This is a genomic window from Intrasporangium sp. DVR, from assembly GCF_040365325.1.
Lineage (GTDB): Bacteria > Actinomycetota > Actinomycetes > Actinomycetales > Dermatophilaceae > Intrasporangium.
Genome location: NZ_BAABZW010000007.1, coordinates 1 through 56235, shown reverse-complemented (window position 1 = coordinate 56235; position 56235 = coordinate 1). Strand labels below are relative to the sequence as shown.

The following is a 56235-nucleotide window of genomic DNA, read 5'->3' as shown; positions in this document are numbered from 1 at the left end:
CAGGAAGTCGGCGACCATTCGCTGTCGCTCGGCACGGACCGCGAGGGTCTCCTCGTAGGCCGGCGGGTCCACGCGGAAGATGGACATGTCGAAGCCCATCTCCTCGGCACCGGTGAAGATCTGGCCGATCTCGTGGAGCGGCTGCTGGAGCCCCAGGATCGCGCCCCGGAGCCATGCGTCGGTCGCCAGGATGAGGTGCCGCAGGGTCTGCGCCATGGACCACTCGTCCTCGACGTGGGCGTCCACCAGGTCCGGCGGCGTTTCCGCCACAGTGGTCTGCCACGCGGACTGCACGGCGGCCCAGCCCTCGCGCAAGCCCTCGGGTGTCTGCGCCTTCTGCAGCTCGCGGCCCGGGAACTGCCGGTTGAGCTCGGCGTCCACGAGCGGCACCACGTCGACCCCATTGACGAAGAGGCGGCCGAAGAACAGGTCGTGGCTGTCGATGTCGAGTCCGTTCACATCGACGCTGCGCATCGTCACAGCGCTGACATTGGAGAAGCGCAGGGTCGCGCCCTTGAAGCTCGCCTTGACGAAGGTCGCGCCTTCAAACTCCTTGGTGTCGCGATAGGTCCTCATCGCTCCATACTGCCGCCCCACATCCAAGCTGTGCGCCATACCGCCGCCTGTCGACCACGCCGCGCTTCACGCGTCTGGACGCCATCTTCGTGAGGGTGAGCCATGGGCTTCCGTGTCGACGACGGGTGATCGTGTCTTGCAGACCGGGCCGTCATCTCATACCCCTGCCGCGCTTTTGAGGTGGCGGTCGACGCGGAGGTTCGGATTGAATGCGGCGGTGGTCCTGCATACCGACGAGCTCAGGGTCGACGAGGCGCTCGTCGCGCGGATGATCGCCGAGCAAGTGCCTGAATACGCAACTGCTCCGGTGCGTCGCCTCACCGCCTCCGGATCGAGCAACTCGCTGTTCCGGCTGGGGGACGAGCTGCTGGTACGGGTGCCGCGACAGCCCGGAGGATCAGCAACCATCCTCAAGGAAGCACGATGGCTTCCCTACCTAGAGGACGCGCTCTCAGCAGGCGTGCCGGAAGTCGTGGCGGTAGGCGAGCCGGCGCACGGCTACCCGGAGCACTGGTCGGTGGTTCGGTGGCTCGACGGGGAGCACCCCACGGCGGCCACACCCGATACCAGTTCACGGGACCTGCTCGCCCGTGACCTGGCCGCCTTGGTGCGCGGGCTGCGTGAGCTCGAGGTGCCAGCCCAGGCGCGGGAAGACGCCGCACTGCGCTGGTATCGCGCCGAGCCGTTGAGCGCGATCGATTCGGAGATCCGCGCCTACGCCGAGCAGTGCCGCTCCGTACCGAACCTCGACCTGGACATCGATGCCGTGACGAGGGTGTGGGACGCGGCGATGGCTGCCGCGGCCGATGGTCCTCCTCCCGCCGCGCACTGGTTGCACGCCGACCTGTTCGCGGAGAACCTGCTCGTACGGCGTGGTCGCCTTTCGGCGGTGCTGGACTTCGGTGGCCTTGCCGTCGGCGATCCCACCGTGGACCTGGTAGTCGCGTGGGAGGTGCTCGACGCTCAGGCGCGGTCCCTCTTCCGCACCGAGGCGGGTATCGACGACCGCACGTGGATGCTGGGGCGGGCGTGGGCCTTGGCCATCGCCGTGATGACTTTCCCCTACTACTGGGACACGATGCCCGAGCGCTGCGCTGACCGGCTCGTGATCGCCCGGCAGGTCCTGACGGACGCCGGCCTCGGTTGAGCACACCCCGGCTAGCGAGAGCGCGAATGCCCTCCGGCGGAGACCGAACACCCGGGGCCGACTCCACGTCGACGCCGTGGCACAGATTGGCGAGTCACAGCGCCGCCTGTCGACCGGTCCGGCCTGCAGGGCCGGACCCGGCCACGATCGCGATGCCAAGAGCCAGGACGAGGTAGCCCGGTCCTGGTGACGCGATCATGAGGACGCCAGCGACACTGACTGCCAGGCCGACGATGAGTACCGCCTTCAGCATGCCGGCCACCCTTTCACAGAACGTCCGTTACGTCCGGAGCTACGACGACCCGCTCCATCAAAGTTGCTTGGCGAGGCGCGTCTATCGGCCGCGAGCCGGGCTAGCGGGATGGGCTCGGCGGTCCTGTGCTGTCTTGGGCTCCCGCTCGCTCGTCGAAGCGGCATGTAGATGGATCTGTCTACACGAGTATCGTTCTGTTGTGGCCGAGACAACGACGATCCGCATCAGCAGGGACACTCATGCGCGCGTAACGCGCCTGGCGGCCGAACGCCACGAAACGATCGATGAGACGGTGAGCAAGGCTATCCGCGCGCTGCGCCAGGACGCCATGGCGCGGGACCTCGCGGCGAAGCTCACCGAGGATGAGACGGCGTGGCTCGATGCTGACGCCGGGTGACGTCGTCGAACTCGACCTCGGCATGCCCGCCGGTAGCGAGGCAGGACTCCGTCGCCCCGCCGTCGTCGTGACAGCTGCCCGGATTCTGAGGGGCGGACCCAACCTCGTCCAGGTCGTTCCGTTGACCAGGACCATCCGCACGAGCAGCACCGAGGTCCTGATCGACCCCGATGAGGACAACCACCTTGCCGCGCGTTCCTCGGCGCAGTGCCAGCACGTGCGCGCCGTGGCCACGACACGGATTCAGGAGCGCACCGGCAATATCGGCCCGGTGGTCCTCAACGAAGTCCGCGAGACACTGGCGCTACTGCTAGACCTCTAGCGTGGTCCGGTGCCGGCGACGAGCCAGGGCCAGTTGAGCAGAGCGGGAACCAGCCCGACGTGATCGACTTCCTCGTCGAGGAGTTCGAGGCCTCACTGAAGCGGCCGCCGGTCACCGATCCCGATCCGCACCGTATCGACGCCGCTGGTCCGGTGCCTACGTCACCGCGTACACCGATGGTGAGCCGTCGCACCTCTGTTTCACTGGAATCTCCGACGATTGACACGAACCCTGCTTCGCTGACCTCGTGGGCGTCGTGCCCCCGACGATCCTTCCAGTCCCCACGGATCCTCGTCGTGAGTCATACCTCTCGCCAACCGTGCGTCACTCCGGCCCCCCTCGGCCGACCCTCCTTGTCCAGGTTGCCCAACGACATCAACCGTCGCGATCCGCGCTAGCCCCTGCGACCGGAGGTAAACCAAGTGCTGTTCCGTGAACATGCTCCACCCTGACAGGAGGCTCACACAGTCGTCGAGCTTGTGCGAGCGCTCCGGTGGAGGCTGTGGCCGGCAGCGCTCCGTGCGTCTTTCGCCGCCAAACGCGCTGGTCAACTGACGCAAGGACTCAGAGCTGGAGGTGCAGGCGTAGTGCGTCGTCCAGTTGCTCCATCAGCTGCGCTGGAACCAGCCCAAGGGCCGGGCCGACCCTTTCGATCAAAACGGACCGAATCTGCTCCGCTTGGGCCTTGGAGTCCAGGCGCAGCCCCGTCTCCTCGGCCGGCAGTGCAACCTGGAAGGGGTAGACGTGGGCCACGTTGCTGGTGACCGGGACGATGGTCACCACTCCGCGGCCGAGCCGGGCTGCGGTCGCGTTGGCGCGGTCGTTGCTGACGATCACAGCGGGCCGGCGCTTGTTCGCCCCAGCGTGACGTGCAGGGTCGAGGTCGACCAGTCGGATCTCACCGCGCAGCATCCGCGAGCCCGTCAGCCGTGGTCTCCTCCCATGCGGCGGCGTCACCGGAGGCCTCCCATTCGTCCCAAGCGGCCGCGTAGGCGTCGTCGAGGTCGGGCTGGCCCAGCAGCCGGATGGCGCGCTGAATGGCCGCGGAACGGCTTGGGATCCCAGCGGCTCGGGCGTAGCGGTCGAGGACCGCGACGTCTTCCTCGGGAAGGCTGATACTGAGCTTCATCCACTGATGCTACCACGGTAGGACCACAGTACTACTAGCGGCGCCGCGCGTTGAGAATGCGCGTCACGGCGCCGCCTGTCGACCAGTAGCTGTCTGAGGGCATATCGATGAGCGGACACACGCACAGCGGCGCGGACCGCACGCCCAGCCTCACCCCGAGGGGACGCGACGAGCGTCGGGGGCATGCCCAACCACTCACAGGCTCCAGGAGCGTCACGGACGGCAGCGAACGATCTCGAACGGTTCCAAGCACGCTTCAGGAGCGTGATCCTCCGAATCTGCGTACGAAACGGAGGCAGGCGAACGGGCGTGAACCCGCGTGAACACCCGGGCAGCCACCTGTAGCAGCCCGATGAGACCGCGAATCAGACTAGGCCTGGGAAGCGCCGGTCAGCTCCCTCAGGGGCTGACCGGCGTTTCCGCAGGTGAATGGCGGTGGCGGTGGGATTTGAACCCACGGTGGAGTTACCCCCACACACGCTTTCGAGGCGTGCTCCTTAGGCCGCTCGGACACGCCACCAAGGCGGAACATTACCGGAGGGCGTCGCCCCCAAGAAATCGGGCCCGGTGAGGCAGACCGACCCGGCGACCGACCCAGCGACCGACCCGGCGGACCCATCCGGCAGACCGGGCCGGAGCAGGGGCGGACGTCAGCGAGCGGAACCGAGAATGCGGAGCGCCGCGGTCACGGTCGCATGCGCGCCGTCGCGTCCGAGTGCCCGGATGATCGGCCCGGCGATGGCGTCCAGCTCCACCGAGCGCCCGCCCAGGTGGTCCTTCAGCATCGACGACTGCATCCCTTCCGGCAACGAGCGCAGCCGCCCCTCAATGCCGTCCGCGTCGATCGGCACACCGGCGGCTGCGGCCGCAGCGACCGCCTCCGCCACGATCGGCCGCACCAGGTCGGGCTGGCGCTGGATCGCCGTGCCGATCGGCGCCTCCGCGGAGGTGGTGAGCAGGGCGAGCGGGGCGAGGAAGGACAGCTTGCGCCAGAGGACGCTCGCGTCGTCCGGCGCCGTGCTCACGGAGCAGCCGGCCTGCTCAGCGAGCTCGGCCCAGCGGCGGCCGCCCTCGCTGGCGAGCGACACCCCGACGTCGCAGAAGCCACTCACCTGCTCGACGACACCGGGACGATGGCGGGTCGCCTCGACCGAGATGCTCGACGCGATGACCTCGACGCCGGGAAGCTCGGCCCGGAGGTAGGCCACATGATCGATGCCGTTGAGCAGGGGCGCCACGACCGTGTCCCGGACCAGGGCCCCGGGCACCCGCTGCAGGGCGCCGGGCAGGTCCATGGCCTTGGTGGCGATGACGAGGACGTCCACCGGTTCGACGAGGAGGCTTCGCGCCTCGACAGATCCCTCCCACGTGCCGTCCGGGCCCGTGTAGTGCAGTCCACCGGCGGCGATCGCCGCAGCCGTCCGCTCCCCCGCGACGACCGAGACGTCGTGTCCAGCCCGCGCCAGCCGAGCGGCCACGACACCTCCGACGCCTCCGGGCCCCAGCACGCCGACCGTCGTCATCGTCCCTCTCCTTGGTTCAGGGCCCGGCTCTCCGCCCGGGCCGCAGCATCGTCGTCGGAGCCGAGCACGCGCTTGCGCTCGAAGAACTCGACGAGGAGGGCGGCAGCCTCCTCGGCCCGAACGCCACCCATGATGTCGACACGGTGCGTGGCGAGCGGGTCGCGGGTCAGGTCCCAGACCGATCCGCAGGCGCCGGCCTTCGGGTCCCAGGCCCCGAAGACGATCCGTTCGACTCGAGCCGCCATGGCCGCACCAGCACACATGACGCAGGGCTCGAGGGTGACGACCAGCGTCGCCCCGTCGAGTCGCCAGGAGCCGACGGCGGCGGCCGCATCACGCAGGGCGATGATCTCGGCATGGCCGGTCGGGTCACCGACTTCTTCCCGCACATTGCGACCGCGACCGATGACGACGCCGTCCGCGCCGATGACGACCGCACCCACGGGCACGTCGTCCGAGCCCGCGGCAGCGGCAGCGAGCGCGAGCGCGTCACCGAGCCAAGCGGCATACGTCTCCCCGGCTGCCGCGGCGTCGGTCACAGCGGTCTCCGAATTCTTGGGCACGCGCTAAGTTTCCACCCATGGACGTCCACGTCGCTGACCACCCCCTGATCGCCCACAAGCTCACCTACCTGCGCGACAGGCGGACGGACAGCCCGACCTTCCGGCGTCTGGCCGAGGAGCTGATGACGCTGCTCGCCTACGAGGCCACCCGCGACGTGCGGGTCGAGCCGTTCCGGATCGAGACGCCGGTCGCGCCGACGACGGGGATCAAGCTGTCCAACCCCAAGCCGCTTGTCGTGCCGATTCTCCGCGCCGGTCTGGGCATGCTCGAGGGCATGGTGCGCCTCCTGCCGAGCGCCGAGGTGGGCTTCCTCGGGATGCAGCGCAACGAGGAGACGCTCGAGGCGGTCACCTACGCGAACCGGCTTCCCGACGACCTCACCGGACGTCAGGTCTTCGTGCTCGACCCGATGCTGGCCACCGGCGGCTCGATGTCCGATGCGATCCACTTCCTCATCGAGCGAGGAGCCGACGACATAACTGCGGTATGCCTCCTGGCTGCCCCCGAGGGCATCCAACACCTCGCGGACTCCCTGAGCTCGACGAAGATCCCGATCCGGGTCGTCACGGGTGCCGTGGACGAGCGTCTCAACGAGAAGGGCTACATCGTGCCCGGTCTCGGGGACGCGGGAGACCGGCTCTACGGGGTCGTCGACTGAGGCTGTGGATGGCCCGCGTCTCGGGCTGCGCACTCGGGCAGACTGTGTGACGATTCGGGACAAATCGACCGCCACGCTGCCAGGGGGACCGTGCCGTGCGCACCAAGACATCCATGCCGTATGCCGCTGGGCTAGCTGCCGCTCTCGCGCTCAGCGGGTGCGGAGCTGGGGTTCCGGCTCCTGCAGTCAGGATGCCGACGCCGACGCAAACGGTCAGCCCGTCGCCGGGAGCCGCCGCCACCTCGTCGACCGCGACGGCTGACGTCGATCCCGTCCTCGCGCGAATTCCCAAGGCCGCGAGGGAGAACACCCAAGAAGGCGCCGAAGCCTTCGGGAAGTTCTTCATGGAGCAGGTGGCCCAGTCTCTTGTCGCAGCGGACCCAGACTTGCTGAGGGGTCTGCATTCGGCGGAGTGCAAGACATGCGCCAACTTCCGAAGAACAGCCGCCAATCTCGAGGCAGCCGGCGAACATCACTCCAAGCCGTCATTCATCGTTCAGGACACCGCGATTCGGCGCTTCCTGGAGAACGAGCCGTCGAAGTTCATCGAGGTCACGGGACAAGAGGTACCCGTCGGCATCGTCAACCGTTCCAACGCAACCGTCGATAGGACCCGCCAACAGGACGGCATTCGCTTCGTCCTCGTCCTGGAGTTCGACACGCATTGGTCGGTGTCGGCTGTTCACGTGGAGGAGGAGTGATCAAGACCTCCATGTTTGCGGCCGCGCTCCTCCTCTCAGCAGGCATTGCCACACCCGCCCAGGGAGCCAGCGCCGATCAACGGGATTGTCCGAGAAGCCTGAGCGGTTGCGGCGCAGACGAAAAGGCTGCATACGTCGAATTGCTAGACCGGCCAGCGGTGTTGGGGTTGCCGGATGCTCCGGACGGTGCGAAGTCGTCGACGAAGGACGCAGACCCTCCTCGATACGAGTACCTCTCTCTCCCGGACTGTCCCGAGAACGACCCGAACGGCGGTCGGACCGACATCATGTGCAGCCGCGCCTTGACGGCCTGCCCACCCGAGCTGACGGGCAACCTGCGGCTCAACATCTGGCAGCGGCTCGTCGCCCCACCTGCGGAGCCGATCCGCTGGACGTCAGTGGGAGTGACGTGCCACAGCGACATCGCCCCCGGGGCCCGACCCAGGTTGTCCATGGCTGACCTCAAGGCTGAGTTCCTCCGGACTCCCTGGGCGCAGCCGACCATCAAGATCGAGCCGAGGGGTGAGGTCACCCTCGTCAACCTCACGACGTTCTACTCGGTGGCGTGGTCGAAGGACGGCTACCAGCCTGGCGAGGCCCGCTCCCGCACACTCCTCGGCATCCCGGTCCAGCTTCGCCCGCGACTGATCGGCTTCCGGTACGACTTCGGCGACGGCGCCCGGTTCGGCCCGACGACCTCAGCTGGCGGCGGCTACCCGGACGGCGAGGTCGTCCACACCTACCGCGAGCCCGGCATCTACTCAGCCAGGGTCGTCACCACGTTGGGGGCCGAGTTCAGCGTGGACGGCGGCGCCAGCTGGGACCGGATCCCCGCGACCGTCGACGTTCCCGGGCCGCCGACGGACATCACCGTCAAGGAGGCCAAGGCGGTGCTGGTGCGCTGACGTCACCCCGGCAGGGTGTCCCCCCACGCTGAATCCCTTGCGGCCCGGTACCGCCCACCTTCTCGCCGGCTCACCACTGCTCGGCCCGCGGACCCGTCGGGCTGGCAGACGCGGAACTCGACGAGGCCCTTGCGTTTCACCGGGTGCCGAAGGATCCTGCCGCTGCGCGCAGGTGGCTCGAAGGCACCGGGAGCAGCTGCTGCGACCCAGGAGAACTTCTCGTCCTCGTAGGGGAGGTCGGCACCCTTGATGCGGCGATGCTCCGCCGAACGACTGACACGGGCCGCGAAGTGACACCAGTCCGGTCCGACGAGCGGGCAGGAGAGCTCATGGGGGCAGGGGCCGAGGAGGTGCCAGCCCTCGGTGAGGAAGCGGTTCCGCACGCCGAGGACCCGCTCGTACCCGTCCGGTGTCCCCGGCTCGACGACGACAGCGACCTGGCCACGCGCCATCATCTCGTCGATCAGATCGGTGATCTGGCGGGCCGAGAGCTCGCTCAGGACATAGGAGGCGGTGATCAGATCTGCCGCGACGTCCGGAAGCGCGCCGACCAGGGCGCGGTCGAAGCGCGTCGACCGCAACACCGGCGCAGAGGCCTCGGCGACGAGGCGTCGTCCCAGGTCCAGCGCCTCGACCACCTGGTCGAGGACGACGATCGACTCCAAGGAGTCGAAGACAGCAGCTGCCGCCCAGGCTGCGGCACCCGTGCCACCGCCGACATCGACAATGGTTCTCGGCCGGACGCCGGTTCGAGCGACGTCCTCGAGCACGCGCTGCATCGCCGCATGCGTGGCGGGCATTCGGTACGTGGCATACGCACCGACCCGCACCGGGCTCGACAGGATCGCTCCGCGGGCAGCGCGCGGCTGCCGGTAGCGCTCGACGAGGTCCGCGGTCGCCCTTGCGAGGTCACGCTCTGAGAACCCGCTCAGCGCCGCGCTCAGAGCGGACCGCAGCTCCGCCGCATAGGAGGTCACCTTCACCCGACCAGAGTCCGCCGAGAACGATCCACGCGAGGAGACTACTGTGGGGCCGACACACCCCCACCTCCACGTCCCCAAGCGTCACTTCGGGCACACTGGTCCCACACCTGTGCCGTGCGACGCACGGCCGTCCGTCACGCTGAGGAGCGAACGCCATGGGCCCGAAGGCCAAGAAGATCATCCTGATCCTTGTTGGCGCGTTCTTCATCTATGCGATCTTCACGTCCCCCGACAAGGCCGCGGGGATCGTCAGCAACGCCTGGGGCGTAATGGTGGACGGCTTCAACGCGATCCTTCGCTTCTTCGACACCCTGCTGAACAGCAACTAGGGGCCGACGGCGGCCCGATGGCGATCCTCCGGCGCACCGACGAGATCCCCGCGGGTCTCTCTCCGATCCTGCTGCCCGGGGAGCAGCTCGTCACCGCCGTCCACTCGCACTGGGCCAGACTGGTCAAGCCGGTCTCGATCAGCCTCGTCGCGCTGGCTCTCGCGATTGTCGTCGACGCCAACCTGACTCCCGCCACCCAACCGGTCGGCAACGCGCTGTGGTTCCTCTTCTTCGTCACCCTCGTCGCACTCTCGTGGAGGATCCTCGAGTGGCGCAACGACTGGTTCGTGGCGACGGACAAGCGGCTCCTGCTGCGCTACGGCATCATCACGCACAAGGTCGCCATGATGCCGCTCATCAAGGTCACCGACATGAGCTACGTCAGGTCCATCCCCGGGATGCTGCTCGGTTACGGCCGATTCATCATGGAGAGCGCCGGCCAGGACCAGGCGCTGCGGACCGTCGAGTGGGTGCCCCGACCCGACGAGACCTATCGAGCCATCTGCGCGGTCATCTTCAACATCGGACCACCGCCGGGAACGGCCACGGTCGTCGAGATCCCTGACGGTGGAACGGATCCGACCCCGCCGGGCGGCGACGGCCCCGGCGGAGGCCCCGGGGGCACCGGCGGTCCCGTCGGGCCTGGTGGGTCCGGCGCGCCGCGGGACGCCGAGCCCGGAGGGTCACCGAGGCACGGCACACCCATCTACCCGGACGTGCCCCCCATCCACAACCCGATCCAGGATCGCCTTGACCGCTACTCGCGGGCGATACCGATCCGTCGCATCCGCGGGGGCGAGTCCCTCTACGAGAGCGATGACATCCGTCGCCGCCGCCGGTCCGCTGACACCGGACCGGTCCCCATCAGGCCGCAGGACAGCCGACCGCGGCACGAGCCGAGCTCGGACTGAGTCAGACTGCATGGTCGCGCGACCATCGAGCCGATCGACCTGGCTCGCACTGGCAGGGGAGTCCTCGAGGCACGCAAGCTCAAAGCACTCATCCAGGCAGGGACTGGCAGTCCGCCGCTCAGGCCCCTACGTCACCGACCCGCCCGCCGCATCACTGGGGATCACTGATGCGCTGAGCGGGTCCGTTTCCTAGTGTCAGGTCGACGGGTGCCCTGAGGCCGCCCGGCCGTAGGCGGAACGATGAGGCCTGGCTCCGGGGACGGAGCCAGGCCTCAGGTGCAGCGACAGGTCAGAGGGCCTTGATGATGTCCTCGACCCGCTCCTTGGCGTCACCGAAGAGCATGGCGCTGTTCTCTCGGAAGAAGAGCGGGTTCTGCACGCCGGCATAGCCCGCCGCCATGGAGCGCTTGAACACCACGACCTCCCTGGCCTTCCACACCTCGAGGACCGGCATTCCCGCGATGGGGCTGTTCGGGTCCTCCTCCGCGGACGGGTTGACGGTGTCGTTGGCCCCGATGACGAGCACGACGTCGGTCTCCGGCAGGTCGCCGTTGATCTCGTCCATCTCGAGGACGATGTCGTAGGGCACCTTCGCCTCGGCGAGCAGCACGTTCATGTGACCCGGCAGGCGCCCGGCCACCGGGTGGATTCCGAAGCGGACGTTGACGCCCTTCTGCCGCAGGTGCGAGGTCAGCTCCGCGACGGGGTACTGCGCCTGGGCGACGGCCATGCCGTAGCCGGGCGTGATGACGACCGACTTGGCGTGCATCAGCAGGTCGGCGACCTCGGCCGCATTCGTCTCGCGGTGCTCGCCGTAGTCGACGTCGCCGGTCGGCACGCCCCCGTCGGAGCCGAACCCGCCGGCGATGACGCTGAGGAACTTGCGGTTCATCGCCTTGCTCATGATGTACGACAGGTAGGCACCGGAGGAGCCGACGAGCGCACCGGTGACGATGAGCAGGTCGTTGCCGAGCATGAAGCCCGCTGCGGCCGCGGCCCACCCGGAGTACGAGTTGAGCATCGACACGACGACCGGCATGTCGCCGCCGCCGATCGAGGCGACGAGGTGCCAGCCGAAGGCCAGGGCGATCGCCGTCATGATGACGAGCGGCAGGATCGAGTGCGCCGCGACGAACCACACCAGGAGGACGACCGAGACGATCCCGGCGGCGAGGTTCAGCCAGTGCCGGGCCGGCAGCATCAGCGGGGCGCCCGAGATCTTCGCCGACAGCTTGAGGTAGGCGACGATCGAGCCGGTGAACGTGACGGCTCCGATGAAGACGCCGAGGAAGACCTCGACGCTGTGCACGGCGTCGGTCGAACCGGTGAGGAAGGAGTTGTAGCCGACGAGCACCGCAGCCAGACCGACGAAGCTGTGGAGCATCGCGATCAGCTCCGGCATCCCCGTCATCTCGACCTTGCGCGCCTTGGTGACCCCGATGGCCGCGCCGATGGCGACGGCAACCGCGATCAGACCCCAGTTGAGCCACTCAGCCGAGCGGCCCGCCAACCACAGCGTGGCCAGCAGGGCGATACCCATGCCCACGATGCCCAGGCCGTTGCCGTCCTTGGCCGTCTCGTGTTTGGACAGGCCGGCGAGGCTGAGGATGAAGAGGATCGCCGCGATGATGTAGGCGGCGGTGATGAGGGACAGTTCCACGGGTCAGCCCTTCCGGAACATGGTGAGCATGCGGCGGGTCACGAGGAAGCCACCGAAGATGTTGATGCTGGCGACGAGCGTCGCGACGAACGCCAGGGCGAGGATGGCGACCTCGGTCGACTCGGACACCCCCAGCTGGATCAGCGCACCGACGACGATGATCCCGCTGATCGCGTTGGTCACCGACATCAGCGGGGTGTGCAGCGCGTGGTGCACGTTGCCGATGACGTAGAAACCGACGACGACGGCCAGCGCGAAGACGGTGAAGTGCGCCAGGAAGCTCGCCGGGGAGAACGCCGCGATGAGGGCGAACACCGCCGCCCCGATCCCCATCATCACGAACTTGCGGTTCGGGTTCGGTGGCGGTGGCGGTTCCTTGGGAACTGGAGGTGCAGCAGCCACCGGGGCCGGGGCGGCAGAGACCTGGATCGGTGGTGGCGGCCACAGCAGCTCGCCCTCTCGGGCGACCGTCATGCCACGCACCACGACATCCTCGAGGTCGGCCACGAGCTGGCCGTCCTTGCCCGGCGTCAACAGCTTCATCAGGTTGACGAGGTTCGTGCCGTAGAGCTGGCTCGCCTGCGTGGGCAGTCGGCCCGCGAGGTCGGTGTAGCCGATGATCTTGACGCCGTTGTCGGTGACGACGAGCTCGTCCGCGACGGACCCCTCGACGTTGCCGCCGTTGGCCGCAGCCATGTCGACGATGACGGAGCCGGCCCGCATCGTCGCGACCATCTCCCCCGTGATCAGACGAGGCGCCGGCTTGCCGGGGATGAGGGCCGTCGTGATGATGATGTCGACGTCCTTGCACTGCTCCGCGTAGAGCTCAGCGGCCTTGCGGTTGTAGTCCTCTCCCATCTCGCGGGCGTAGCCGTCACTGCTCGCCTGCAGCTCACCCACCTGGACCTGGAGGAACTCGCCCCCCATCGACTCGACCTGCTCGGCCACCTCGGGCCGCGCATCGGTGGCACGAACAATGGCGCCGAGGCTGCCGGCTGTGCCGATTGCGGCAAGTCCAGCGACCCCGGCGCCAACGACGAGCACCTTCGCGGGGGGGACCTTGCCTGCGGCAGTCACCTGCCCGGTGAAGAACGAGCCGAACTCGTGAGCCGCCTCGACGACAGCGCGGTAGCCGGCGATGTTGGCCATCGAGGAGAGCACGTCGAGTGACTGTGCCCGACTGATGCGCGGCACGGCGTCCATCGCCATCGCGGTGACACCAGCCGCGCGCAGCTGCTCGACCAGCTCAGGGTTGAGCGCCGGCGCCATCACGCTGACCAGGACCGCGCCCGGGCGCAGCGTCGCGATCTCCGCGTCGGAGGGCGCATTGACCTTGTGGACGATGTCGGAGCCCCACGCCTCCGCCGCGTCGACGACGCGCGCGCCGGCCGCGGCGTACGAGGCATCGTCGAAGCTCGCGCCGACACCGGCTCCGCGCTCGACGACGACTTCGTACCCGAGCCCGATCAGCTGGGCGACCGTCTTTGGGGTGGCGGCGACGCGGGTCTCGCGCGGCCGCGTCTCACGGGGAACGCCGATTTGCACAACTGCTCCTTCTATCCAAGAGCGATACTGCCTCAAGCAACCTATGGCACAGGGTCAACGGCCCCGCAGGCAGTGCCACTCAAATCACAACCCCGGGACACCGTGCCCGGATGGGCACGACGCAGGGTTGCCTTACGCTGCGTAACATGTCGAGCGACTCGTCCGCCGCCCATCTTTCCTGCACCGTCGAGGCCGGCATCGCGCGGGTCACCCTGAACCGTCCCGAGAAGCTCAACGGTCTCACGCTCGAGATGCTCGGAGCCCTGGCCGGGACCGCCCGTCGGCTCCGCAACGACCGCTCGCTCCGGGCTGTGATCCTGTCGGGAACGGGTGAGTCCTTCTGCGCCGGACTGGACTTCGCCACCGTGCTGAAGAGTCCTCGGGCCATCGCAACCGCGTTCGTCCCCCGTCCGTGGCTCGGCACGAACACGTTCCAGGAGGCGTGCTGGGCCTGGCGGAGACTGCCGTTGCCGGTGGTGGCCGCCGTCCACGGCCACTGCTTCGGCGGTGGACTGCAGATCGCCCTCGGCGCTGACTTCCGGTTCACCACGCCTGATGCACAGTGGTCGGTCCTCGAGGCCAAGTGGGGTCTCATCCCCGACATGTCCGGGATCCAGAGCCTGACCGAGGTGGTGGGCCTCGACGTGGCGAAGCGCCTCACCATGACGGGAGCGGTGGTCTCCGGCGAGGAGGCCGCGTCCATCGGGCTCGCCACCGGCCTCGCCGACGACCCAGTGAGCGCCGCAGAGGACCTCATCGCCGAGATCGTGACCCGTTCGCCCGACGCCGTCGCCGCTGCAAAGCGGCTCTTCGACGGGACCTGGTCGACCGGGCCGCGGCGGACGTTCGCCAGGGAGCGCGCCGAGCAGCTCCGGCTCCTGATGCGGACACCGAACACGCGACGGGCACAGCGGGCTGCGTTCGCGAAGGAAACCGCCGACTTCGGTCCGCGGCGCAAGCGCTGACGCCCGGACCGACAGAGCGCCCCACGACCCGTCGAGCGGGTGGGGCATCGCGGGGGACGACACATGTCGCGAACTGCTCTCTCGATGGGCGCGGAAGGATCGGGACCGCTGGGCTCGTGCGGGACGAGCCCAGCGGCATACGGCGTGATGGGTGGAGCTCAGCCGGGCTTGGGAGCACCCGGACGGGCGTAGCGCCACCAGATGATGGCCGTGCACATGACCGCCCAGGCGATGCCGAGGAGGTAGAACATCGTGGGCGACATGATCGTCAGGCCGACGCCGAAGAGGAACGGGCCGAACGCGGCGATGGCAGCCGTCCACCCGATCACCCCGCCCGCCTGCCGGCGCTCGAAGATCATCGGCATCTGCTTGAACGTCGACGCGTTGCCGATCCCGCTGAACAGGAAGATCGCCAGCATGCCCCCGAGGAACCGGTTGAAGCCGGCATCGAGCGCGGCGGCCGACGAGGTGTCGGGCGAGAGCGCCGGGATGGTGTAGGCGATCGACGCGATGAGTCCGAGCGCGGAGACGAGCGACCACTTCGCGCCGCCCATCCGGTCGGTGAGCGGGGAGAAGAGCACGCGGGCACCGGCGCCGACGAGCGGGCCGAGGAAGACGAACTTGACGACGTCTGGCACCGAGTAGCCGTCGATGAGCAGCGTGGCCGAGGCCCCGGCCCCCTGGACGATCTCGTCGTTGCCGATGCCGTAGAGGTTGGCCATGAGCAGGCCGAACTGCGCCGACAGACCGGAGAACGTGCCGAAGGTCATGATGTAGAGCAGCGTCATCCACCAGGTGTCCTGGTTGCTGAAGATGTCGAACTGCTGGCGGATGTTCGCCTTGATCGGGACCGACTTGAGCATCGTCCAGGCGAGGATCGCGCCGACGATCATCAGGGGGATCCACACGAAGGCGGCGTTCTGGTACCAGACCTCCTGCGTCGGCTGCCCCGGCATCTCGAGCATCTGGCTGCCGCCGAAGATGCCGAGCGCGCCGATGGCGATGAGGTACGGCGTGAGGAGCTGGACGATCGACACACCGAAGTTGCCGATGCCCGCCTGCAGGCCGAGGGCGGTGCCCTGCATCCGCCGGGGGAAGAAGTACGAGGTGCTCGGCATGAAGCCCGAGAACGCCCCGCCGCCGATGCCGGCGAGGAACGCAAGAACCATCAGCTCCCAGTACGGAGCCGTCGGGCTCTGCACGCGGACACCCCAGCCGAGCGTCGAGGCGATGAGCAGCAGCGAGGTCAGGGACACCATCTTGCGGGTCCCCATGATGGGCGGCAGCACCATCCAGACCAGGCGCAGCAGACCGGCGGCCAGACCCGGCATGGCCGCCATCCAGTAGAGCTGGCTCTTGGTGAACTCATAGCCGAGCAGGTTGAGCTTGGGGATGATCGCGCTCGGCAGGAACCACGCGATGAACGCGAGGGTGAGGCAGAACGTGGTGACCCACAGCGTCTTCCACGCGAGGCGCTTGTCCCAGGTCGCCTCGTTCTCGGGATCCCAGGACTGGAGCCACTCCCCCTTGGCGGGTGCGGTCTTGGTGGTCATGCGCGAGCCTCCGTCGCTTGCTTGTCGGCGTCCGTGCGGGACGTGTTGGTGGACTCAGGGGTGGACTCAGGGCTGGACTCGGGGGTGCTGGCTGGGGTGTGCGCCGCCTCGACCAGCGGGTTGTGCGGCGGTGGCGGCTCGAAGTAGGCGGACAGGTGTGGCGCGCCGTGGTGGAGCATGTGCACGACGGTCCAGTGCATCCAGAAGGCGCACGCGAGCGTCAGCAGGAAGATGACGAGGAACGTGCTCGACGCGAATCCGAGCCACTCCTTCGTGTAGGCGAACAGCGGCGGCAGGAAGAAGCCGCCGAGGCCGCCGAGCATCCCGACGAGACCACCCACGGCGCCGACGCTCCTCGGGAAGTACTCCGGGATGTGCTTGTAGACGGCGGCCTTGCCGATGCCCATCGCGCAGCCGAGGAGGAAGACGAGGACCACGAAGGGCACGAGCCCCATGGTGTAGTTCCAGTGCTCGGTCTGGGTCCCGTCCGCCTGCTGAACGACGAGGTGACCGTTGGGCATCATCAGCAGACCACTCGTCACGAGCATGACGGTGAAGGTGAAGTACATGCCGCGCCGAGCGCCGAACTTGTCGCTGAACCAGCCGCCGAGGGGGCGGAGCAACGAGGCGGGGAAGATGAACGTCGCCGTGAGCAGGGCCGCGGTCCACAGGTCCACGCCGAAGTTGTCGACGTAGTACTTGGGCAACCAGACCGAGAGGGCGACGTAGGCGCCGAAGACGGCGACGTAGTAGAAGCCGAACCGCCACACCCTAATGTCCTTGAGGGGCGTCAGCATCGCGGCGACCGGCTGGCTCCGGCCCGGCATCCTGTCGTGGTGGGGCGTGACCACCCAGGTCAGCACGGCGATCGCGACGAGGAGGACGGCGTAGATGGCCGGCACGAGCCGCCAGCCCCCGTCGACCCCGAAGATGTAGGTGGCGCCCGCCGTGCCCGTGATGATGGCCGGTCCGATGAACTTGGTCACGGAGGCACCGACGTTGCCGGCGCCGAATACACCGAGGGCAAAGCCCTGGCGATCGCGGGGATACCAGGCGGCATTCCACGCGATGCCCACGGAGAACAGGTTGCCCGCAAAGCCCACGAGGAAGGCCAGCACGAGCAGCATGAGGTAGCTCGTCGCCTGGGACACGAAGTAGGCCGGGACGGCCGTCGCGAAGAGCATCGCGATGGTGACCTTGCGGCCACCGATCCGGTCGGTGAGCATCCCGGCGGGGAGGCGCCACATCGACCCGTTGAGAATGGCCACCGCCGAGATCCAGGCCAGCTCGACGTCAGTGAGGCCGAGCTCCTTCCGGATGGGGATGCCAAGGATGCCGAACATCATCCACACCGCGAACATCACGGTGAAGGCCGTCGTCGACATGACCAGGACCCGGGTTGCTCCCGAGGGCCCTGCAGATGAGCCGCTCATCTCGTCTCCGTCTATTTGGCGGAATGAATCCGTTTTAACTGGGCAGCATTTGAGGGATGGTCGACCCCTTCAATCCGTCGGCCCATCATTCTCCACCCCTGGGTCGACGGTCAACTACCGTACGTAGTAGATTGCCTCGCATGCAAGTTGCCGGGACGCGACTCCCCTCACAATACGAGGAAGTGGGCGATCGGCCGCCGGAACGCAACGCGTCCCGCTCGATGACGGAACTCCGCGCAATCCCCCAGCGCCGACTCCGGGCAAACGTGCTTAGATTGAGGAACGGCGTTCCTCTAAATTACGTCATGAAGATGTTCGCTAATTGAGAAGGGCGTGCGTTGTGGCACAAACCGCGAGTGTGAACGCCAGTGCCGGCACCGATCTGCTGGGCTCACCCGTTCGCCGGACGATCGTCGACACCCTGGCCAACCTGCCGACGGGCGTCGACCCCGAGACCGGCGCCGTCATCCCGCATCCCGGTCTGCGGGCACAGGACCTGGCGAACCGGCTCGGCCTGCACGTGACGACGGTCCGGTTCCACCTCGACCAGCTCGTCTCAGCCGGGCTGCTCCGGTCCCAGTTCCAGCGCCGCAAGGAGGCCGGACGCCCGCGCAAGCTCTACGCGATCGAGCAGGGCTCCCTCGGCCGGGTCACCTCCGACCAGTCCTACCGCCTGCTGACCGAGCTGCTCGTGCAGACACTCAGCTCAGGTGGCGAGGAGATGCCGAACACCCCTGAGGAGGCCGGCGCCCGGTGGGGCCGGCGGCACGTCTTCGACGGCCACGGCGGGCTCATCGGCCAGCTGCCGGCCCGCTCCCCGGGGCAGTGGCTCGGCAAGATCGGCCAGATGGTCGACCTGCTGCGCGAGTGGGGCTACAGCCCCGAGGTGTCGACGACCAACGACGGGCGCACCGCCCGGGTCGCCCTGCACGACTGCCCCTTCCTGCCCCTCGCCAAGGACAACACGGCTGTCGTCTGTGGCATCCACCGCGGGTTGATCCGGGGGGTCCTCGAGGCCCTGGGCGAGGACTCGACCGAGGTCGGCCTCACCCCGTTCGTCGCGCCCAGCCTCTGCATCGCCGCCCTGACCACCAACTCGAGCTTCGAGCATCCCGCCTCGCTCAACCACCCGCCTCGACAAGGAGATCACTCATGAACGCCTCCCCGACCGGCCTCACCGAGACGGGGCTCGACGGCCCCTTGAGCGAGGCCCTCGTCGGAACTCGCCGGTTCTTCACCAAGGCGACGGTGTCCGAGGACAAGCGCAGCATGGAGGCCAAGGGCGGGCGCGCCGGCGACTCCTTCTACCGTGACCGCTGGAGCCACGACAAGGTCGTGCGTTCCACCCATGGCGTCAACTGCACCGGTTCCTGCTCGTGGAAGGTGTACGTCAAGGACGGCATCATCACGTGGGAGGCGCAGCAGACCGACTACCCCAGCCCGGGCGCCGACCGGCCCGACTACGAGCCGCGCGGGTGCCCCCGCGGTGCCGCGTTCAGCTGGTACACCTACTCCCCCACGCGGGTGCGCTACCCCTACGTCCGCGGCGTCCTGCTCGAGATGTTCCGAGCCGCCAAGTCAGCGCACGGCGGTGACCCGGTGCTGGCCTGGGGCTCCATCATCGAGGACCCGGAGAAGTCGCAGCGCTACAAGAAGGCCCGGGGCAAGGGGGGCCTCGTCCGCGCCACCTGGGAAGAGGTCAGCGAGATCGTCGCGGCGGCCCACGTCTACACCGTCAAGCGCTTCGGCCCCGACCGCATCGCCGGCTTCTCGCCGATCCCGGCCATGTCGCCGGTCTCCTACGCATCGGGCGCCCGCTTCCTCGAGCTCATCGGTGCGCCGATGCTCTCCTTCTACGACTGGTACGCCGACCTGCCCAACGCCTCACCGCAGATGTTCGGTGACCAGACCGACGTCCCCGAGTCAGGCGACTGGTGGGATGCCGGCTACCTCATCATGTGGGGCTCGAACGTCCCGATGACCCGCACCCCGGACGCCCACTGGATGACCGAGGCCCGCTACCGCGGCCAGAAGGTCGTCGCGGTGGCGCCCGACTACGCCGAGAACGTCAAGTTCGCCGACGAGTGGGTCACCTCGGCCCCGGGCACCGACGGCGCGCTCGCGATGGCGATGGGGCACGTCATCCTCAAGGAGTTCTTCGTCGACCAGCAGGTGCCGTTCTTCGTCGACTACAACAAGCGGTTCACCGACCTGCCCAACCTCATCAGCCTCGTCGCCGACGCCGACGGCACCTACCGACCCGGCAAGTACCTCGTCGCGGGCGACCTCGACGGCGGACCGAAGTCCGACTCCGAGAACGCCATGTGGAAGCCGGCCGTCGTCAACTCGCGGACCGGCGAGATCGCCATCCCCAACGGGTCGATCGGGGACCGCTACGGCGAGGAGGGGCTCGGCAAGTGGAACCTCGAGCTCGGTGACATCGACCCCGCCCTCACCCTCCACGGCACCCACGACGAGGCCGTCGAGGTGACCCTTCCGCGCTTCGACACGACCGATGGCCGGGTCTCCTACCAGCGCCGCGGCGTGCCGGTGCGGCGGGTCGGCGACCGCCTGGTCACGACCGTCATGGACCTGCTCCTCGCCCAGTACGGCGTCGCCCGCGAGGGCCTGCCGGGCCACTGGCCCACCGGCTACGAGGACCCGAGTGTCCCCGCGACGCCCGCGTGGCAGGAGGAGCACACGTCGGTCCCGGCCGAGCAGGTGACTCGCCTGGCCCGCGAGTGGGCCCACAACGCCATCGACACCAACGGCCGCGGCATGATCCTGCTCGGGGCCGGGACCAACCACTGGTTCCACAGCGACCAGATCTACCGCGCGATCCTGCTGCTCACGACGATCACCGGCTGCCAGGGCCGCAACGGCGGCGGCTGGGCGCACTACGTGGGCCAGGAGAAGATCCGACCGATCATGGGCTTCCAGCACATGGCGTTCGCCCTCGACTGGCACCGGCCGCCACGGCACATGAACCAGACGGCCTACTGGTACGTCCACACCTCGCAGTACCGCTACGACACGTTCACCGCGGACGACCTCGACTCGGGCACGGGAATCTTCGCCGGCAAGGCCGTCATGGACCTGCTCGCCCAGTCGGTCCGGCTCGGCTGGACCCCGAGCTACCCGACTTTCGACCGCAGCTCGCTCGACCTCGCCGACGACGCTGCGGCGGCCGGGATGGAGCCGCCCGCCTACGTCGCACAGCAGCTGAAGGAGGGCAACCTCCACTTCGCCGTCGAGGACCCTGAGGCCGAGAACAACTACCCGCGGGTGCTGTCGCTGTGGCGCTCCAACCTGCTCGGCAGCTCCGCCAAGGGCAACGAGTACTTCCTGCGCCACCTGCTCGGCACCGACAGCGCAGCCACGGCTGACGAGGCCGGCGAGGACCAGCGTCCGTCGACGATCCGCTGGGCGGACGAGGCCCGTGAGGGCAAGCTCGACCTGCTCATGACGATCGACTTCCGCATGACGAGCTCGACGATCTTCAGCGACGTCGTCCTTCCGGCCGCCACGTGGTACGAGAAGCACGACCTCAGCACGACGGACATGCACCCGTTCATCCACTCGTTCAACCCGGCGATCAACCCGCCGTGGCAGACCAAGTCCGACTGGGACACCTGGAAGGTCATCGCCAAGAAGTTCAGCGACCTCGCCGTCGAGCACCTCGGCACCCGCAGGGACGTCGTCGCCAAGCCGCTCTGGCACGACACGCCGGAGGCCATGGCCACCGTGCACGGTGTCGTCAAGGACTGGCGAGCGGGTGAGTGCGAGCCGGTGCCCGGCAAGACGCTCCCGGTCATCGCCGTCGCCGAGCGGGACTACACCGCGATCTACGACAAGATGACCTCGATCGGCCCCCTCCTGGAGAAGGTCGGCATGCTGACCAAGGGCGTCGCCTACGACGTCAAGCGGGAGATCGACATCCTCCGGGTTCGTAACGGCGTGACGCGGGGCGGGGCGGGCAACGGGCAGCCGAAGGTCGAGACGGACGTCCAGATGGCGGACGCCATGCTCCACCTCGCCGGCGTGTCCAACGGCCACCTCGCCACCCAGGGCTTCAAGTTCCTGGAGAAGCGCACGGGGACCCAGCTCGCGGATCTCGCTGCCGAGCACGAGGGCAAGCAGATCACCTTCGCCGACACCCAGGTCGCCCCTGTCCCGGTCATCACGTCGCCGGAGTGGTCTGGCTCGGAGTCGGGTGGCCGCCGCTACAGCCCCTTCACCATCAACATCGAGCGGAGCAAGCCGTTCCACACGCTGACGGGCCGACAGCAGTTCTACGTCGACCACGACTGGTTCCTCGGCATGGGCGAGGCGCTGCCGGTCTACCGGCCGCCGCTCAACATGACGACGCTCTTCGGCGAGAGCCCCATCGGTGAGCAGAACGAGCTCGGCGTGTCGGTCCGCTACCTCACGCCGCACAACAAGTGGTCGATCCACTCGGAGTACCAGGACAACCTCTTCATGCTCTCCCTCTCGCGCGGCGGCCAGTCCGTGTGGCTCAGCGACCGGGATGCCGCGAAGATCGGGGTCAGGGACAACGACTGGATCGAGATGGTCAACCGCAACGGCGTCGTCGCGGCCCGCGCCATCGTCAGCCACCGGATGCCCGAGGGCACCGTCTACATGCACCACGCGCAGGACCGGCTCATCGACGTCCCCCTGACGGAGCGGGACCGCAAGCGCGGCGGCATCCACAACAGCCTGACGCGAATCCTCCTCAAGCCCAACCACATCGTCGGCGGCTACGCCCAGCTGGCTTACTTCTTCAACTACATCGGCCCGATCGGCAACAACCGGGACGAAGTGACGATGATCCGCCGCCGCCAGGCACCCGTCGAGTACTGACCCATCTCCAGCGGAGGACGCACAGCAATGAAGATCATGGCCCAGATGGCGATGGTGATGAACCTCGACAAGTGCATCGGCTGCCACACGTGCTCCGTCACGTGCAAGCAGGCGTGGACCAACCGGTCCGGCACGGAGTACGTCTGGTTCAACAACGTCGAGACCCGCCCGGGTCTCGGCTACCCGCGCACCTACGAGGACCAGGAGACGTGGCAGGGCGGCTGGGTCCGCACGTCCAACGGTCGCCTGACGCTCAAGGCGGGAGGCCGGTGGAAGAAGCTCGCGACGATCTTCTCCAACCCCAAGCTCCCGTCGATCCAGGACTACTACGAGCCGTGGACGTACGACTACGCCACGCTGCTCAACTCGCCGACGACGACCACCTTCCCGGTGGCCAAGCCGAAGTCGCTCATCACCGGCAAGGACATGAACATCCGCTGGTCGGCCAACTGGGACGACGACCTCGGCGGCAGCCTCGAGCACGCGGCCAAGGACCCGATGCTCAAGGGCATCGAGGACAAGGTCACGTTCGAGTTCGAGCAGACCTTCATGTTCTACCTGCCCCGGATCTGCGAGCACTGCCTCAACCCGAGCTGCGCCGCGAGCTGCCCCAGTGGTGCCATCTACAAGCGCAGCGAGGACGGCATCGTCCTCGTCGACCAGGACAAGTGCCGTGGCTGGCGGATGTGCGTCTCCGGCTGCCCCTACAAGAAGGTCTACTTCAACCACAAGACCGGCAAGGCCGAGAAGTGCACGTTCTGCTACCCGCGCATCGAGGTTGGCATCCCCACGGTGTGTGCCGAGACGTGCGTCGGGCGCCTGCGCTACATCGGCCTCATGCTCTATGACGCCGACAAGGTGCTCGAGGCGGCGTCGGTCGAGAACGACCACGACCTCTACGAGGCCCAGCGCAGCGTCTTCCTCGACCCGAACGACCCGGAGGTCGCCCGCGCGGCCGAGCAGGCCGGCATCCCGCTGGACTGGATCGAGGCGGCCAAGATCTCGCCGGTTCGCCGGCTGATCCAGGACTACAAGGTGGCCCTGCCGCTCCACCCGGAGTACCGCACCATGCCGATGGTCTGGTACATCCCGCCGCTGTCGCCGGTCGTCGACGTGGTGCGGGACACCGGCCACGACGCGGAGGACCAGGGCAACCTGTTCGCCGCGATCGAGGCGCTCCGGATCCCGGTCGAGTACCTCGCCAACCTCTTCACCGCAGGTGACGTCGCGCCGGTCAACTCGGTCCTGCGCAGGCTCGCGGCGATGCGTTCCTTCATGCGCGACATCAACCTCGGCGGCGACCCGGACGAGTCCATCGCCGAGGCGGTCGGCATGGACGGCGAGTCGATGTACGAGATGTTCCGGCTGCTCGCCCTGGCAAAGTACGACGAGCGCTACGTCATCCCGTCCGCCCACGCGGAGCAGGCCCACGGGCTCGAGGAGCTCGCCACCGAGTGCCCGGTCGACCTCTACTCCGACGAGGAGAGCGGGGTCTTCGGCGAGAGCTCCGGCCCGCTCACCCCGGTCGCTGCAGAGACCTTTCAGGCTCTGCAGGAGCGCCAGACCTCCGACCAGCTCGTCGCCGGCGGGTCGAAACGGGGCCGGGTCAACCTGCTCAACTGGGACGGCAAGGGTGCGCCGCGCGGGCTCTTCCCCCACCGCAAGAAGCAGGATGACCGATGAACCCGTTCCGTCGCGCTGCCAAGTCGCAGTCACCGCGGTTGCCGGACGCCCAGCTCCGGGTCGCCTGGCAGGCGGTCTCCCTGCTGCTCGACTATCCCACCGAGGAGTCCGGCGGCCGCCTCGAGCTCGTCCGCGCGGCCATCGCTCCGCTCCCCGACCCAGTCCGTATGCCGCTGACCTCCTTCCTCGACCACGTGGCCTCCCAGCCCCTGGAGGAGGTCCAACGCGACTACGTGGAGACGTTCGACCACACCCGCAAGTGCTGTCTGTACCTCACCTACTTCTCGTACGGTGACACGCGGCGCCGCGGGGTGGCCCTGGTCCAGTTCAAGCAGGCGTACCAGCGGGCCGGCGTGGAGCTGTCGGCGAACGAGCTGCCCGACCACCTCGGCGTCGTCCTCGAGTTCGGTGCGACGGCGGACGCGGCCTCGGCGTGGAAGCTGCTCGGTGACTACCGCGCGGGCATCGAGATGCTCCAGATCGCCCTGCAGGACCGCGAGTCGCCCTGGGCCGCGGTCGTCGAGGCCCTCCGGGCCACGCTGCCCGAGCTCGACGGTGACGGCCTCGCGGCCGTGGCTCGCCTCGTGGAAGCCGGCCCACCGCAGGAGGAGGTCGGTCTCGACGGGTACGCGCTCGACCCCCGCCTCAGCGAGGGGCCACGTCAGCCGCTCAGCATGCCGCCGGGGGTTCCGTCCTCCGGCGATCCCTCGACGACCCGCGTGGGTGAATCAGTTTCTCTCGGCAGCACGATCCGCGTAGGAGCCCCTTCATGAGCACGTTCCTCTGGGTGATCTTCCCGTACATCTGCCTGGCCATCTTCGTCGTCGGGCACTGGTGGCGCTACCGCTACGACAAGTTCGGTTGGACGACTCGCAGCTCGCAGCTCTATGAGTCGCGCATGCTGCGCTGGGGCAGCCCGCTCTTCCACTTCGGGCTGCTCGGGGTCGTCGGCGGGCACATCATCGGCCTCGTCATCCCGCAGTCGTGGACCGATGCCGTCGGTCTCAGCGAGACGGCGTACCACTGGATCGCGGTCATCGGCGGGATGATCTCCGGGATCATGGTCATCGTCGGCCTGGTCATCCTCATCTACCGCCGGCGCACCGTCGGACCGGTGTTCTCGGCGACGACGCCGATGGACAAGACGATGTACTTCTTCCTCGCGCTCGTCATCGTCCTCGGGATGTGGAACACCATCGCGTCGAGCATCTTCGGCCTGGGTGGGAGCGAGGGCCACTCGTTCAACTACCGCGAGAGCGTGTCCGTCTGGTTCCGGCAGATCTTCTACGGCCAGCCCGACCCCGAGCTGATGACGGGCATCCCGCTCGGCTTCCAGCTGCACGCCATCGTGGCGTTCTTCCTCTTCGCGCTGTGGCCGTTCACCCGACTCGTGCATGTGTTCTCGGCACCGCTCGGCTACATCACCCGCCCGTACATCGTCTACCGGAGCAAGGACGAGCGCGAGGGCACTGGCGTGGGGTCTCGCGCCCCGGGCCGCGGATGGGAACGCGTGCCGTGACCGAGCCGGCGCGGTGGCCCGGCGAGGCCCCGGCGGACTGCGACGTCCTCCTGAGCCTGCCCCTCATCTCCCCCGGGTGCCGCTGACCCCTCCACCCCAGACTCGAGTGGCCCCTCGATCCACAGATCCGCCGGTGGACCGAGGGGCCAATCGAGTCAGGGCCGGCGCAGGCCCGCTTGTCGATGTCGCGAATCGCTCTTTCGATCAGGCGGGGGCGGGGGCGGGGTGGATCGCACGCAGGAGCAGGTCCAGCTGGCGGTCGGCGTACGTGTCGACGTCGTAGGTCTTCGCGAGTCGCCAGTGCTTCAACGCCCAGCCCTGCGCGCTGAGGACGAGGTTGTGGACGACGAGCTCGGCGTCGACGTCGACGAAGTCGCCTGACGCGATCCCGTCGAGGATGAGGTCGCGAAGCGGGGCCGCCGTCTCGATCTCGAGCTTCTTGATCTCCTCGCGCCCGTCGGGCGAGAGCGTCAGGCCCTCCCGGTAGGTCAGGAGCGCACCGTTGCGGTTCTCGTCGATGACGGCCACATAGGCGCGGTAGCCGGCGCGGAGGCGGGCCACCGGGTCCGGCCCGGCAGCCTCCATCGCGAGCGGGATCCGGTCGCGGAACTCCCCGAGGATGTCGACGATCACGGCGCGCAGCAGGTCCTCCTTGTTGCCGAAGTACTGGTAGATCAGCCCCACGCTCAAGCCTGCCCGCTCGGCGACCTGATGGGTCGTGGCCGAGTGGTAGCCGAGCTCCTGGAACAGCTCGATCGCCGCGTGGATGATCTCGGCCCGGCGACGCTGCATCCGCTCCTGGCGCGGTCCTCCGCTCGCCACGTGTCGCTCCTCCTCGCCGGCCGAAGCCGCTGGGCATTTGCCGCCGAACCCCGCCGGACCATTGACGGGGTTCGCATCTACTGCCTACATTAATGAATGAACGTCCATTCAACAAGCAACGGAGCAGGCGAATGAGCAACTACGAGGACATCACCTACGTCGTCGAGGACAGTGCCGCGATCGTCACCATCAACCGCCCCGATCGCTACAACGCCTTCCGGGCCAAGACGGTCGACGAGCTGATCAAGGCCTTCCGCAGCGCCTGGGCCGACCACGCCGTGCGGTCCGTCATCCTCACCGGCGCCGGCGAGAAGGCCTTCTGCACCGGCGGCGACGTGAAGCAGCGCGCCGAGACCGGGGACTACGGCCCCAGCGAGTCCGGCATGTTCGAGATCGGCTACCTGCACAAGCTCATTCGCGACATCCCCAAGCCCGTCATCGCGGCCGTCAACGGCGTGGCCGTCGGCGGTGGCCACGTCCTGCACGTCCTCTGCGACGTCACGATCGCCGCCGACACCGCCCGTTTCGGACAGGCCGGCCCCAAGGTCGGCTCCTTCGACGCCGGCTTCGGCTCCGCCTACCTCGCCCGGGTCGTCGGTGAGAAGAAGGCCCGGGAGATCTGGTACTGGTGCCGGATCTACGACGCCCAGGAGGCGCTGGCCATGAACCTCGTCAACAAGGTCGTCCCGGCAGCCGAGCTGCTCAGCGAGGCGAAGTCCTGGGCGGCCGAGATCGCCGACAAGAGCCCGACCGCGATCAAGTTCCTCAAGCAGTCCTTCAACGCGGACACCGACCACCAGGCCGGCTTCTCCAACATGGCGATGACCGCGCTGGACCTCTTCGTCGCCTCCGACGAGGGCAAGGAAGGCGCTGCCGCCTTCGCGGAGAAGCGCAAGCCCGACTTCGCCAGCAAGGTCAGCTGGCACTGAGCTCCGACAGACCCGGCCGGACCCCACCCGCACTGAGCCACGAAGGAACCTGATGCACTACGCGTTCGACGAAGACCAGGAGACGTACGCCCACGAGGTGCGCAAGTTCGCCGTCAAGACGCTCGCCCCGCACTACCAGTCCGACGACAAGGCGGCCGAGTTCCGTCGGCAGCTCGCCCTCGACATGGCGGCCATGGGCCTGACCGGCCTGCGCATCCCCGAGGAGTACGGCGGACAGGAGGCGACCGCGGTCATCGCCGGCATTGCCGCCGAGGAGGTCGGCCGGGAGGACTTCAACGCCGGCTACCTCATCATCAACACCGCGCTGATCAGCGACATCATCGTCCGTAACGCCACCGACGAGCAGAAGGCTGACTGGCTCCCCGGCATCGCCTCGGGCGAGACGGTCCCGTGCATCTGCATCACCGAGCCGGGCCACGGCACCGACGCCGCCAGTCTCGAGCTCAAGGCCACGGCCACCGCTGACGGCTCGGGCTGGACGCTGCACGGCGAGAAGACGTCGATCACCCTGGGCATGGCCTCGGACCGCGCGGTCGTCCTGGCCCGGACCGGCGGTCCGGGGGCCCGTGGCGTCAGCGCCTTCTGGGTCGACCTGCACCACCCGTCGGTGAGCCGCAGCGCCTTCGACGACCTCGGCAGCCGAGCCATCGGCCGGGCGAGCCTCCACTTCGACGGCACCCCGGTCAGCCGGGGCGACCTCATCGGCGAGGAGGGTGCCGGCTTCGTCTCGGTCATGCAGGGCTTCGACTACTCCCGGGCCATCATCGGCCTGCTCTGCATCGGCGCGGCGCAGGCCAGCCTCGACGAGGCGCTCCAGTGGTCCCGGGACCGCGAGGCCTTCGGCGCCCCGATCGGCACCTTCCAAGGAGTGTCGTTCCCGCTCGCCGAGGCAGCGACCTACCTCAAGGGTGCCCGCCACGTGTGCTTCGAGGCGCTGTGGCGCAAGGACAACGACCAGGAGCACAGTGCTGAGGCCGCCATGGCGAAGTTCTGGGCCCCCAAGCTCGCCGCCGACGTCATCCACCAGTGCCTCCTGACCATCGGGCACATCGGCTACTCCTCGGAGCACAAGGTGGGCCAGCGCCTGCGCGACGTCATCGGCCTCGAGATCGGCGACGGCACGGCCCAGGTCTCCAAGCTCGTCATCTCACGAAACCTGCTGGGCCGGAAGTACGCCCCCTGACGCGGACCAAGCCCAGCGGCATACCCCATCTCACTTCTCGAAGGAACCACCATGAACAGGCTTGAAGGCAAGATCGCCATCGTCACGGGCGCCGCCCGCGGTCTCGGCCGCGGCATCGCCGAGCGGCTCGCCGCCGAGGGCGCCGTGGTCGTCGTCACCGACGTCAACGCCGAGGGCGCCCAGCAGGCCGCCACCGAGCTCGGGGGCTCCGCCGTGGGGCTCGGCTGTGACGTGTCGGACCAGGCCTCCGTCGAGGCGATGGTCGCCGACGTGCGGGACCGGTTCGGACGCATCGACGTCCTCGTCAACAACGCCGGCTGGGACAAGGCCGCGCCGTTCCTCGACCTCGAGCAGGACCTCTGGCCGAAGATCATCGGGATCAACCTCTACGGCGTGCTCAACACCTCCAAGGCCGTGCTGCCCGTCATGGCCGAGCAGGGCTCCGGCTCCGTCATCAACATCAGCTCGGACGCCGGCCGGGTCGGCTCGTCCGGGGAAGCGGTCTACTCCGCCGCCAAGGGCGGCGTCATCGCCTTCACCAAGTCGATCGCGCGGGAGCTGGCCCGTAAGCAGGTCCGCGTCAACGTCGTCTGCCCGGGCCCGTCCGACACGCAGCTGTTCGCCGAGTTCGCCGGCGACAACCAGGGCCTGCGCGACGCCCTGACCAAGGCCATCCCGCTGCGCCGCCTCGGCCAGCCGGACGACGTCGCGGGCGCGGTCGCCTACTTCGCGTCAGACGACTCCGTCTACGTGACGGGCCAGACGCTGAGCGTCAGCGGCGGCCTGACGATGTCCTGACCCTCGAACCCCGACAGACCAACCGACCCCACCCAACGCGACCGAAAGACGAGGCGACGACGATGTCCTTCGAAACGATCCTGACGCCGGACAAGATCGAGGAGTACACCTCCGCCGGCTACTGGGTGAACCGCACCATCACCGACTACCTGGACGAGTGGGCCGAGCGCTCCCCCGACAAGGTCGCGGTCATCGACTCCCGCCGGCAGGTCACCTATGCCGAGCTGCGGCGAGAGACGGACCGCTGTGCTCTCGGGCTGCTCGAGCTCGGCATCGAGCCCGGCGACGTCATGTCGTTCCAGCTGCCGAACTGGATCGAGTCGGTGGTCCTGCACCTCGCGCTGTCCCGGATCGGGGCGGTCAACAACCCCCTCATCCCGATCTACCGGGAGCGTGAGGTCGGCTTCATGGTGGAGCTGTCCGAGTCCAAGCTCATCGTCGTGCCCCGCACCTTCCGCGGGTTCGACTACCCGGCCATGGTGGAGAGCCTCCGGGGCGACTGGCCGCACCTCGAGAAGGTCCTCGTCGTGGGAAGCCCCGAGGCGCCGGACTCGTGGGAGGAGTTCATGGCCACGCCGTGGGAGGAGCGGCGCGACCCGGCCGAGCTGCCGGCCCTGCGACCCGACCCGAACGAGGTCACGCTGCTCATCTTCACGTCCGGCACCACCGGCGAGCCGAAGGGCGTGATGCACACCCACAACACGCTCATCGGCGCCAACCTGCCGCTCGACGAGCGGATGGGCTTCAGCGACTCGACCGTGATCCACATGGCCTCGACGTTCGCCCACCTCACCGGCTTCGAGTACGGCATGCGGCTGCCGATCCAGTACGGCCTCACCGCCGTGATCCAGGACGTCTGGGACGTCGGACGCTTCGTCGAGCTCGTCGCGGCTCACCGGATCACCTACACCTCCGGCGCCACCCCCTTCGTCCACGACCTGCTCAACAACCTGCCCGAGGACACGAGTGCGCTCGAGTCCCTGACGCACTTCTGCTGCATGGGCGCTCCCATCCCGCGGGCCATCGTCCGCGAGGCAGCCGAGCGGCTGCCCCAGATGTCCGTGCTCGGCGGGTGGGGCCAGACGGAGAACTGCCTCATCACCATCGGCATCCCCGGGGACTCGCCGGAGAAGATCTCCACCACCGACGGCTACCCGCTGCCGGGCATGGAGGTTCGCACCGTCGACGCGACGAACGTCCCCGTCCCGGTCGGCGCGGAGGGCCGGATCCAGGTCCGCGGCCCCTTCCTCTTCGTCGGCTACCTCAAGCGCATCGAGATGACGCGGGAGCTGTACACCGAGGACGGCTGGTTCGACACCGGGGACCTGGGGGCCATCGACGAGGACGGCTATCTCAGCATCTCGGGCCGGACGAAGGACATCATCATCCGGGGCGGGGAGAACATCCCGGTCGCCTACGTCGAGAACGTCCTCTACGAGAACCCCGACTTCGCGGCCGTCGCCGTCGTGGCCATCCCCGACCCTCGGTTGCAGGAGCGGGCCTGCGCGTGTCTCGTGCTCAAGCCGGGAGTCGAGCCCTACGACCTCGAGCGGCTGCGTGACTACCTGCGCGGCAAGGGCGTGGCCAAGCAGTACTGGCCGGAGGAGGTCATGCTCATGGACGACCTGCCTCGGACCCCGAGCGGCAAGATCCAGAAGTTCCACCTCCGCGAGCGTTTCGAGGCGACGCCATGAGCACCGCCTACCTCGTCGCCGGGGTGCGCACCCCCATCGGCCGGTATGCCGGTGGGCTCGCTCCCGTCCGAACCGATGACCTGGCTGCCCACGTCGTCTCGTCCCTCGTCGAGCGCTTCCCGGCCCTGGACTGGGGGCGGGTCGACGACGTCATCCTCGGCTGCGCCAACCAGGCTGGAGAGGACAACCGCAACGTCGCCCGGATGGCGGGGCTGCTCGCTGGCCTGCCCGTCCAGGTCCCCGGCCTGACGGTCAACCGCCTGTGCGCATCCGGCCTCGACGCCGTCGGCGCTGCCGCCCGGGCGATCCGGGCGGGTGACGCGGACCTGGTGATCGCCGGCGGGGTGGAGAGCATGACCCGCGCCCCGCTCGTCATGCCGAAGTCCGACGCCGCCTGGTCCCGTCGCGCCGAGGTGCACGACACGACGATCGGCTGGCGGTTCGTCAACCCACGCATGGAGGAGCGGTACGGCACCGACTCCATGCCGGGCACGGCCCAGATCGTCGCCGACGAGTACGACGTCTCCCGCGAGGACCAGGACGCCTTCGCCCTGCGCTCGCAGGAGCGGGCCGCCGAGGCGATCGCATCCGGCCGGCTCGCTCGGGAGATCGCGCCCGTCGAGGTGCCCGGTCGCAAGGGCGCCGTCACGGTCGTCGACACCGACGAGCACCCACGCGAGACGTCACTCGAGGCCCTCGCGGGCCTGCGGCCGATCTTCCCCGGCGGCAGCGTCACCGCGGGCAACGCCTCCGGCGTGAACGACGGCGCGGCCGCACTGCTCATCGCCTCCGAGAGCGCGGTCGAGCAGTACGGCCTGACGCCACTCGCCCGGATCACCTCGTCGCTGTCGGTGGGCGTCGAGCCACGCGTCATGGGCATCGGGCCCGACCCTGCGGTCAAGGCCCTGCTGTCGCGCACCGGGCTGGACGTGGGCGACATCGACCTCTTCGAGCTGAACGAGGCCTTCGCCTCACAGTCCCTCGCCGTGCTGCGCGCCCTGGGGCTTCCGGACGACGCCGACCACGTCAACCCCAACGGCGGTGCCATCGCCCTCGGCCACCCGCTCGGCATGAGCGGCGCCCGACTCGCCCTGACCGCCGCCATCGAGCTCGCCGACCGCGGCGCGCGCCGAGCCATCGCCACGATGTGCGTCGGTGTCGGCCAGGGCGCGGCCCTCCTCCTCGAGTCGGTCTGAACGGCCGCGCCATGAACTCCACCACAGCATCGGGGAACCCGGCCATGGAAGCCGGCCCAGCGGCATACGGCCCCTCCGAGACGCTCCTCACGGAGGTCACGGACGGCGTCCTCCTCGTGACGTTCAACCGCCCGGACGTGCGCAACGCGATCAACCGACAGGTCCAGCTCGAGCTTCGGGCGGTCCTCGAGGCGGCCCGTGCCGACGACTCGGTCGGTGCGGTCGTCCTCACCGGCGCCGGGCCCAAGGCCTTCATCGCCGGGGCCGACATCTCCCAGGTCGCCGGCTACACCAAGGAGACCGCTCTCGCCTCGGACCTCCAGCGGCTGTTCGACCTCGTCGAGGACTTCCCCAAGCCGACCATCGCCGCCGTCAACGGCTTCGCCCTGGGGGGCGGCTGCGAGATCGCGATGGCCTGCGATATCCGGATCGCCTCGGAGACAGCACGGTTCGGCCTCCCCGAGACCGCCCTGTCGGTGCTCCCCGGCGCCGGTGGCACCCAGCGCCTCGGGCGCCTCGTCGGGACCGGCCGTGCCATCGAGCTGATCCTCACCGGGCGGATGGTCGAGGCCGCTGAGGCCGAGCGGATCGGGCTCGTCACCGCCGTGACCCCGGCCGACGAGCTGCTCAGCAGAGCCCGCGCCACCGCAGCGACCATCCTCGCCCGAGGGCCGCTCGCCACCCGGCTCGCGAAGCTCGTCATCCGGGCCGGCATGGACGCCGACCAGCGGACCGGCCAGGTCGTCGAGCGGCTCGCCCAAGCCGTCCTCTACGAGAGCCAGGACAAGGCCGAAGGCACCGCCGCCTTCCTGGCCAAGCGACCTGCGCAGTTCACCGGCCGCTGACCGGCACCCCCGACCCCTGCTCACCTCCGCCCCTGGGCCGCGCCGTGATCCACGACGTCTACCTCGCCGAGGTCAAGGCGAAGGACGAGGTCAAGACCGACGAGGACTTCGAGAAGATCGTCTCCACCATCCCCGCCGAAGAGGCATTCCGACCGGTCGGGGACTCCGACTGCTCCATGTGAGCAGCTCGTCCGACACGACGAGCGACGCCGGCGGCACGGACTCGCTGCCCCTGTACCTGCCCGTGTACCTGCCCTGTACCTGCCCCTGACCTGGCTCCGAGCGATCGGTCCGGGTCAGGGCAGGTACGGCATCCGCAGCGCCCCGTCGAGCCGGATCACCTCGCCGTTGAGCATCCGGTTCTCGGCGATGTGGCACACCAGGGCCGCGAACTCCTCCGGCACCCCCGGCCGGCTGGGATGCGGGATCTGCGCAGCGAGCGCCTCGCGGGCCTGGGGCGTCAGTCCGGCCAGCATCGGCGTCTCGAAGGTCCCGGGGGCGATGGCCACGACCCTGATCCTCGTCCGCCCGAGGTCTCGTGCCGCCGGCAGCGTCATCCCCGCGACGCCGGCCTTACTCGCGGCATAGGCGATCTGGCCGACCTGGCCGTCGTAGGCTGTCACGCTGGAGGTCAGGACGATGGCTCCGCGCTCGTCATCCTCGACGGGGTTCTGCGCCATCGCCTCCGCTGCGAGCCGCATGGTGTTGAAGGTGCCGACCAGGTTGACCTCGACGGCGGCCCGGAAGCGCTCGAGTGGGTGGGGGCCGCTCCGACCGAGGATGCGACCAGATGCCGAGATGCCGGCGCAGCAGACGGTGAGCCGGAGCGGACCACGGTCGGTCGCCACCCCGACGGCCGCCGCCATCTGGTCCTCGTCGGTGACGTCCGCCGCGACCTGGATGATGCCGTCCTCTGCCGCCCCCTCACTGGGGGCGGGAGCGTCGCGGTCGACGCCGATCAGCGTGTACCCCCGCGCGACCAGTGCCTTGGCCGTGGCCAACCCCAACCCAGATGTGGCCCCGGTGACCAGGGCGGTCGCATGTCGCATCGGCGGCGCTCTCCTTCGAACGGTCGTGCTGACGAGATCACGAGCACAGACCCCTTGACGAGGTGCGGCTCGGGGCCTACCTTTTGAATGAACGTCCATTCATTTTCGCATGAATGCCCACCGGCGTGCAATGCAGTTCAGGAGGAGCGATGGACCTGTCCCTCAACGAGGACCAGCTCGGCTTCAAGGCGCTCGCTCGCGAGTTCCTCGACAAGGAGGTCGTCCCGCACCGAGCCGAGTGGGATCGGCGGGAGTCCGTCGACACGGCGATCATCCCCAAGCTCGGCGAGATCGGGTTCTTCGGCCTGACGATCCCGGAGGAGTACGGCGGCCTCGGCGGCGACTACATCACGTACTGCATCGGCATGGAGGAGCTCGGCCGAGCCGACTCGTCGGTTCGCGGCATCGTGTCGGTCTCGATGGGCTTGGTGGGCAAGGTGATCCTGTCCCACGGAACCGAGGAGCAGAAGCAGCAGTACCTCCCGGGCATCGCCAACGGCACGCTCCTCGGGTGCTTCGGCCTCACCGAGCCGGACAACGGCTCCGACCCCGGCAGCCTCAAGACCCGGGCCCGACGTGACGGCTCCGACTACGTGCTCAACGGCCAGAAGATCTTCATCACCAACGGCACCTGGGCCGATGTCTGCCTCGTCTTCGCGCGCACCGGAGGGGACGGGCCCAAGGGCGTCTCGGCCTTCCTCGTGCCGACCGACACCCCGGGCTTCGAGGCCCGCGAGATCCACGGCAAGCTGGGTCTGCGCGGTCAGGCCACGGCCGAGATCTTCCTCACCGACGTGCGAGTGCCCGAGTCTGCGCGACTCGGCGACGAGGGCGAGGGCTTCAAGATCGCCATGCACTCGCTCGACAAGGGCCGCGTGTCGGTCGGCGCCGGCTGCACCGGCATCATCCAGGGCTGCCTCGAGGAGGTCGTGAAGTACACGACCGAGCGCAAGCAGTTCGGCCGCCCGATCGCGTCCTTCCAGCTGATCCAGGACATCATCGCGGACATCTCGGTCGACGTCGACGCGGCCCGCCTGCTCACGTGGCGCGCAGCCGATCTCATCGAGCGTGGTGAGCCGTTCGGCATCGAGGCCTCCAAGGCCAAGTACTTCGCCTCCGAAGCGGCTGTCCGCGCGGCCAACGGCGCCCTGCAGGCCTTCGGTGGCTACGGCTACGTCGACGAGTACCCGGTGCAGAAGTACATGCGCGACGCCCGCGTCATGACGCTCTACGAAGGCACCAGCCAGATCCAGAAGCTCCTCATCGGTCGCGCCGAGACGGGCATCAGCGCCTTCCTCTGATCACCGGCGCCCACGACGATGCCGTATGCCGCTGGGCTGGCTCGCGAGGTCACGTGGCCTCGGGAGCTGGCTGAGCGGCATACGGCATCGGTCCGGGTTCTCGAACGCCGCGTCGACTGCGGTCGGGAGTGGGGTCCTCAGCTCGCGGGTGTCGCGGCCACCGCTTCGAGGGCTCGCGTGATGCGGGCCTTCGCGTCCGCTGCGACGTCCTCGAGCGCCGCACCCGAGGCGATCTGGGTCATGAAGTCCGGGTTCATCGCCTGGACGACGGTGCGGCCGGCGTCGTCGACACGCACGACGACATTGCAGGGCAGGAAAACCCCGATCGACGGCTCCGCCTGGACGGCCGCGTGGGCCAGGGGCGGGCGGCAGGCTCCGAGGATGACCTGGGGCGCCAGGTCCGCGCCGATCTTGGCCTTCAAGGTCGCGGCCAGGTCGATCTCCGAGAGGATGCCGAAGCCCTCGTCCGAGAGGCGCTCCCGCGTGGCCTGGAGGGCTTCGTCGAAGGGGAGGTCCGTGGTGACGGTGATCGCATGGTCCATGACTGGTTCTCCTCGTTGGGTTCGTCGTCCGGGATCACTGCAGCAACCCCAGTCTGGTCGATCGGTGGGTCAGGCGTCAGCCTTCTGGCTCTGCGCCTCGACCTGGCGCCGCACGTCCTCCATGTCGAGGTCGCGGACGGCCTGGATCACCTGTTCCAGCGCGGCGGCGGGCAGGGCGCCCGGCTGGCTGAAGACGAGGATGCCGTCGCGGAAGGCCATCAGGGTCGGGATGGACGTGATCCGCGCCGCAGCGGCGAGCTGCTGCTCGGCCTCGGTGTCCACCTTGCCGAAGACGATGTCCGTGTGCGTCTCGGAAGCGGCCTCGTAGACCGGCGCGAACATGCGACACGGTCCACACCACGAGGCCCAGAAGTCCACGAGAACGATGCCCTCGTCGGAGACGACGGACTCGAAGTCGGCATAGGTCAGGTTTCGGGTGCTCATGAATGGGTTCCTTCAGGGTGTGCGGCAGCGCCAACTGGCGCGCCCCGGTGGGCGTGGTCTACAGTGATCCCAACATACCCCCTGGGGTATCTATTCCGCTCACAGAGACAGATGAGTCACAGACATCGAGGAGTACACACATGTGCCGACCCGCCAACTGCAGGACCTGCGGCAAGACCACATGGGCCGGTTGTGGCCAGCACGTTGACCAGGTGATGCGTCACGTGCCGCCGGCCCAGCGCTGCGATGGCCACGCCAAGGAGTCCACCGCCTCCTCCGGCGGCCTCTTCGGTCGCCTCTTCAGCCGAGGCTGACAGACCACCGGCCGAGCGCCAGTCCTCCCCCTTCTCGGCCGGGCCCGAACGGATGGGCCGAGCGCGTACCCCCGACGCGCTCGGCCCATCCTCTGCCTTCCCCGGAGTCGACCCTCAGCCCACCTCGACCCGCAGGTCGACGGGGACGCCGTTGGTCAGCACGTCGTAGACCGCGGAGCGCCGGCGCGACTGCTCCACGATCTCGCGCAGGACGTGCTCGGGCGCATCGCCCTTCACCGAGAAGGCCACGGTCACCTGCTGGTAACCGTTGCGCACCTCGTCGTCGAGACCGAGGATGCCGTTGAGGTCGATGTCCCCGCGCACCGTCGAGCGCACCTCCGTCAGCGTGACCTTGCGTGCCGACGCGATGTTGGCGATCCCGGCCGTGAGGCAGGCGGCGAGCGCGTGCAGAAGGAACTCGACGGGCGTCGGCCCGTGGTCCGTGCCGACCAGGACCGCGGGGTGATCGGCGTCGAAGACGAACTCCCGCTCGTGGGTCCGCTCCTCACCGACCCCGAAGAAGTCGCGAACCCGCGTCAGGCTGTGCGTGCCGTCGATCCACTCGTTGTGCGCCCGGAACTGGAACTGCGCCGCGGCGGGCGCCTCGCGGACCGCGTCGAGGGTGGCGAAGAGGGTGGCCGTGTCCACCCCGTTGCGATGGGCGGTGTCTGTTGACATGAGACTGCTTCCTTCTAGGTGAGGGAGAGGGAGACGGCTGGCTGCCGCTCCAGAGCTGGGGCCTCGCGTCGGCAAGGTTGAGGTCGGTGGTGCAGCTCGTCGGCCAGGACGTCGATCTCGAGGGCGAGCTCTCGCTGCAGCCCCACGAAGGTGTCCCGGTCCGGAAACGCCGCCAGGGCGACGGTGATCTGGAAGATGCGAGCGGCCAGCCGGTCACGGTTCGCCGCGTATTCCGCCATGGCCACGGTCTCGAGGGCAGGACAGCGCAAACCGGTGTCGACCGCCTCGGCCAGCAGCTCCGCAGCCCAGAGCGCGTCGCTGATGCCGTGCCCGGTGATCGCGTCGCGGTGGTAGCCGGCATCACCCACGAGTGACCACCCGGGGCCGCACGCCTCACGGAAGTGGTTCGGCATCCGCAGCATGCCCCGGACCGGTGTCGTCCCGGACCCCGACGCGACCCGGGCGGCCAGCTCCGGGACACGGTCGAGCAGCAGGTTCACGAACGCCTCGTCCGCCCCCCGACCGGCGTGGCGGTAGCGACGCGCCACCTCCTCAGGAGTGATCGCCCACACGCAGGCGGCGCCGTCATGGGTCGGGAAGACCCCGGCGAACACCCCGTCGACCAGGTGGTACTCGATCGCGTCCCAGCTCCCGGTGACGTAGGCGTACTGGCAGGCGCCCGAGCTCGGCTCCACGATGGTCAGCGCCGCCCGGACCGAACGGGCGATCCGCGAGCTCAGGCCGTCGGCGCCGACCACATGCCGCGCCAGCACGTCGACGGGTCCATCGCCGTCGTGCGCGCGCACCCCGACGACGCGATCGGTGCTGTCCCGGATGACGCCCTCGACGGAGCAGCCCTGCCGCAACCTGGCCCCGGCTGCCAGCGCCGCCTGCTGAAGCGCTGCATCGAGCGCGTACCGGCGCGGTGCGAGCAGGAAGGAGATCCCCAGGCGGTCTCTGATGTCCTTGGACACGGTCCCGACGTGACTGGTGAGCTCCACCCTGCGCAGTGGAGGCGCGCCACCCGCGACGAGGGCTTCCACCACCCCGAGCCGGGCCAGCTGCACCATCCCCGACCGCGCGATGACATGGGTCGAGATCGTGTCACTCGGGAACTCTGCCCGGTCGAGCACGAGGACGTCGTGTCCCGCCCTCGCCAGATGGGTGGCGGCCGCGGCGCCGGCCACGCGGGCCCCGACGACGACCACGTCGGCGCTGAGGGTCCGGTGCGCGGCCGCCGTTCGAGCTCCGTCGTCCATGACGTTCACCTGTCGTCCTCTCGATTGACTCGGGGACAACGATCCGTCCGGCGGCGGCCCGAGCCTCGGACTAGACGTGGACTTCTGGTGGACGACTCGTGGACTCGTCCTCAGCGAGGAAGGAGTCAATCTCCTGGAGCAGGTTCTCCCATGCCGGCTCGTCGGCCTGCAGCAGGTGGTTGCGCGTGTCGAGCGGGACCAGGCGGCTGCGCGGGATCCGGGCTGCGAGCTCGCGACCCTGGCTGAACGGGATGCGCACCTCGTTGCGGCCGTGCAGGATCAGGGTCGGCACCGTGACCTTCGTCGCCGCCTCGCGCACGTCCATGGTGACCGCGACGTTGTTGAGACGCAGCGCGTTCTCCGCAGCGGTCGTGCGCCGCATCAGGGCCGCGAAGTCGCTCCACATCTGAGGCTTCGCGTCGGGCATGAACGTCGACGAGAAGTAGAGACGAAACGACGGGTCGTCGCGACCCCAGCCCATCCGGATCAGCTCCGCCTGCATCTCTGTCTCACGAACCTCCTGCGGCGTCGACGCGCGGACCAGGCGCCCGGTCACGAAGGCCCCGATGAGGATGAGCCGGCTCACTCTCTCGGGGTGCCGGACCGCGTACTCCACCGCCACCGGACCACCCTGCGAGAGCCCCATGAGGGGGAAACGCTCCAGCCCCAGCTCGTCGACCACGGTCTCGAGGTCGCGGACGAACGACTCGAACGAGATGTCCTGAGGATCATGGTCGGAGAGCCCGCACCCGCGCTCGTCGTAGCGAATGAAGGTGCGACCCCGCGAGAGCCCCTCCATCCAGTGACGCCACACCGGGCTGTGCCACTCGTAGTCCAGGTGGGTGATCCAGTGAGCAGCGCGGACCAGCGGCGGCCCCTCCCCCACCGTCGCGTAGGCGATCCGCACTCCGTCGCTCGCCCGACAGAAGCGGATCCGCTGCTCGAGCTGTCGCGGGCTCGGCGCGGGGGCGACCACGGGCGCGGACTCGGGCCCGTCACAACCGACGGCCGCGACCCAGCGGTATCCGCGGCCGTGGACCGTCTGGATCACCCCCTGGAGAGCGCCGTCGTCACCCACGACCCGGCGGGCGGCCTTGATCCGGCTGGTCAGCGTCGACTCGCTGACGAACCGGTCACCCCAGACCGCGTCGAGCAGCTCGGTCTTCGGCACGACCCGCTCCCGGTTGAGCACGAGGTGCGCGAGGACATCGAAGACCTGCGGCTGCACGTGGACCGGCTCACCGCCGCGCTCCAGGAGGAACCGGTCGGTGTCGAGAACCACGTCCCCGAACGTGAACCGCATCTGCCGATCATCCCACCCAGCCGCCCGGCCGTCGGTGCCTTCGGCCGGGAGCGAGCCCAGCGGCATACGGCGTGGGTGTGGACGGTTGCCCGCCTCGGGGGACGGGCAACCTTCCACCCTCACATCTGCGCGGGGGACTCCAGGCCCAGCAGGTCGAGCCCCGTCACCATGGTGCGCAGCACGAGCGCGCTGAGCGTCAGCCGTGACTCGCGCAGCTCCGCGGTCTCGGCCTTGAGCACGGGGCAGTTCTCGTAGAACGCCGAGAAGGCCTGCGCCAGCTCGAAGAGGTGGCCGCAGAGCCGGTGCGGCTCGTACTCCGTCCCCACCTCGGTCACCACGTCGGCGAATCCGAGCAGCTGCTGTCCGAGCGCCCGCTCGTGCGGGGTCCCGAGCTCGATCGGAGCGTGCTGGGCTGCGGCGTCGAGCCCGGCCTGCCGGAAGATCGACCGCACCCGCGCGACGACGTACTGGAGGTACGGCCCGGTGTTGCCGGTGAGCGAGACCATCCGGTCGAGGTCGAAGACGTACTCGCTGTTGTGGGCGACCGAGAGGTCGGCGTACTTCACCGCGCCGATGCCGACCTGCCGGGCGATCGTCGCCCGCTCCGCCTCGGGCAGGTCCGGCCGCGTCTCGTCGATCAGGCCGCGCGCCTTGGTGACGGCCTCGTCGAGCAGCGCCATCAGCCGCAGCGACGAACCCGACCTCGTCTTGAGGATCTTGCGGTCCTCGCCGAGGACGTTGCCGATCTGGATGTGCACCGGCGTCACGTCCTCGGGCAGCCAGCCGGCCAGGCGAGCGGTGTCCCACACCATGTTGAGGTGCAGGGCCTGCGGCGCCCCGATGACGTAGAGGACCCGGTGCGCACCGAGGTCGGAGACGCGGTACTTGATCGTCGCGAGATCCGTTGTGGGGTAGCCGTATCCGCCGTCGGACTTGCGGATGATGAGCGGCACCGGCTTGCCCTCGCGACCGGTGTAGCCGTCGAGGAAGACGCAGAGCGCGCCGTCGGAGACCCTCGCGAGACCCTTGGCCTCGAGCTCGTCGCAGACGTCGGCGAGCATGTGGTTGTAGGTCGACTCGCCCGCGAGGTTCTCGTCACCGAGGGTCACCCCGAGGGTCTGGTAGACCTTGTTGAAGTAGACCTTCGACATGCCGACGAGCCGGTGCCAGTGCTCGAGCGTCTCGGGGTCGCCGGCCTGGAGCTTGACGACCCGGGCCCGCGCGCGGATGTCGAAGTCGCCGGCGCTGCCGTCGGGGTCGGCCTGCTCGGCGGCGTCGAACTTCGCCCGGGCCGCCTGGTAGAAGGCGTTGGGGTCGGTGACGAGGAGCTGGGCCTCCGGTGAGTCCTCGCCGACCTCGAGAAGGTGCTCGATGAGCATCCCGAAGGGGGTGCCCCAGTCGCCGATGTGGTTCTGCCGGATGACGTTGTGGCCGAGGTGCTCGAGGGTCCGCGCGAGGGAGTCGCCGACGATCGTCGTGCGCAGGTGCCCGACGTGCATCTCCTTGGCGACGTTGGGCGCGGAGTAGTCGATGGGGATGTTCTGCCGCTCCTCCAGGGGCACGCCGAGCCGCGGGTCGGCGTCGACGTCGGCGAGCAGCGCGGCGAGCCAGGCGTCGCTGAAGGTGACGTTGATGAAGCCCGGTCCGCTGACCTCGACGCGGTCGGCGACGCCGTCGAGGTCGAGCGCCTCGATGATCCTCGCAGCGACGTCCCGCGGCGGCGCGCCGACCTTCTTGGCCAGCGCGAGCGCGGCGTTGACCTGCACGTCGGCGAACTGCGACGGGCGCAGCACCGGGTCGGCCTCGCGGAAGTCGTCACCGAGGGCGGCGGCGATCGCGGTCTGGACCTTGGGCGTGAGCGCGACGAGCGGGGAGACCATGCGGGCCAGTCTAGGAGCGCCGCGCAGGTGCCCGCGTCGCCGTTTCGCCGGGGCCGGCCCAATTCCCGCCGTATGCCGCTGGGCTCGCTCCCAGCCGGGCGTGACCTTCTACGTGGCGGTGGTGCCGAGGTCCGCGGCGGCGAGCACCTGCTGCCACGTCACCCGCTTCGGCGCGGGAGTGTCCCCGAGCGGGAGGGCGGCCAGGGCGCGCCGACGCTCGTCGCCGCGCAGCTCGTCGCCGAACCGGTCGACGAAGATGACCATGCGGGGCCGGGCCACGCCCCCGAGGGTGTCGCGGACCGTCTCGTTGAGGTCGCGGGCGACGGCGGGCAGGTCCTGGTCCGACGCGGTCGACCGCTCGAGGACGACCGCGGCTGCGAGGTAGCGACCGCCCTGCGAGTCCCGGCGCTCGATGACGTCGGCGCGCTCGACGAAGGGGTGGTCGAGGAGGGTCTGGCGCACCTCGCTGATCGAGACGAGCTGTCCGGACAGTGAGACCACCTCGTCGGTGCGGCCGAGGAACTCGAGCCCACCTTCGGCCGTGCGTCGGACCCGGTCGCCCGTCGTGTAGAGACCGGGCCGGTTGGTCCAGTGGTGGTCGGTGGCGGCCGCGACGTCGCCGGTCCCGGGCAGCATCGCCCCGGCCCAGCCCTTGGTCAGCACGAGCTCCCCGGCCTCGCCGTCGGCCACGGGACCACCACTCGGGTCGACGATGGTCGGGTCGACCGACGGCAGGAGGTCGGGGTCGAGGGGCTGGCTGAGGTGGACGATGCCGCCGAGCTCGACCTGGCCCCAGCCGTCCGCGACAACCACCCGTCGGTGGCTGAGGTGGGCCGCCGCCCACTGGCGCAGGTCGGGCTCCGAGGGTTCGGCGTAGAGGACCACTCGACGCAGTGACTCGACGCGGCTCGTCGCGGCGAGGGCAGGCGCCCAGCCGCGCATCGTCCGCAGGACCGACGGGGTCGTCATCATCGTCGTGACCTCGTGGCGGCTCATGATCTCCCAGGCGCGGGCGTGGGTCGGCACGTCGAGCGTGCCCTCGTAGAGCACCGTCGTCACTCCGCGGGCGAGGGGGCCGTAGATGCCGTGTGCCTGGACCGCGAGCCAGGACACGTCGCCCGCGCTCCAGAGGCGCTGGCCCTCCCCGACTCCCCACTCGTGCAGGGCTGCTGCGGTGACAAGACTGTTGGCCAGCCCGTGGGTGACCACGACCGGCCGGCCGCGGCGGTGGGCCTGGCTGATGAGGAACGACGGGTGGTCGCTCGGCAGGTCGACGGGCTCACCGCCGGCGCGGCCGGTGGCTCGGGGCAGGTCGGGGCCGGCGGCTGGATCCGGTGCGGGCGCCGCCGCGCGGACCCTGGACCGACGGCCCCGGGTCCGGTCCGCTGCCACGAGGTCGTGGTACCAGCGGTCCCCTTCGTACCAGGCCACGTCCATGCCCGTGCGTCGGACCACGATGGTGTGCTCGATGCCGGCGACTGCCGTGAGCGCCTCGTCGGCGCGGACCTTGAGGGGTAGCACGGTCCCGTGCCGCCAGGCCCCGTCCTGCGTGAACAGGACTGAGGCGCCGAGGCTCTCGAGGCGGTCGGCGAGGGCCTCGGCCGGCAGCGGAGCGGGCAGGACGGCATGGACGGCGCCGATCCGGGCGCAGGCAAGCATCGCGACGGCCGCCTCCGGGACCAGCCCGAGGTGGAGGGCGACGACGTCGCCGGGCTTGACGCCGATCGAGCGCAGCCCCCTGGCCAGCGTCGAGACCTCGCCGAGGAGCTCTCCGTAGGTGATGACCCGCCGGTCGCCGGGCTCGCCCTCCCAGCTGATAGCCACCCGGTCCGGGTCGACCGCGGCATGACGGTCCACGCAGGTGACCGAGGCGTTCAGACGCCCGCCCGGAAACCAGGTGCCTCGGCCGTCGCGCGGCTCCCACACCGACCGGAAGGGAGACGACCACTCGACGAGGTCTGCGGCCCGGTGCCACGCGGCCTCGTCAGGGGCCCAGATGGCGTCAGGCATGCCCCAGGGTCCTCACGGCGGCTGCCCCGGCGCGGGTCAGGTGCCCGGCAACGGCCTCCACCTCTGGGGCGGAGGCCCCGGGCGCCACGGTGGCGACGAGAGTCGCGAGCGCCGTGCCCTGTCCGTCGACGAGGGGCACGGCCACGTGGCCCGGCGGTCCGAGAGGGTGGCCCTCGACGAGGAGCCACGGCGCCGACGACCACGCGTTTCGCGACGCCTCCGCCTCGCTGCGCTCGCCTTCCGGGCAGAGCTCGAGCATGGCCTTCCACTCGTCGTCGCCCGCGCGCGAGCCGAGGAGCCGGCCGGACGCGGTGGACAGGGCGTTCCGCACGGTGTGCGGCTCCCGGTAGAGCCCGGCGTCCGGCCCGTCGACGCGGTCGATGGTGACGACCGCCGAGCGCACCAGCGTCTGGACGACGACGGTCGAGCGGACGAGGTCGCGCAGCTGGGCGAGGTAAGGGGCGAGGGCGCTGAGAATCGGCAGTCTGGCGAGGTAGCGGTGCGAGAGCCGCACGAGCTCGGGTCCGAGGCTGTAGCGCGACGACCGTGGGTCCTGCTCGACCAGGTCGGCGAGGACGAGGGAGCGCAGCAGCCGGTGGACGGTCGGGACCGACATGCCGGAGCGCTCCGCGAGATCGGTCAGCTGCTGGTAGGCGGGTCCTTCACCGAGCAGCTCGAGGAGGGTGACGGCGTTGCGCACCGTGCCGAGGCTGCCCCTCGAGTCCCGGTCCCCGACCTCCGTTGACGGCACGCGTGTCCTCTTTCATCCGCGGATGGCGCCCCGCGCGTCACCCAGGTCCGGAAAGAGACTGTAACTGTGTGGATAACAATTTCACAAGAAGCCCTTGCACTTTCACATAGTGGAAACCTATTCTCGGCAAGTCCACAGCCAACGAAGGAGAGGACCCCCGAGTGACCATCGGTCTCACCAGGGCGTACCAGCACTCGCTGAGCTCCTCGACCGTTCCCCCCGGTCAGCCCGCCCTCGAGGTCAAGGACGTGGGGCTCCGGTTCGGCGGCGTCCACGCCCTCCAGGACGTCGGCTTCACGGTCACCCAGGGGCACATCCACGCGGTCATCGGCCCCAACGGCGCCGGCAAGTCGAGCCTGCTCAACTGCGTCAGCGGCCTCTACCACCCGCAGCACGGCAGCATCGTGCTCCACACGGGCGTGGAGGGCACGTCGCACGAGCTGACGAAGCTCTCCCCCCACCGGATCGCTCGGCTGGGCGTCGCGCGGTCCTTCCAGAACATCGAGCTCTTCTCGGGTCTCACCGTGCTCGAGAACCTCATGCTCGGCCGCCACATCCACATGAGCAAGAGCGTGCTGGCCTCGCTCCTGTGGTTCGGGCCGGCCCGGCGCCAGGAGATCGAGCACCGCGCCCTCGTCGAAGAGGTCATCGACCTGCTCTCGCTCCAGGCCTTCCGGCACAAGCCCGTCGGCTCGCTCGCCTACGGCATCCAGAAGCGCGTCGAGCTCGGCCGCGCCCTCTGCCTCCAGCCCGCCCTCCTCCTCCTCGACGAGCCGATGGCCGGCATGAACGCCGAGGAGAAGGAGGACATGGCGCGGTACATCCTCGACGTCCACGAGCTCGCTGGGGTCACGGTCGTGCTCATCGAGCACGACATGGCGGTCGTCATGGACATCTCCAACCGCGTCAGCGTCCTCGACTTCGGTCGCCTCATCGCCGACGGGACGCCCGATGAGGTCAAGGCCAACCCCAAGGTCGTCGAGGCGTACCTCGGAGCTGAGGAGCACTGATGGCCAAGGAGCCCACCACGCCGTATGCCGCTGTGCCCGTCTCGGACGAAGTGCGGGCTGCCAACGCGGCGGCGTCCACCACCTTCCCGCGGCTGCTCGCGGGCCTCGCGACGTCCCGGGGGGACGCCACCGCCCTGCAGGAGAAGCGGTACGGCATCTGGCAACCGCTGACCTGGAGCCAGTACTACGACCGCGTCCGCGACTTCGCGCACGGCCTTGCCGCACTCGGTGTCCAGCGCGGGGAGATCGTCGCCGTCCTGGGCGACAACCGGCCCGAGTGGCTCATCGCCGAGCTCGCCGCCCAGAGCATCGGCGCCTCCGTCGTCGGCGTCTACCCGACGAGCATCGGTGAGGAGCTGCACCACATCCTCAGCCACTCCCGGGCCCGGGTGGTCGTCGCCGAGGACCAGGAGCAGGTCGACAAGCTGATCCGGCTGCGCTCCGAGTCCGACGCGGCCCTGCCGATGGAGACCGTCGTCTACTACGACCCGCACGGCCTGGAGGCCTACACCGAGGAGTTCCTCAAGGACTTCACTGCAGTGGAGGCCGGCGGTCGCACGTGGGGCGAGCAGCACCCCGGGTGGCTCGACGAGCAGATCGCGGCCGGGGACCCCGGCGACGTCGCCGTCATCTGCACGACGTCCGGCACGACGTCTCGGCCCAAGCTCGCCGAGCTGTCCCACTCCAACCTGCTGGCCATGGCCGAGCACCTGACCGCGATCGACCCGATCGGGCCCAAGGACCGCTACGTCTCCTTCCTTCCCTTCGCCTGGATCGGCGAGCAGATGCTCGCCGTCGCCTGCGGCCTGTCCAAGGGCCTGACGCTCTCCTTCCCGGAGGACTCCGCGACGCAGAAGACCGACCTGCGGGAGATCGGCCCCAACGTCATGTTCTCGCCGCCGCGGATCTGGGAGTCGATGCTCTCGGAGGTCCAGGTGCGCATCGACGAGGCCGGCCGGCTCAAGCGGGGCGTCTTCGGCTGGGGCTACGCGATCGGCGACCGCGTCGCCGAGCAGCGGATCCACGGCAAGGGCGGCCGCTTCAACCCGCTCCACTGGGTCGCCGACCAGCTCGCGCTGCGCCCGGTCCGCGACCAGCTCGGGCTGGCCAGGATCGACCACGCCTACACCGGTGGCGCGCCGCTCGGGCCGGACGTCTTTCGCTTCTTCCACGCGATCGGGGTCAACCTCAAGCAGATCTACGGCCAGACCGAGATCTGCGGGATCGCCGTCGTCCACCGGGACGACGACATCGCCTTCGCTTCGGTGGGCACGCCCATCCCCGGCACCGAGATCCGCATCAGCGACGACGGGGAGATCCTGCTGCGTTCCGCCTCGGTGTTCCGCGGCTACCACCGCAACCCGGAGGCGACGGCGGAGGCGGTCGATGCCGAGGGCTGGCTGCACACAGGCGACGCGGGCTACCTCGACGACGCCGGCCACCTGGTGGTCATCGACCGCGCCAAGGACGTCCTCACGACGAAGGACGGCACCCGGTTCTCGAGCGCCTTCATCGAGAACAAGCTGAAGTTCTCGCCCTACGTCGAGGAGGCGGTGACCTTCCCGACCGACGACGGCATGACCGCGATGATCACCATCGACCCGATGACGACCGGGTCCTGGGCCGAGCACGAGCGTCTCAGCTACACCACCTACACCGACCTCGCCGGCAAGCAGGAGGTCCGCGACCTCATCGCCGAAGAGGTCCTCCGGTCCAACGAGGACCTGCCCGAGAGCATCCGGATCAAGCGGTTCGTGCTGCTGCACAAGCAGTTCGACCCGGACGACGACGAGATCACCCGCACCCGCAAGGTCCGCCGCAACGTCATCGCCGACCGCTACGGCCAGATCATCGACGCCCTCGCCACCAAGGCCGACGACGTGACCATCCGCAGCCTCGTCACCTACCAGGACGGCACCCAGGTCGAGCGCAACCTCGTCCTCCAGATCGTCGACATGTCCACCTTCCGCGCTCCCGAAGGCCGGGGACGCCGACCCGTCTGGAGCGGCCGCCGATGAACACCTTCATCTCGCTCACCGTCTACGGCCTGTCCGACGGCGCCCTGCTCGCCCTGGCGGCCCTCGGCTTCGTCCTCATCTACAAGGCGACCCGCGTCATCAACTTCGCCCAGGGCGAGTTCCTGCTCGTCGGTGCCTACATGTTCTACACGGCCTTCGTCGTCATGCGGCTGCCGCTCATCCTCGCGGCCGTCTTCGGCGTCCTCGTCGCGATCGTCCTCGGTGTCGTCGTCGAGCGGTTCGTGCTCAGGCCGCTCATCGGCGAACACGCCATCAGCGTCATCATGGTGACGATCGGTCTGTCGGCCGTGCTCAAGGCACTCGTGCAGATCTTCTACGGCACCGCCGTCCGCGAACAGCCGCCGATCCTGCCCACCGGCACGATCATGATCGGCGGGGCGACCGTCCCGCTGAACCGCCTCATCGTCATCGGTGTCGCCGCCATCGTCCTGTTCGCCTTCTCGGCGTTCTTCCAGAAGTCCCGCCACGGCGTCGCGATGCGGGCCGTCGCGGATGACCAGCAGGCGGCCCTGACGATGGGCATCTCGGTCAAGCGCGTGTTCAGCCTGGCCTGGATCCTCGCCGCGATCTCGGCGCTCATCGCCGGTGTGCTCCTCGCCGACCTGTCAGCGGTCGAGCAGGGGATCGCGGCCTTCGGGCTGATGGTGTTCCCGGTCGTCATCCTCGGCGGTCTCGACTCCGTGCCGGGCACGGTCGTCGGCGGCCTGGTCATCGGGCTGCTCAAGCAGTACGTCTCCGGCTACGCAGACCCCGGCCTGGCCGAGGTCGTCCCCTACATCGTCCTGGTGGCCATCCTCATCGTGCGGCCCTACGGCATCTTCGGCGAGACACGGATCGAGAGGGTCTGACCCATGGCGACTGCCACCGGCATCCACCACAGGACCTACCGGTCCGAGCTGCGTCTGCGGCACACGCGGGCCGAGTACTTCCGGCTCGTCCTCATGATCGTGCTGCTCCTCGCGGCGCCCTACATCCTGGACAAGTACTGGCTCGGCATCGCCAACGTCATCCTCATCTCCGTGATCGGGGCGGTCGGCCTCAACATCCTGGTCGGGTTCACCGGCCAGATATCGCTCGGGCAGGGCGGCTTCCTCGCCGTCGGCGCGTTCACCTCGGCGATCATCTCCGATCGGGCCGGCGTGCCCGTGCCGATCAGCATCATCATCGCCGTCGTCATGACCGCGGCGGTCGGCGCCTTCTTCGGCCTCCCGGCCCTCCGGCTCAAGGGCCTCTACCTCGCCATCGCCACCCTGGCGTCGCAGGAGATCATCATGTTCGTCGTCCGGCGCTGGGAGTGGCTGACGGAGGGCAAGGGCTACCTCGAGGTCAACCGCCTGCAGGTGGCCGGCTTCGAGGTCGAGCGGCGCATGTTCGAGGTCCAGTGGTACTGGATCCTCCTCGCACTGGCCGCCCTCGCCGTGGTCGTCGCCCGCAACCTGTTCCGGACCACGATCGGCCGCAGCTTCATGGCCGTGCGGGACCAGGACATCGCCGCCGAGGCCATCGGCGTCAACATCACCCGCGCGAAGGTCACCGCCTTCGCCGTGTCGAGCGGGTTCGTCGGCCTCGCCGGCGCGCTCACCGCCCACTACACGGAGACCGTCACCTGGGAGCGCTTCACCCTCGACGTCTCCGTGCTCTACCTCGCGATGATCATCGTCGGCGGCCTCGGCAGCATCGCCGGCGCGGTCTACGGTGCGATCTTCATGGGCCTGCTCCCGGCCCTGCTCACGGAGCTCGTGGACGTGCTCGGCTCGAGCCTGCCCACCCTGTCCGACCAGCTGCCCGCCCTCAAGAACGCCGTCTTCGGCGTCGCGATCATCGTCTTCCTCCTGGTGGAACCCAGAGGACTCGATCGAATCTGGACCCGGATGAAGGACTACATCCGGTTCTGGCCCTTCCGCTACTAGCGATGGCCTGCCCCTCAAGACCCGTCCACATCCCACGCAGCAGCACCATCCCGCCAGCAGGCGACCGATGAATGGAGAAGAAATGAAGTTCAGCATCCGCATTGCGGCGGTGGCCACCTCGGCAGCCGCGGCACTGGCCCTGTCCGCGTGCGGCGGGGCGGCCACCGACGACGGGCCCGGCGCCGGCGCGTCCGGTGACACCACCCCGATCAAGATCGGCATCATCGCCGACCGCACCGGGGCCACCGGTGACGTCGGCACGCCCTACAACGACGGCATGCTCGGCTACATCGACTGGCTCAACGGCAAGGGCGGGATCAAGGGTCGCCAGATCGACGCCGACAGCAACGACTACGCCTACAAGGTCCCGACGGCCGAGGAGCTCTACAAGAAGTATGTCAACGACGAGGCCGTCGCCATCCAGGGCTGGGGCACCGGCGACTCGGAGGCCCTGCGCACGAAGGTCAGCGCCGACAAGCTCCCCTTCATGTCCGCCTCGTACGCCGAGGCGCTGACGGACCCGAAGGAGTCCCCGTACAACTTCGTCGTCGCCCCGACGTACTCCGACCAGATGCGCGTCGCGCTGAACTGGATCGCCAAGGACGCCGGCGGCCAGGCCGAGGTCGCGGTCTTCCACAACGACAGCCCGTTCGGGCAGGCGCCGGTCGCCGACGGCCAGGCGTGGATCTCGGAGAAGGGCCTCAAGCTGGGGTACAAGGCCTACCCGATGCCCAAGACACCGAACCAGGTCGGCCTGCTCACCCAGGCGAAGTCCCAGGGCGCGAAGTACATCGTCATCCAGAACGTCTCCTCGCCCGCGGCCCAGGTGGCCAAGGACATCAAGGCGCAGGGTCTCGACATGAAGATCGTCTGCCTCAACTGGTGCGCTGACGAGCTGTTCATCAAGACGGCCGGAGCGGACAACGCCGAGGGCCACATCCTCGTCCAGCCGTTCGCGCCGCCGTCGGCCAAGAAGCCCGGCCACGCAGCCATCGACGAGTACCTCAAGTCCAAGGGCTCCTCGCTCGCCGACAAGGGCCTGCACTACGCGCAGGGCTGGTACACGATGGACATCATGGCCAAGGGCATCGAGAAGGCCATCGACGCCGGTGGTGAGCTGACCGGCGAGGCGATCAAGAAGGCCCTCGAGTCCGTCTCGGTCGACACCGGTGGCGTCGTCGGGTCCGGCACGGTTGCCTTCACGGCGGACTCGCACCGCGGCTCCACGGGCACCGGCATCTACCAGGTCAAGGGTGGCGAGATGGTCGAGCTGGCGGCGAACCAGACGCCGGAGTCGTGATCCGATGAGCTCGGTCCACCTGAGCGGGAAGGAGGTGGCCGGCGCCTCGGCGCCGGCCACCGACCTCCTCACGCTCAACAACGTCGAAGTGATCTACGACGACGTCATCCTCGTGCTCCGCGGGCTCTCGCTCGCGGTGCCCGAGGGCAAGATCGTGGCCCTGCTCGGTTCCAACGGGGCCGGCAAGTCGACCACCCTCAAGGCGATCTCCGGGCTGCTCCCGACGGAGCACGGCGAGGTGACCGACGGGTCGATCCTCTTCGGCGGCAAGAACATCACCCACCTCGACGCGGCCGAGCGGGTCAAGCTGGGGCTGTCCCTCTGCATGGAGGGGCGGCACGTCTTCGAGCACCTCACCGTCGAGGAGAACCTCATCTCCGGCGCCTACTTCCGCGGTCGCATCGACACCAAGGCCGACCTCGACGAGGTCTATGCGCTCCTGCCGAAGCTGAGTGACATGCGGGCCCGGATCGCCGGGTACCTCTCGGGTGGCGAGCAGCAGATGCTCGCCATCGGTCGCGCCCTCATGGCCAAGCCCAAGCTGCTCATGCTCGACGAGCCGTCCCTCGGCCTCGCGCCCCTGCTCGTCAAGGAGATCTTCGCCTTCATCAAGCGGGTCAACGAGGAGATGGGCCTGACCGTCCTCGTCATCGAGCAGAACGCCCGGCGCGCCCTCGAGGTCGCCGACCACGGCTACATCATGGAGCAGGGCCGGATCGTCCTGGAGGGCACCGCCCAGGAGCTCCAGGAGAACCCGGACGTCAAGGAGTTCTACCTCGGCCTGGGTGAGTCCGGCGGACGCAAGAGCTTCCGCGACGTCAAGCACTACAAGCGCCGCAAGCGCTGGCTCTGAGAGGGGCTGTCCCGTGTCGCTCGATCGTTCCCCCACGCTCACCGAGGCAGTCGAGGCGTATGCCGCTGGGCTCGCTCCCGCTGTCGGCGACGTCGCGCGGCGGGCTGCGTCAGCCGTGCCGGCCTTCGCCGAGCGCGTCCAGCACGCGGGACTGTCCGCGGACGAGCTGGCGTCGGGCGACCTGACCCGGCTGCCCATCCTCACCAAGGACGACGTCCTCGCCAGGCAGCAGGCGCAGCCGCCCTTCGGGGGGATGCTCGCCGAGGGGGCGACCGTGCGGCGCGTCTTCCAGTCACCCGGTCCGATCTACGAGCCCGAGCTCGACGAGGCGGACCCGTGGCGCTGGGCGCCGGCGCTCGCGGCCGCGGGGATCGGCGCCGGCGACGTCGTGCTCAACTGCTTCGGCTACCACCTGTCCCCCGCCGGCGCGATGTTCGAGGAGGGCTGCCGCACCGTCGGGGCGACCGTGGTCCCCGGCGGCATCGGCAACCAGGACCTGCAGGTCAGGGCGATCGCCGACCTGGGGGTCACCGCCTACGTCGGGCTCCCCAGCTATCTCAAGGCCCTGGTCGACCGGTTCGACGAGCTCGACCTGGGCGCCGAGCGGTGGCGCCTGGACAAGGCGCTCGTCACGGCGGAGCCGCTGCCCGACTCGCTCCGCTCCCTGCTCCAGCAGCGGGTGAGCACTGTGCTCATGTCCTACGGGACTGCGGAGGTCGGCCTGATCGGCTACGAGACCGCGCCGGGCAGTGGCCTGCTGCCTGCGCCCGGCGTGCACGTGGAGGTCTGTGACCTCGCCTCCGGGGCGCCGGTCGCCGAGGGCGAGGGCCAGGTCGTCGTCACGCTCGAGCGGCCGGACTACCCGCTCATCCGGTTCGGCACCGGCGACCTGTCTGCGTGGACCACCGGGGACGACGGGTCCGCCCGGCTCGCCGGAGTGCTCGGCCGCGTCGGCGAGGCGGTCAAGGTCAAGGGCATGTTCCTCCATCCGCGGCAGGCCGCGTCGGTGATGAACGGCCTGCCCGGGGTCGCGGCGTGGCGCTTCGTCATCGACCGCGTCAACCACAAGGACGAGCTGACCTGCGAGGTCGTGCTCGATGACTCGGTCGGCGCAGCTGACGAAGTTGTCGAACAGGTGCGTGCCTCGGTGCGGTCAGGACTGCGCTTCGCGGCGGACGTCCGCCCGGTCGACGCGCTGCCCGAGGGCGACGCGGGCCGCCTCGTCGACGCCCGCACCTGGGACTGACCCCCACACCAGATCGAAAGAGCAGTTCGCGACACCAGATCGAAAGAGCAGTTCGCGACACCAGATCGAAAGAGCAGTTCGCGACACCGCTCCGTCGGGAGGTTCCCTCCGCTGGGACGTGTCGCGAACTGCTCTTTCGATCGTTTGGGTGGCTGGGCTACTGGGCGGCCGGGTTGAACCCGGCGCGGCGGGCTGCTTCCTCGTTGAAGAACCAGACGTCGGGCTCGCGGTCGTCATAGCCCGCAGCGCCCGGCGCGAGGAAGGTGCTCGAGTCGCGGTAGCCCTTCACTGCGTGCCCGAGCGGCTGGGCGCCATCGTCGAGCGGCGCGGCCGAACCGATCCCGAAGCCGCCGTCCCGGACCTCGTCGAACTCCGAGATACGGCGCTCTCGCGCCGGGGACGGGCTGCTCGCCGGCTCCTCGGCAGGCTCTTCGCCCGGCTCCGGCTCGTCGAAAGGTGGCACCTCTGAACCGGCCGGCTCAGGAGCGGGCTCGGCGTCAGTGCGGTGGGCGTCCCCCGGGCCGGTCGCGGTCGACGCGGCTTCAGTGGAACGGGACTCGCCCTCGTCAGTGTCGCCCTCGTCGGTGTCGCCCTCATCAGTGCCGGCCACGTCGTCGAGCAGCGGCGCGTCATCGGAGTGCTCGATGGGGCCCGGGTTCGAAGCGGGTGCCACGCCCTCCTCGGCCGAGGGCGTCTCCTCGGGCTCCTCGCCGTGGCCAGCGGGAGCGGCAGGCTCTTGTGCCGTGCCGCTCGTGGAGCTCGAGCTGGTGCTCGCCGGCTCGGTCAGGTCAGTCGACCAGGGCTGCCCGCGATGGTCACCCGGGTCGTCGCTCGGGGTGCCGCCACCGACGACGACATCGTCACGGTCCTCCAGCGCGGGGACCTCGACCTGGTCGACCGTCATCGGGTCAGCCGCCAGCTGTTCGCGGAAGGCCGGCGACTCGGCGCCGGTGCCTGCGCGGGTGCCCGGGGTGAAGGCATCGTCGTCCGGCCCGTTGATCCAGTCGGCTGACTCGCTCTCCGCCGCCGCTGAGGCGTCGATCTCCTGTTGGTCCACGTCCTCGACCGGGCTGTTCACCCAGTCCGCGTCCTCGTTCGCCATCGCCTCGTCCTCTCGCGCGGGGGTCGTGCTCGCAGGAGTGGTACCCGCCATGGGCGCAGCTGCAACAGGGGCGGCTTCGGCGTCCTCATCGTCCGGGCCGTTGATCCAGTCCTCAGCGGCTGTCTCCTCGGCGGCTGAGGCGGCCAGCTCCTCGTCGTCGATGTCCTCGACCGGGCTGTTGACCCAGTCGGGGTCCTCCCCCTCACCTCGCGGATCGCCCGGCGCCGAGACGTCCGACTCTGACACCAGTTCCGCATCCGGCTGCGACCCACCTTGTCCTGCAAAGGGGTTCTCCGCGTCCGCGAGATCGGGCTCGTCCTCCTCCTCGGTGAAGGGCCGGGGACCGCCAGGGCGGTCGGTCGCGGCGTCCGCTGCACCGGCGGTCCCCAGCGCCACGCCCGCAGCCACCGAGCCGGGTGCGCCACCGGGCCGACCGAAGGCTCCACGCTCCTGGGCCGGTTGCCCGTCGCCGTCGAGCCGATGACCGGACCGGTCGACCCGGTAGCCCTCGTCATCGGTGCGCACGTCGGGGTCGAGACGGTCGGCCTCTCGCACCAGCGTCTCGCGCTCGTGTCGTGCGGCCTCGGCCGTGGCGCGTTCCTGTTGAGCCAGACGCTCAAGACGCGCCGCCTCGGCCGCCTTGGCCTCAGCCTCGGCGCGGGCGTCCTCCGCGATCGAGCCGACCACGGAGGCGCGGTCCTCCACGGCCTGGACCTGGGCGCTCTGTTGCTCCGCTCGGGCCCGGAGGGCGGCCGCATCGGCGCGTTGCCGTGCTTCGACCTTTCGGCGTCTCGATGACGAGACCAGCAACCAGATGACCAGTGCAACGACGACCAGCACAAGGACGATCCACAGGATCGTCTGCATGTTCTCCGGCATGCCAAACCCCTTCAGGTGACGGTTCGAGTCGAACCTCCTCCGGAGAACCTACTGCGCACAGGACGCCCGGCGTGGGAGCCGAACGTCCCTCTTTGGGGGCTGTCTCCTGTCCGGACCGGTGTGCAGGGATCGGGTCAGGACCCCGATCGCTGCACACTCCCCCCGGTTCAGCGCGCCGGACCGGCCGGCTTGGCGAGCGGGATGTTCGCGGGGCCGTCGGCCGGCCCGTTCCCGGGATGCTCCCGGCCACGGCGGGCGGTGTAGAGCGCTGCGACGACGAGCAGGCCACCGACGACGAGCAGACTCACGGCAGCCGCCACCACGCTGGGGAACCACTCATAGATGAGGTTCGGCAGGGCGAAGAGCAGCCCGACCGAGCCGATGCCGAGGATGATCAGGTCGCGCTGGTAGAGGGCGACGCCGACCAACCCGGCTGACGCGAGTACCGCCCAGATCGGCCCGGACCCGCCGACGACGTACAGCTGGCTGCCCACGAAGACGATGGCCGCCCCGACGACCATGGCAGCGCGCTGCGGTCTGATGGCGGAGACCCAGCCCAGCGCCAGCCAAGCGGCTCCGACCGCGAGGACTGCGCCGATCACGGCATCGAACGACACCGAGAGGAGGCTCACCAGCAGTCCCGCCGTCACGGCGGTTCCGGCCGCTGCCACGCCGAGCTGGAGGCCGGTCGGCCGCCAGATCCAGAGGGCGAGCGCGTAGAGGGTGGCGACCAGGAAGATCAGGGACGGGACATACCTGTCATCCGTCTGCATGACGTCGTAGAAGAGGATGGCCGCCACCCCGATGAGGGCGACCACGCTGAGGGCCCAGAGGACCGCACGGAGCCTGGTCCCGACGTTGTCGAGGCCGTGAGGCACGAGGGCGCCGGCGACGAGGAACGCGACAGCGACGAGCAGGACAACCACCAGCCGGGTCCCGGCACTGATCGACGGCCAGAACTGGGAGACGATGAGGAAGGTGCCGACGAGCAGGATGGTGCCGCCGAGGTAGCCGAGTGCCTCGGTGACGAGCGAGGGGCCCCTCCGGGCCGCCGACGACTCGCTCGGCCCCGTGTCCGGGACGGTCTCGGGCGCGCCCTCGGCGAGGGCTCGCAAGCGGTCCGCCTGCTCCCCCGTGATCACCCCCTGAGCGACTCCCCGGGTGAGAACGAACTCGAGTGCGACGGCCATCTTGGGCCTCCTCAACTGCGGGCTGACCCGCTAGGGCGTGTCTCCCTTATGTGCGTAGCCAGGTGAGG

53 protein-coding genes and 1 tRNA gene (1 of these 54 only partly in view) are annotated in these 56235 nt (G+C 69.2%); 30 read left to right on the top strand and 24 right to left on the bottom strand.

The features are described 5' to 3' along the window. Window positions 1-576, bottom strand: the 5' portion of a protein-coding gene (locus tag ABWV20_RS08350) for a DinB family protein (protein WP_353354505.1). 153 nt of this gene lie to the left of the window's left edge; 576 of the gene's 729 nt are visible here — the first part of the coding sequence; its start codon is at window positions 574-576; the stop codon falls past the left edge of the window. Between the two features lie 205 nt (window positions 577-781). Here ABWV20_RS08350 and ABWV20_RS08345 point away from each other — a divergent pair, with 205 nt between their 5' ends. After that, window positions 782-1723 (top strand): aminoglycoside phosphotransferase family protein, encoded by a 942-nt coding sequence (locus tag ABWV20_RS08345; protein ID WP_353354504.1) that lies wholly within the window; start codon window positions 782-784, stop codon window positions 1721-1723. A 94-nt stretch (window positions 1724-1817) separates the two neighbouring features. On the opposite strand, the gene ABWV20_RS08340 is transcribed toward ABWV20_RS08345, so the two are convergent. Beyond that, the gene (locus ABWV20_RS08340) at window positions 1818-1976 is read right to left on the bottom strand and encodes a PGPGW domain-containing protein (RefSeq protein WP_353354503.1); all 159 of its coding nucleotides are present in this window, start codon (window positions 1974-1976) and stop codon (window positions 1818-1820) included. Between the two features lie 199 nt (window positions 1977-2175). Between ABWV20_RS08340 and ABWV20_RS08335 the strand changes: the two genes are divergently transcribed. Further along, window positions 2176-2373, top strand: coding sequence for a hypothetical protein (locus ABWV20_RS08335; RefSeq protein ID WP_353354501.1), 198 nt, complete (start codon window positions 2176-2178; stop codon window positions 2371-2373). Then, window positions 2357-2695, top strand: a complete 339-nt coding sequence (locus ABWV20_RS08330; protein WP_353354499.1) for a type II toxin-antitoxin system PemK/MazF family toxin — start codon at window positions 2357-2359, stop codon at window positions 2693-2695. Before ABWV20_RS08335 ends, ABWV20_RS08330 begins: the two co-directional genes overlap by 17 nt. Window positions 2696-3259: 564 nt before the next feature. Here ABWV20_RS08330 and ABWV20_RS08325 read toward each other — a convergent pair. From ABWV20_RS08325 to ABWV20_RS08305, 5 genes are all read right to left on the bottom strand, one after another. Next, a complete protein-coding gene (locus ABWV20_RS08325; RefSeq protein ID WP_353354497.1) occupies window positions 3260-3607 on the bottom strand; it encodes a type II toxin-antitoxin system PemK/MazF family toxin in 348 nt (115 codons plus the stop codon). Continuing rightward, the gene (locus tag ABWV20_RS08320; protein ID WP_353354496.1) at window positions 3594-3824 is read right to left on the bottom strand and encodes a ribbon-helix-helix domain-containing protein; all 231 of its coding nucleotides are present in this window, start codon (window positions 3822-3824) and stop codon (window positions 3594-3596) included. The genes ABWV20_RS08325 and ABWV20_RS08320 overlap by 14 nt, the downstream gene beginning before the upstream one ends. 430 nt (window positions 3825-4254) lie before the next feature. Then, window positions 4255-4344 (bottom strand) — tRNA-Ser (locus ABWV20_RS08315). Window positions 4345-4474: 130 nt separating this feature from the next. Beyond that, window positions 4475-5347 carry a ketopantoate reductase family protein gene (locus tag ABWV20_RS08310; RefSeq protein WP_353354494.1) on the bottom strand — a complete coding sequence of 291 codons (873 nt, stop codon included), beginning with the start codon at window positions 5345-5347 and terminating at the stop codon, window positions 4475-4477. After that, complete coding sequence (locus ABWV20_RS08305) at window positions 5344-5910, bottom strand: nucleoside deaminase (RefSeq protein ID WP_353354492.1); 567 nt, start codon at window positions 5908-5910, stop codon at window positions 5344-5346. The genes ABWV20_RS08310 and ABWV20_RS08305 overlap by 4 nt, the downstream gene beginning before the upstream one ends. A 17-nt stretch (window positions 5911-5927) precedes the next feature. On the opposite strand from ABWV20_RS08305, the gene upp reads away from it, so the two are divergent. From upp to ABWV20_RS08290, 3 genes are all read left to right on the top strand, one after another. After that, window positions 5928-6569 (top strand): uracil phosphoribosyltransferase, encoded by a 642-nt coding sequence (gene upp, locus ABWV20_RS08300; RefSeq protein WP_353354490.1) that lies wholly within the window; start codon window positions 5928-5930, stop codon window positions 6567-6569. Window positions 6570-6760: 191 nt separating this feature from the next. Beyond that, window positions 6761-7270 carry a DUF6318 family protein gene (locus tag ABWV20_RS08295; protein WP_353354488.1) on the top strand — a complete coding sequence of 170 codons (510 nt, stop codon included), beginning with the start codon at window positions 6761-6763 and terminating at the stop codon, window positions 7268-7270. A 167-nt stretch (window positions 7271-7437) separates the two neighbouring features. Beyond that, a complete protein-coding gene (locus ABWV20_RS08290; RefSeq protein ID WP_353354487.1) occupies window positions 7438-8175 on the top strand; it encodes a hypothetical protein in 738 nt (245 codons plus the stop codon). A gap of 2 nt (window positions 8176-8177) precedes the next feature. Here the strand turns inward: ABWV20_RS08290 and ABWV20_RS08285 are convergent, their stop codons facing one another. Then, window positions 8178-9158, bottom strand: a complete 981-nt coding sequence (locus ABWV20_RS08285) for a small ribosomal subunit Rsm22 family protein (protein ID WP_353354485.1) — start codon at window positions 9156-9158, stop codon at window positions 8178-8180. 155 nt (window positions 9159-9313) lie between these two features. On the opposite strand from ABWV20_RS08285, the gene ABWV20_RS08280 reads away from it, so the two are divergent. Both ABWV20_RS08280 and ABWV20_RS08275 read left to right on the top strand, forming a co-directional pair. Continuing rightward, window positions 9314-9487 carry a hypothetical protein gene (locus ABWV20_RS08280; RefSeq protein ID WP_353354483.1) on the top strand — a complete coding sequence of 58 codons (174 nt, stop codon included), beginning with the start codon at window positions 9314-9316 and terminating at the stop codon, window positions 9485-9487. Window positions 9488-9504: 17 nt separating this feature from the next. Further along, window positions 9505-10398, top strand: coding sequence for a PH domain-containing protein (locus tag ABWV20_RS08275; RefSeq protein ID WP_353354481.1), 894 nt, complete (start codon window positions 9505-9507; stop codon window positions 10396-10398). Between the two features lie 289 nt (window positions 10399-10687). Here the strand turns inward: ABWV20_RS08275 and pntB are convergent, their stop codons facing one another. Together pntB and ABWV20_RS08265 are read right to left on the bottom strand one after the other, a co-directional pair. Beyond that, on the bottom strand, window positions 10688-12058 hold the full coding sequence (pntB, locus tag ABWV20_RS08270) for a Re/Si-specific NAD(P)(+) transhydrogenase subunit beta (RefSeq protein ID WP_353354479.1): 1371 nt from the start codon (window positions 12056-12058) through the stop codon (window positions 10688-10690). Window positions 12059-12061: 3 nt separating this feature from the next. Then, complete coding sequence (locus tag ABWV20_RS08265; protein WP_353354478.1) at window positions 12062-13603, bottom strand: Re/Si-specific NAD(P)(+) transhydrogenase subunit alpha; 1542 nt, start codon at window positions 13601-13603, stop codon at window positions 12062-12064. Window positions 13604-13749: 146 nt separating this feature from the next. Between ABWV20_RS08265 and ABWV20_RS08260 the strand changes: the two genes are divergently transcribed. Continuing rightward, window positions 13750-14568, top strand: coding sequence for a crotonase/enoyl-CoA hydratase family protein (locus ABWV20_RS08260; protein ID WP_353354477.1), 819 nt, complete (start codon window positions 13750-13752; stop codon window positions 14566-14568). A gap of 158 nt (window positions 14569-14726) precedes the next feature. On the opposite strand, the gene ABWV20_RS08255 is transcribed toward ABWV20_RS08260, so the two are convergent. Further along, a complete protein-coding gene (locus ABWV20_RS08255; RefSeq protein ID WP_353354476.1) occupies window positions 14727-16121 on the bottom strand; it encodes an MFS transporter in 1395 nt (464 codons plus the stop codon). Then, the gene (locus tag ABWV20_RS08250) at window positions 16118-17554 is read right to left on the bottom strand and encodes an MFS transporter (protein ID WP_353354474.1); all 1437 of its coding nucleotides are present in this window, start codon (window positions 17552-17554) and stop codon (window positions 16118-16120) included. The genes ABWV20_RS08255 and ABWV20_RS08250 overlap by 4 nt, the downstream gene beginning before the upstream one ends. 358 nt (window positions 17555-17912) lie before the next feature. Here ABWV20_RS08250 and ABWV20_RS08245 point away from each other — a divergent pair, with 358 nt between their 5' ends. The 5 genes from ABWV20_RS08245 to narI are packed head-to-tail and all read left to right on the top strand — an operon-like array spanning window position 17913 to window position 25619. Beyond that, on the top strand, window positions 17913-18710 hold the full coding sequence (locus ABWV20_RS08245; protein ID WP_353354472.1) for a helix-turn-helix transcriptional regulator: 798 nt from the start codon (window positions 17913-17915) through the stop codon (window positions 18708-18710). Then, entirely contained in the window at window positions 18707-22417 is a 3711-nt protein-coding gene (locus tag ABWV20_RS08240; protein WP_353354470.1) for a nitrate reductase subunit alpha, read from the top strand. The genes ABWV20_RS08245 and ABWV20_RS08240 overlap by 4 nt, the downstream gene beginning before the upstream one ends. Before the next feature lie 27 nt (window positions 22418-22444). Beyond that, on the top strand, window positions 22445-24100 hold the full coding sequence (gene narH / locus ABWV20_RS08235) for a nitrate reductase subunit beta (protein ID WP_353354468.1): 1656 nt from the start codon (window positions 22445-22447) through the stop codon (window positions 24098-24100). Continuing rightward, window positions 24097-24873, top strand: a complete 777-nt coding sequence (gene narJ / locus ABWV20_RS08230) for a nitrate reductase molybdenum cofactor assembly chaperone (protein WP_353354466.1) — start codon at window positions 24097-24099, stop codon at window positions 24871-24873. The genes narH and narJ overlap by 4 nt, the downstream gene beginning before the upstream one ends. Beyond that, entirely contained in the window at window positions 24870-25619 is a 750-nt protein-coding gene (narI, locus tag ABWV20_RS08225; RefSeq protein ID WP_353354464.1) for a respiratory nitrate reductase subunit gamma, read from the top strand. The genes narJ and narI overlap by 4 nt, the downstream gene beginning before the upstream one ends. Before the next feature lie 204 nt (window positions 25620-25823). Here narI and ABWV20_RS08220 read toward each other — a convergent pair whose 3' ends face one another. Further along, on the bottom strand, window positions 25824-26441 hold the full coding sequence (locus ABWV20_RS08220; protein WP_353354462.1) for a TetR/AcrR family transcriptional regulator: 618 nt from the start codon (window positions 26439-26441) through the stop codon (window positions 25824-25826). A 131-nt stretch (window positions 26442-26572) separates the two neighbouring features. Here ABWV20_RS08220 and ABWV20_RS08215 point away from each other — a divergent pair, with 131 nt between their 5' ends. The 7 genes from ABWV20_RS08215 to ABWV20_RS08185 all read left to right on the top strand — a co-directional run bounded on the left by ABWV20_RS08215 (window position 26573) and on the right by ABWV20_RS08185 (window position 33289). Continuing rightward, window positions 26573-27370, top strand: coding sequence for an enoyl-CoA hydratase-related protein (locus tag ABWV20_RS08215; protein WP_353354461.1), 798 nt, complete (start codon window positions 26573-26575; stop codon window positions 27368-27370). A 52-nt stretch (window positions 27371-27422) separates the two neighbouring features. Beyond that, on the top strand, window positions 27423-28574 hold the full coding sequence (locus ABWV20_RS08210) for an acyl-CoA dehydrogenase family protein (protein ID WP_353354459.1): 1152 nt from the start codon (window positions 27423-27425) through the stop codon (window positions 28572-28574). Window positions 28575-28625: 51 nt separating this feature from the next. Further along, on the top strand, window positions 28626-29372 hold the full coding sequence (locus tag ABWV20_RS08205) for an SDR family NAD(P)-dependent oxidoreductase (RefSeq protein ID WP_353354457.1): 747 nt from the start codon (window positions 28626-28628) through the stop codon (window positions 29370-29372). Window positions 29373-29434: 62 nt separating this feature from the next. Continuing rightward, window positions 29435-31066: an AMP-binding protein gene (locus tag ABWV20_RS08200; protein WP_353354455.1), complete on the top strand. Its 1632-nt coding sequence runs from the start codon at window positions 29435-29437 to the stop codon at window positions 31064-31066. Beyond that, window positions 31063-32262 (top strand): 3-oxoadipyl-CoA thiolase, encoded by a 1200-nt coding sequence (gene pcaF / locus ABWV20_RS08195; RefSeq protein WP_353354453.1) that lies wholly within the window; start codon window positions 31063-31065, stop codon window positions 32260-32262. Before ABWV20_RS08200 ends, pcaF begins: the two co-directional genes overlap by 4 nt. An 11-nt stretch (window positions 32263-32273) precedes the next feature. Next, the gene (locus ABWV20_RS08190) at window positions 32274-33107 is read left to right on the top strand and encodes an enoyl-CoA hydratase/isomerase family protein (RefSeq protein ID WP_353354451.1); all 834 of its coding nucleotides are present in this window, start codon (window positions 32274-32276) and stop codon (window positions 33105-33107) included. Window positions 33108-33151: 44 nt separating this feature from the next. Beyond that, window positions 33152-33289, top strand: a complete 138-nt coding sequence (locus ABWV20_RS08185) for a hypothetical protein (RefSeq protein WP_353354449.1) — start codon at window positions 33152-33154, stop codon at window positions 33287-33289. A 114-nt stretch (window positions 33290-33403) separates the two neighbouring features. On the opposite strand, the gene ABWV20_RS08180 is transcribed toward ABWV20_RS08185, so the two are convergent. Further along, window positions 33404-34156 carry an SDR family NAD(P)-dependent oxidoreductase gene (locus ABWV20_RS08180; protein WP_353354448.1) on the bottom strand — a complete coding sequence of 251 codons (753 nt, stop codon included), beginning with the start codon at window positions 34154-34156 and terminating at the stop codon, window positions 33404-33406. A 149-nt stretch (window positions 34157-34305) separates the two neighbouring features. Between ABWV20_RS08180 and ABWV20_RS08175 the strand changes: the two genes are divergently transcribed. Next, the gene (locus ABWV20_RS08175; protein WP_353354446.1) at window positions 34306-35457 is read left to right on the top strand and encodes an acyl-CoA dehydrogenase family protein; all 1152 of its coding nucleotides are present in this window, start codon (window positions 34306-34308) and stop codon (window positions 35455-35457) included. A 137-nt stretch (window positions 35458-35594) separates the two neighbouring features. On the opposite strand, the gene ABWV20_RS08170 is transcribed toward ABWV20_RS08175, so the two are convergent. Next, complete coding sequence (locus ABWV20_RS08170; RefSeq protein WP_353354444.1) at window positions 35595-35999, bottom strand: DUF302 domain-containing protein; 405 nt, start codon at window positions 35997-35999, stop codon at window positions 35595-35597. Between the two features lie 69 nt (window positions 36000-36068). Then, on the bottom strand, window positions 36069-36443 hold the full coding sequence (trxA, locus tag ABWV20_RS08165) for a thioredoxin (RefSeq protein WP_353354442.1): 375 nt from the start codon (window positions 36441-36443) through the stop codon (window positions 36069-36071). A gap of 140 nt (window positions 36444-36583) precedes the next feature. Here trxA and ABWV20_RS19350 point away from each other — a divergent pair, with 140 nt between their 5' ends. Next, on the top strand, window positions 36584-36757 hold the full coding sequence (locus ABWV20_RS19350) for a DUF8730 family Cys-rich protein (protein ID WP_502901770.1): 174 nt from the start codon (window positions 36584-36586) through the stop codon (window positions 36755-36757). A gap of 114 nt (window positions 36758-36871) precedes the next feature. Here the strand turns inward: ABWV20_RS19350 and ABWV20_RS08160 are convergent, their stop codons facing one another. From ABWV20_RS08160 to ABWV20_RS08135, 6 genes are all read right to left on the bottom strand, one after another. Further along, window positions 36872-37435 carry an OsmC family protein gene (locus ABWV20_RS08160; protein WP_353354440.1) on the bottom strand — a complete coding sequence of 188 codons (564 nt, stop codon included), beginning with the start codon at window positions 37433-37435 and terminating at the stop codon, window positions 36872-36874. 14 nt (window positions 37436-37449) lie between these two features. Continuing rightward, the gene (locus ABWV20_RS08155; protein WP_353354438.1) at window positions 37450-38694 is read right to left on the bottom strand and encodes an NAD(P)/FAD-dependent oxidoreductase; all 1245 of its coding nucleotides are present in this window, start codon (window positions 38692-38694) and stop codon (window positions 37450-37452) included. Window positions 38695-38764: 70 nt separating this feature from the next. Further along, window positions 38765-39997 carry an alpha/beta hydrolase gene (locus ABWV20_RS08150; protein ID WP_353354436.1) on the bottom strand — a complete coding sequence of 411 codons (1233 nt, stop codon included), beginning with the start codon at window positions 39995-39997 and terminating at the stop codon, window positions 38765-38767. A gap of 119 nt (window positions 39998-40116) precedes the next feature. Next, the gene (gene argS / locus ABWV20_RS08145; protein ID WP_353354434.1) at window positions 40117-41877 is read right to left on the bottom strand and encodes an arginine--tRNA ligase; all 1761 of its coding nucleotides are present in this window, start codon (window positions 41875-41877) and stop codon (window positions 40117-40119) included. 108 nt (window positions 41878-41985) lie between these two features. Continuing rightward, window positions 41986-43887: an AMP-binding protein gene (locus tag ABWV20_RS08140; protein ID WP_353354432.1), complete on the bottom strand. Its 1902-nt coding sequence runs from the start codon at window positions 43885-43887 to the stop codon at window positions 41986-41988. After that, window positions 43880-44638, bottom strand: a complete 759-nt coding sequence (locus ABWV20_RS08135; RefSeq protein WP_353354431.1) for an IclR family transcriptional regulator — start codon at window positions 44636-44638, stop codon at window positions 43880-43882. The genes ABWV20_RS08140 and ABWV20_RS08135 overlap by 8 nt, the downstream gene beginning before the upstream one ends. Before the next feature lie 161 nt (window positions 44639-44799). On the opposite strand from ABWV20_RS08135, the gene ABWV20_RS08130 reads away from it, so the two are divergent. The 7 genes from ABWV20_RS08130 (at window position 44800) to ABWV20_RS08100 (ending at window position 52996) form a co-directional block, all read left to right on the top strand. Further along, a complete protein-coding gene (locus ABWV20_RS08130) occupies window positions 44800-45648 on the top strand; it encodes an ABC transporter ATP-binding protein (protein WP_353354430.1) in 849 nt (282 codons plus the stop codon). Continuing rightward, window positions 45648-47666: an AMP-binding protein gene (locus ABWV20_RS08125; protein ID WP_353354429.1), complete on the top strand. Its 2019-nt coding sequence runs from the start codon at window positions 45648-45650 to the stop codon at window positions 47664-47666. Before ABWV20_RS08130 ends, ABWV20_RS08125 begins: the two co-directional genes overlap by 1 nt. After that, window positions 47663-48535, top strand: coding sequence for a branched-chain amino acid ABC transporter permease (locus ABWV20_RS08120; RefSeq protein WP_353354427.1), 873 nt, complete (start codon window positions 47663-47665; stop codon window positions 48533-48535). Before ABWV20_RS08125 ends, ABWV20_RS08120 begins: the two co-directional genes overlap by 4 nt. Window positions 48536-48538: 3 nt before the next feature. Next, on the top strand, window positions 48539-49597 hold the full coding sequence (locus ABWV20_RS08115; RefSeq protein WP_353354426.1) for a branched-chain amino acid ABC transporter permease: 1059 nt from the start codon (window positions 48539-48541) through the stop codon (window positions 49595-49597). Window positions 49598-49679: 82 nt separating this feature from the next. Then, window positions 49680-50897 carry an ABC transporter substrate-binding protein gene (locus tag ABWV20_RS08110; protein WP_353354425.1) on the top strand — a complete coding sequence of 406 codons (1218 nt, stop codon included), beginning with the start codon at window positions 49680-49682 and terminating at the stop codon, window positions 50895-50897. 4 nt (window positions 50898-50901) lie between these two features. Continuing rightward, the gene (locus ABWV20_RS08105; RefSeq protein WP_353354424.1) at window positions 50902-51750 is read left to right on the top strand and encodes an ABC transporter ATP-binding protein; all 849 of its coding nucleotides are present in this window, start codon (window positions 50902-50904) and stop codon (window positions 51748-51750) included. A gap of 13 nt (window positions 51751-51763) precedes the next feature. Beyond that, window positions 51764-52996 (top strand): phenylacetate--CoA ligase family protein, encoded by a 1233-nt coding sequence (locus ABWV20_RS08100; RefSeq protein WP_353354423.1) that lies wholly within the window; start codon window positions 51764-51766, stop codon window positions 52994-52996. Between the two features lie 157 nt (window positions 52997-53153). On the opposite strand, the gene ABWV20_RS08095 is transcribed toward ABWV20_RS08100, so the two are convergent. Beyond that, entirely contained in the window at window positions 53154-54977 is a 1824-nt protein-coding gene (locus ABWV20_RS08095; RefSeq protein WP_353354422.1) for a sunset domain-containing protein, read from the bottom strand. Window positions 54978-55144: 167 nt separating this feature from the next. Next, the gene (locus ABWV20_RS08090; protein ID WP_353354421.1) at window positions 55145-56167 is read right to left on the bottom strand and encodes a DUF2157 domain-containing protein; all 1023 of its coding nucleotides are present in this window, start codon (window positions 56165-56167) and stop codon (window positions 55145-55147) included. Window positions 56168-56235: the final 68 nt, after the last annotated feature.

What these genes read in the sequence shown, in the direction of transcription:
- ABWV20_RS08090 (WP_353354421.1), bottom strand. Translation starts at nt 56,167, where the DNA reads ATGGCCGTCGCACTCGAGTTCGTTCTCACCCGGGGAGTCGCTCAGGGG.
- ABWV20_RS08175 (WP_353354446.1), top strand. Translation starts at nt 34,306, where the DNA reads ATGGACCTGTCCCTCAACGAGGACCAGCTCGGCTTCAAGGCGCTCGCT.
- ABWV20_RS08150 (WP_353354436.1), bottom strand. Translation starts at nt 39,997, where the DNA reads ATGCGGTTCACGTTCGGGGACGTGGTTCTCGACACCGACCGGTTCCTC.
- narH (WP_353354468.1), top strand. Translation starts at nt 22,445, where the DNA reads ATGAAGATCATGGCCCAGATGGCGATGGTGATGAACCTCGACAAGTGC.
- narJ (WP_353354466.1), top strand. Translation starts at nt 24,097, where the DNA reads ATGAACCCGTTCCGTCGCGCTGCCAAGTCGCAGTCACCGCGGTTGCCG.
- ABWV20_RS08160 (WP_353354440.1), bottom strand. Translation starts at nt 37,435, where the DNA reads ATGTCAACAGACACCGCCCATCGCAACGGGGTGGACACGGCCACCCTC.
- ABWV20_RS08140 (WP_353354432.1), bottom strand. Translation starts at nt 43,887, where the DNA reads ATGCCTGACGCCATCTGGGCCCCTGACGAGGCCGCGTGGCACCGGGCC.
- ABWV20_RS08255 (WP_353354476.1), bottom strand. Translation starts at nt 16,121, where the DNA reads ATGACCACCAAGACCGCACCCGCCAAGGGGGAGTGGCTCCAGTCCTGG.
- ABWV20_RS08110 (WP_353354425.1), top strand. Translation starts at nt 49,680, where the DNA reads ATGAAGTTCAGCATCCGCATTGCGGCGGTGGCCACCTCGGCAGCCGCG.
- ABWV20_RS08310 (WP_353354494.1), bottom strand. Translation starts at nt 5,347, where the DNA reads ATGACGACGGTCGGCGTGCTGGGGCCCGGAGGCGTCGGAGGTGTCGTG.
- ABWV20_RS08210 (WP_353354459.1), top strand. Translation starts at nt 27,423, where the DNA reads ATGCACTACGCGTTCGACGAAGACCAGGAGACGTACGCCCACGAGGTG.
- ABWV20_RS08105 (WP_353354424.1), top strand. Translation starts at nt 50,902, where the DNA reads ATGAGCTCGGTCCACCTGAGCGGGAAGGAGGTGGCCGGCGCCTCGGCG.
- ABWV20_RS08155 (WP_353354438.1), bottom strand. Translation starts at nt 38,694, where the DNA reads ATGGACGACGGAGCTCGAACGGCGGCCGCGCACCGGACCCTCAGCGCC.
- ABWV20_RS08250 (WP_353354474.1), bottom strand. Translation starts at nt 17,554, where the DNA reads ATGAGCGGCTCATCTGCAGGGCCCTCGGGAGCAACCCGGGTCCTGGTC.
- ABWV20_RS08330 (WP_353354499.1), top strand. Translation starts at nt 2,357, where the DNA reads ATGCTGACGCCGGGTGACGTCGTCGAACTCGACCTCGGCATGCCCGCC.
- ABWV20_RS08275 (WP_353354481.1), top strand. Translation starts at nt 9,505, where the DNA reads ATGGCGATCCTCCGGCGCACCGACGAGATCCCCGCGGGTCTCTCTCCG.
- ABWV20_RS08340 (WP_353354503.1), bottom strand. Translation starts at nt 1,976, where the DNA reads ATGCTGAAGGCGGTACTCATCGTCGGCCTGGCAGTCAGTGTCGCTGGC.
- ABWV20_RS08170 (WP_353354444.1), bottom strand. Translation starts at nt 35,999, where the DNA reads ATGGACCATGCGATCACCGTCACCACGGACCTCCCCTTCGACGAAGCC.
- ABWV20_RS08240 (WP_353354470.1), top strand. Translation starts at nt 18,707, where the DNA reads ATGAACGCCTCCCCGACCGGCCTCACCGAGACGGGGCTCGACGGCCCC.
- ABWV20_RS08180 (WP_353354448.1), bottom strand. Translation starts at nt 34,156, where the DNA reads ATGCGACATGCGACCGCCCTGGTCACCGGGGCCACATCTGGGTTGGGG.
- ABWV20_RS08200 (WP_353354455.1), top strand. Translation starts at nt 29,435, where the DNA reads ATGTCCTTCGAAACGATCCTGACGCCGGACAAGATCGAGGAGTACACC.
- upp (WP_353354490.1), top strand. Translation starts at nt 5,928, where the DNA reads ATGGACGTCCACGTCGCTGACCACCCCCTGATCGCCCACAAGCTCACC.
- ABWV20_RS08325 (WP_353354497.1), bottom strand. Translation starts at nt 3,607, where the DNA reads ATGCTGCGCGGTGAGATCCGACTGGTCGACCTCGACCCTGCACGTCAC.
- ABWV20_RS08215 (WP_353354461.1), top strand. Translation starts at nt 26,573, where the DNA reads ATGAGCAACTACGAGGACATCACCTACGTCGTCGAGGACAGTGCCGCG.
- ABWV20_RS08120 (WP_353354427.1), top strand. Translation starts at nt 47,663, where the DNA reads ATGAACACCTTCATCTCGCTCACCGTCTACGGCCTGTCCGACGGCGCC.
- ABWV20_RS08260 (WP_353354477.1), top strand. Translation starts at nt 13,750, where the DNA reads ATGTCGAGCGACTCGTCCGCCGCCCATCTTTCCTGCACCGTCGAGGCC.
- trxA (WP_353354442.1), bottom strand. Translation starts at nt 36,443, where the DNA reads ATGAGCACCCGAAACCTGACCTATGCCGACTTCGAGTCCGTCGTCTCC.
- argS (WP_353354434.1), bottom strand. Translation starts at nt 41,877, where the DNA reads ATGGTCTCCCCGCTCGTCGCGCTCACGCCCAAGGTCCAGACCGCGATC.
- ABWV20_RS08295 (WP_353354488.1), top strand. Translation starts at nt 6,761, where the DNA reads ATGCCGACGCCGACGCAAACGGTCAGCCCGTCGCCGGGAGCCGCCGCC.
- ABWV20_RS08095 (WP_353354422.1), bottom strand. Translation starts at nt 54,977, where the DNA reads ATGCCGGAGAACATGCAGACGATCCTGTGGATCGTCCTTGTGCTGGTC.
- ABWV20_RS08115 (WP_353354426.1), top strand. Translation starts at nt 48,539, where the DNA reads ATGGCGACTGCCACCGGCATCCACCACAGGACCTACCGGTCCGAGCTG.
- ABWV20_RS08205 (WP_353354457.1), top strand. Translation starts at nt 28,626, where the DNA reads ATGAACAGGCTTGAAGGCAAGATCGCCATCGTCACGGGCGCCGCCCGC.
- ABWV20_RS08190 (WP_353354451.1), top strand. Translation starts at nt 32,274, where the DNA reads ATGAACTCCACCACAGCATCGGGGAACCCGGCCATGGAAGCCGGCCCA.
- ABWV20_RS08280 (WP_353354483.1), top strand. Translation starts at nt 9,314, where the DNA reads ATGGGCCCGAAGGCCAAGAAGATCATCCTGATCCTTGTTGGCGCGTTC.
- ABWV20_RS19350 (WP_502901770.1), top strand. Translation starts at nt 36,584, where the DNA reads ATGTGCCGACCCGCCAACTGCAGGACCTGCGGCAAGACCACATGGGCC.
- ABWV20_RS08125 (WP_353354429.1), top strand. Translation starts at nt 45,648, where the DNA reads ATGGCCAAGGAGCCCACCACGCCGTATGCCGCTGTGCCCGTCTCGGAC.
- narI (WP_353354464.1), top strand. Translation starts at nt 24,870, where the DNA reads ATGAGCACGTTCCTCTGGGTGATCTTCCCGTACATCTGCCTGGCCATC.
- ABWV20_RS08320 (WP_353354496.1), bottom strand. Translation starts at nt 3,824, where the DNA reads ATGAAGCTCAGTATCAGCCTTCCCGAGGAAGACGTCGCGGTCCTCGAC.
- pcaF (WP_353354453.1), top strand. Translation starts at nt 31,063, where the DNA reads ATGAGCACCGCCTACCTCGTCGCCGGGGTGCGCACCCCCATCGGCCGG.